The organism is Pseudomonas sp. 3A(2025), from assembly GCF_054589175.1.
The window spans coordinates 1-57,671 of the sequence record NZ_BAAILM010000006.1 but is presented as its reverse complement, the minus strand read 5'-3'; the positions used below and the strand labels follow the sequence as shown (position 1 = coordinate 57,671).

The following is a 57,671-nucleotide window of genomic DNA, read 5'->3' as shown; positions in this document are numbered from 1 at the left end:
CTGACCGCCATTCTGACCACCGTGCTGTGCGTCATTCCCGACCCGCGCGTGCCGACCGGCATCGCCGTGCAGATCGCGCTGTGGCTGTGGTTTACCGTGCTGTTCGCCAACTTTGCCGAGGCGCTGGCCGAAGGCCGTGGCAAGGCCCGCGCCGACAGCCTCAAGGCCGGCAGCGAAGGCCTGAAAGCGCGCCTGCGTGAGGCCGATGGCACGTTTCGCGTGGTCGAGGCCGCAACCTTGCGCAAGGGCGACGTAGTGCGCGTCGAGGCCGGAGAAATGATCCCCGGCGACGGTGAAGTGATTGCCGGCATCGCCGCAGTCAACGAGGCGGCGATTACCGGTGAGTCGGCGCCGGTGATCCGCGAGTCCGGCGGTGATCGTTCGGCGGTCACCGGCAACACGCGGCTGGTGTCCGACTGGCTGCTGGTGCGCATCGGCAGCAACCCCGGCGAGTCGACCCTGGACCGCATGATCGCGCTGGTCGAAGGTGCCAAGCGGCAGAAAACCCCCAACGAGGTGGCGCTGGACATTCTGCTGATCGGCCTGACCCTGATCTTCTTGCTGGTGGTCATCACCTTGCAGCCGTTTGCCCGTTTTGCCGGTGGCAGCCTGCCGCTGGTGTTTCTGGTGGCGCTGCTGGTGACGCTGATTCCGACCACCATCGGCGGGCTGCTGTCGGCCATCGGCATTGCCGGCATGGACCGCCTGGTACGCCTGAATGTGATTGCCCGCTCGGGCCGCGCGGTAGAAGCGGCGGGGGACGTGCATGTGCTGCTGCTCGACAAGACCGGCACCATCACCTTCGGCAACCGCCGCTGCGCCGGCCTTTATGCTGCGCCCGGCATCAGCGCGCAGCAGTTGAGCGAGGGCGCCTTGCTGGCCTCGTTGACCGACGACACCGCCGAAGGCAAGTCGATTGTCGAGTACCTGCGCAACCTGCATCCGTTTCAAGAGCCTGCGTTAAGCGAGGTAACCGGCGTGCCGTTCAGCGCCGAGACGCGCCTGTCGGGTGTCGATTATCAGGGGCGGGTGTACCGCAAGGGCGCGGTGGATTCGTTGCTGGCGTTTATCGGACTGAGCCGCGAATACCTGCCCGCGCCGCTGCAGCGCGAAATCGAACGCATCGCCAAATCCGGCGGCACCCCGCTGCTGGTGTGTGGCGAGGGCCGGCTGCTGGGCGCGATCCAGCTCAAGGACGTGGTCAAGCCCGGCATTCGCGAGCGTTTTGAAGAACTGCGCAAACTGGGCATCCGCACGGTGATGGTCACCGGCGACAACCCGCTGACGGCGGCGGCGATTGCCGCTGAAGCCGGGGTCGACGATGTGCTGGCCGAAGCGACGCCAGAGAAAAAGCTGGAGCGCATCCGCTTCGAGCAAGGCCAGGGCCGCCTGGTCGCGATGTGCGGCGATGGCGCCAACGACGCCCCGGCGCTGGCCCAGGCCGATGTCGGCGTGGCCATGAACGACGGCACCCAGGCCGCCCGCGAAGCGGCCAACATGGTCGACCTGGACAGCGACCCGACCAAGCTGCTGGACGTGGTGCAGGTCGGCAAGGAATTGCTGGTGACCCGCGGCGCGCTGACGACGTTCTCCATCGCTAACGACGTGGCCAAATACTTCGCCGTTTTGCCGGCGCTGTTCGCCTCGATCCACCCGCAACTCGGCGCCTTGAACCTGATGAAACTGGCCAGCCCGCAAAGCGCGATTGTCTCGGCAATCGTGTTCAACGCGCTGATTATCGTCGTGCTGATTCCGCTGGCCCTGCGCGGCGTCAAGGTCCAGGCCGCCAGCGCCGCGCACCTGCTGCGCCGCAATTTGCTGATCTACGGCGTCGGCGGGCTGGTGGTGCCGTTTGTGGGGATCAAGGCGATTGACCTGATTCTGGTTGGCCTGGGCCTGGTGTAAGGCCCGTATAAACGATGTACCCGTATGACCCAGAGGATTGACTGATGTTTTCTACCCTACGTCCGGCCCTGACCCTGCTGACGCTGTTGACCCTGATCACCGGTGTGGCCTATCCGCTGGCGGTCACCGGTGTGGCGCAACTGGCCTTTAACGATCAGGCCAATGGCAGCCTGATCCGTGATGCCGACGGCCAGGTGCGCGGCTCGCAACTGATCGCCCAGCCGTTGAACGGCGAGCAGTGGTTTCAGCCACGTCCTTCGGCGGCGGCCTATGCCACGGTGGCCAGTGGCGCGAGCAACCTGGCGCCCGGCAACCCGGCGCTGGCGCAGCGCGTTGGCGAAGACGCCGCGCGCCTGGCGCAGGCGGGGCAGGGCGATGTGCCGCTGGCGCTGCTGACCACGTCCGGTAGCGGCCTTGACCCGCACTTGCCGCCGCAGGCCGCCGAGTGGCAGGCTGCACGCGTGGCGCTTGCCCGCAAAGTGCCGGTCGAGCAGGTCAGGGTGTTGATTGCCGCGCACACCGAACGCCCGTTGTTCGGGCCGCCGGTGGTCAATGTGCTGGCCTTGAATCGCAGCCTCAACACCCTATAACGCCAAGAGAGCCCCCAACGTGAGTAACCCAGGCCTTGCCGATGCCCTCCTGGCCCAACTGCCCCGCGCAGGCCGGGGCCGCTTGAAAGTCTTTCTCGGCGCCGCCCCCGGTGTCGGCAAGACCTACGCCATGCTGCAAGCCGCGCACAGCCAGTTGCGCCAGGGCGTCAACGTGCTGGCCGGGGTGGTGCAGACCCACGGCCGGGCTGAAACCGAAGCGCTGCTGGCCGGTGTGCCGCAGCTGCCGATGCGCCGCTCGCAATACCGCGACATGACCCTGGAAGAAATGGACCTCGACGGTCTGTTGCAGGCTGCACCGGCGCTGGCGCTGGTCGACGAGCTGGCGCACAGCAACGCCCCCGGCAGCCGTCACGCCAAGCGCTGGCAGGACGTTCAGGAACTGCTGGCGGCCGGCATCGACGTCTACACCACGGTCAACGTCCAGCACCTGGAAAGTCTCAACGACCAGATTCGTGGCATCACCGGCGTGCAGGTGCGTGAAACCCTGCCCGACTGGGTGTTGCAGGAAGCCTTCGAGCTGGTGCTGATCGACCTGCCGCCGCGCGAGCTGCTGGAGCGCCTGCGCGACGGCAAGGTTTATGTGCCGGAGCAGGCGCGCGCGGCCATCGATGCCTTTTTCAGCCAGACCAACCTCAGCGCACTGCGTGAGCTGGCCATGCAGACCGCCGCCGCCCAGGTCGACAACGATCTGGCACAAGGCTACCGGCAACGCGGCCAGACCGCGCCGGCTTTGCGTGGGCGTTTGCTGGTCGGCGTCGACGGCGATGCACAGGCCGAGCAACTGGTGCGCCATGCCAGCCGCGTCGCCCAGCGGCGGCATCTGCCCTGGAGCCTGGTGCACGTCGATGCAGGTTCACCGCTCGACGAGCAGGGTCGCAGTTACCTGCAAAGCGCGCAGCAACTGGCCGAGCGCCTGGGCGGCGAGGTGGTCAGCCTGCGCGCCGGCGAGGTGGCGCGCACCTTGCTGCAACATGCCAAACAACGCCGTGCCAGCGTGGTGATGGTCGGTCAGTCGCGGCAGCGCTGGCGGCGCCGGCTGTTTGGCGCCGGTGTGGCCGGGCGTTTGCTGCGCGAGGCGCACGGGCTGGAAATCAGCGTGCTGGACAACGACACCGTGCCGCAGCCGCCACACCGTACGTTGCGTTATCCGGCAAAACGCTTCGACTATGTGCTGGCGGTGCTGGCCACCGCGATTGCCAGTGGTGTGGCCTGGGGTATTACCGGGCTGCTGGAGCTGCCCAATATCTCGCTGATCTTTCTCATGGCCGTGCTGTTGGTGGCGGTGCGCAGCAGCATGGGCCCGGCGCTGGTGTGTGCGGCGCTGTCGTTCCTGGCCTACGACTTCTTGTTTATCGCGCCCAGTTTCTCGCTGAGCATTCAGCGCGAAGAAGACGTGCTGACCCTGGTGTTCTTCCTGCTGATGGCGGCCCTGACCGGCCAGCTTGCCAGCCGCCAGCGCCGGCAGTTCAACGCCTTGCGCGGCACGCAAGAAGAAACCAGCGCCTTGCTCGACCTGTCGCGCAAGCTGACCGCCGCCACCGACCGGCAAGCGGTACTGCGCGCCGCCGAACAGCATTTGAGCGGCTGGCCCGGCCTGCAGTTGTGCCTGCTGGGCCGTGACGCCGAGGCCGGTTGGGTGGTGGAAACCGGCGGCCCGCTGACCTTCAGCGAAGCCGAACGGGTAGCGGCCGACTGGGCCTGGCAACACGACCAGCCGGCCGGGCATGGCACCGGCACCTTGCCGTCCGGGCGCTGGTGGTGGTGGCCAGTGTCGGCCGAAGACGGGCCGCTGGCCTTGTTGGGCGTGTGCCCGCAAGAGGGTCACGCTTTCAGCGCGCAACAACGGCGCTTGCTCAGCGCCCTGAGCCAGCCGCTGGCCCAGGCGCTGGCCCGCGCGCAACTGGCTCAGGACCTGGAAGCGGCGCGTTTGCAGGGTGAAACCGAGCAACTGCGCAGCGCCTTGCTGGCCTCGGTGTCCCACGATTTGCGCACGCCCCTGACCGCCATGCGCGGCAGTATCGACAGCCTGCTGGCACTCGGCGAGGCCATTCCGTTGGCCGACCGGCATGAACTGCTCGAAGGCACCCGTGACGAAGCTGAACGCCTGGACCGTTATATCCAGAACCTGCTGGACATGACCCGCCTGGGCCATGGCTCGCTGAAACTGGCCCGCGACTGGGTCGCGCCGGCCGATATCGTCGGCAGCGCCCTGAACCGCCTGCGTGCGGTCCTCGCGCCATTGCAGGTGCGCGTGCAAGTGGCTGAGCCGTTGCCGCTGCTGTACGTGCACGCGGCGCTGATCGAGCAGGCGCTGGTAAATGTGCTGGAAAACGCGGCGCGCTTTTCGCCCGCTGGCGGGCTGCTGGAGGTCACTGCCGCTGTGCATGACGGTGATCTGTGCTTTGCCGTCAGCGATCAGGGGCCGGGCATCCCGGAGGCCGAGCGCAGCAAGATTTTCGACATGTTCTACACCGCCGCCCGTGGCGATCGTGGCGGGCAGGGCACAGGGCTGGGGCTAGCGATCTGTCAGGGCATGGTCGGCGCGCATGGCGGGCGCGTCAGCGTGACCGAGGGCCGTGACGCAAAAGGCACCTGCATGACCCTGCACCTGCCGTTGCCAACCCAGCCACCGCTGGAAATCGAATGATGGCTTGTAGGACCGACTTTAGTCGGGAACCGCAGCGACACCGTTCCCGACTAAAGTCGGTCCTACTATGCAAACAAGGCGCAGAACAATCATGAGCCAGACCTCGACCATTCTGGTCATCGACGACGAACCACAGATCCGCAAATTCCTGCGCATCAGCCTCGCGTCGCAAGGCTACAAGGTGCTGGAAGCGGCCGACGGCGCCGAAGGCCTGAACCAGGCGGCGCTGAATCGCCCGGACCTGATCGTGCTCGACCTCGGCCTGCCGGACATGGACGGCCAGCAAGTGCTGCGCGACCTGCGCGAATGGTTGCGCGTGCCGGTGATGGTGCTGTCGGTGCGCGCCAGCGAAGCACAGAAAGTCCAGGCACTGGACGCCGGCGCCAACGACTACGTGACCAAACCGTTCGGCATTCAGGAGTTTCTGGCGCGGGTTCGTGCGCTACTGCGCCAGGCGCCCGAAGGCCAGCAAGCGCAAGCGGCGCTGCAACTAGGCCCGCTGAGCATCGACCTCGCCGCTCGCCGGGTGCAGCTCGACGGCACCGACGTGGCCCTGACCCGCAAGGAATACGCGGTACTGGCGCAACTGGCGAGCTACCCGGGGCGGGTCATCACCCAGCAGCACCTGCTGCGCGAAATATGGGGGCCGACCCATACCCACGACAGCCACTATTTGCGCATCGTTATCGGCCATCTACGGCAGAAACTGGCCGATGACCCGACGGCGCCGAGGTTTATTGTCACCGAGGCGGGGGTCGGGTATCGGTTGGGGGCTTAGGGCAGCCCCCCGATGCACATAGGGTGGATCAATCCAGATCCGCCGCCTCATGCCGTTCCGCAACCCGGCTGTCTTCATCGCCCCAGGTGCGGTTCACCCGCTGGCCGCGCTGAACGGCCGGGCGCTTGGCGATTTCTTGTGCCCAGCGCTGCACGTGGGTGTACTCGTGCACCGAGAGGAATTCGCCCGCCGAGTACAGGTTGCCGAGCACCAGTTGCCCGTACCACGGCCAGACGGCGATATCGGCGATGGTGTAGCTGCCGCCCGCCAGGTAGGTGTTCTGGGCCAGACGCCGGTCGAGCACGTCCAGTTGCCGCTTGGCTTCCATGGCGAAGCGGTTGATCGGGTATTCCATTTTCTCGGGCGCATAGGCATAGAAGTGCCCGAAACCACCGCCCAGATAAGGCGCCGAGCCCATTTGCCAGAACAGCCAGTTCAGGGTTTCGGCGCGGCCGGCCGGGTCTTTGGGGATCAAGTCACCGAACTTTTCAGCCAGGTACAGCAGGATCGAACCGGACTCGAACAGGCGGATCGGCGGTTCGACGCTGCGGTCGAGCAGGGCGGGGATTTTCGAGTTGGGGTTGATCTCGACGAAACCGCTGGAGAACTGTTCACCCTCACCGATGCGGATCAGCCAGGCATCGTATTCGGCGCCCGTGTGCCCCAGCGCCAGCAGCTCTTCGAGCAGGATGGTGACCTTCACACCATTGGGGGTGGCCAGCGAGTGCAATTGCAGCGGGTGTTTGCCGACCGGCAGGGTCTTGTCGTGGGTGGGGCCGGCCACGGGGCGGTTGATGCTGGCGAAGTTGCCGCCGGACGGGGCCTCGTGGGTCCATACCTTGGGCGGAACGTAAGCAGGTTGGGTCATGCCGGAAAATCTCCTGGATTTCGCTGCGCTGATCAAGAAGCACAGCGGGACTGTAATTCAAATGTTCAGGGTCAAAATCAGGCCGTATGTCGGTCTGGACAGTCGCACATCATGGCCTATCAAGACGCTGTGATGCACCTCCTTGTACTCAAAAGAACATGGCCGATTGACATGTATTTTTATCGTGCATAGTCTGTATACAAATTGAATGCATATAAATGCATCTCTGCACCACGACCTCATCTGCCACAACAATAATCAATGATCGGGGAGGGAGCCGCCATGTTCGGGCCGGTGTTGTATCTGATGAACCGTGCACGCTATGTGCAGAAGTTCAGCATCATCTTTGTGGTGTTCATGGTGCCGTTCGCCTGGCTGTCGTTCGAACGGCTCAGTGCCTTGAATGCAGAGCTGGCCAGCACCCGCGCGCAATTGCAGGGCGTTGCGGCGCTTGAGCGGTTCATGCCGGTGTACCGGTTGTCGCTGGAGCTGTCGGGCATCAAGCTCACGGTCAAGGCGGCAAAGAGCCCGGAGCTGACCCAGGCGCTCAGCGACAAACAGCAGGCGCTGGATCAGGCCCGGCAAACACTGAATGCCTGGCTGGAACAGGCGCACCTGCCACAGGTGACCCAAGAGCCTGCGCGCGGTATTGCCCAGGCCGATAAATCGGTCGGCTCGCTGTACAACGAGGTGCTGGCCGAGCAAGAGCATTACCCGGCCGCGATGAAGCGTATCGCCTGGCAAACCTTTCTGAGCCTGGACCGCGAGGCCGGGGTCAACAGCGCCATCGACCGGTTTTTCAGCACTGCCTTGCTGCTGTATCAGGTGATTGGCCAGAGCCGCGCCTATGCCGGGCACATCGCCGCCTATGGCTATCTCGAAACCGTCTCGCGCCCCGGTGTCATGAGCCAGCTGGCCAGCCTCGAGGGGTTTACCCGGCTAACCGATCAGCCACTGATGGTTGAAGCGGCGTCGCGTGCGGCGCAGGTGTACAAGACCGAGACACTGGATAAATACGGGCAGAGCAGTCAGTTCGATGAGGAGTCGACCGGCTTGTGGTTGCAACGCATGCAAGCGTTCGACCCGATGCTACAAACCCTCGACAGCGCCACCGGGCAATTGCTGGCCGGCGTTTCCAGCCGCTTGCACGAGCGCGTGGAACACAATCAGCAGCGTCTGGTGACCTGGCTGGCGGTGCTGTTGTGGGTGGTGGCGGTCATCGTTTATCTGTTTGCCGGGTTTTACCTGTCGGTGCGCGCCAGTATTGGCAGCATCACTGAGGCTACGTGCCGGTTTGCCGAGGGCGACCTTGGCCACCGCATCGGTGCGCAATCGCGTGACGAACTCGGCGGCCTGGCGACGGCGTTCGAGAGCATGCGCGAACGTATTCGTGAGCTGATCGGCGAGGTGGCGCGCTTTTCGGCCGCCACCGAAGGCAAGGCGCTCAATGTCAGCGAAGCGGCCACGCGCTCCCGGCAAGGCGTTGTGCAGCAGTCGGCGGAGCTTGAGCTGATCACCACGTCGATGACCGAACTGGTCGGCAGCGTGCACGAAATCAGCCGCAGTTCGCATCTGACCTCCGATTTTGCCGCGCTGGCCAGCGACAAATGCCGGGATGGCGGCACGCAGATCGACCGCGTGGTGCAGGGCATCGACCTGTTATTCGCCGAGATGCAGCGGTCTATCTCGGCCATTGGCGCGGTGGAGCGTGAAAGCCTGGAGATCACCCGTGCGGTGAGCATGATCCGCAGTGTGTCGGAGCAGACCAACCTGTTGGCACTGAATGCCGCCATTGAGGCAGCGCGTGCTGGGGAGCAGGGCAGGGGCTTTGCGGTGGTGGCCGACGAAGTGCGCAGTCTGGCCACCCATTCCCAAGGCCTGACCGGCGAGATTCACGCGACCATCGAGCGTTTGCGTCAGGAAGTCGATAACGCCGTGCAGCGTATGCAGGCGACGCACACCAGCGCCGGTGAGGTGATGCGTGAAGTGCGCCTGGCCGCTGGCGCTTTCGAGGAAATCACTCGCGGCATGGGCGAAATCGTTCAGCACAATGTGCAGATCGCCACCGCCGCCGAGCAGCAGACCAGCGTGGTCGAAAGTGTCGAGCGCAATACCCGGCAAATTCGCACACTCAGCGCCTCGACGGCCGATTCTGCGGGGCACATGGTCACGGCCAGCAACGAAGTCGCTGAATCCTCGCGCGAGCTGAATCGGCTGGTGGGCGCGTTCAGGATGTAGCCCGCCATCCTCAGCACCTTGGCGGTGCTATACCTTCCCTCGACGCATCATGGCAAAGCCTTCTTGCTGGATGCGTCAGAAGAAATCATAATGAAAATCAATCCCATCCAGGTTGCCGGCTTTTGCAGGTCATTGATTTGTCTTGGCATCGCGGCGTAAGGGTTTCGTTCTATCCGCCAAGAGGTGCTGAAGATGCTGAATCGCGACAAGGGATGGACACGTCTGGCCGCCGCTGCGGTATTGGCAGTGCTGGCGTTGATCGTGACGGTTCCGGCGCAGGCCCAGGAAAAATTCAAGGTGGTCACCACCTTTACCGTGATCGCCGACATGGCGCGCAATGTCGCAGGCGATGCCGCCACGGTGGAGTCGATCACCAAGCCCGGCGCCGAAATCCATAACTATTCCCCCACCCCCGGCGACCTGCGCCGTGCCCAGGGCGCGCAACTGATTTTGTGGAACGGCCTGAATCTGGAGCTGTGGTTCGAGAAGTTCTTCCAGAACCTCAAGAACGTGCCCAGTGTGGTGGTCTCCAACGGCATCGAGCCGATGAGTATCGGCGAGGGGCCTTACACCGGCAAGCCCAACCCGCATGCCTGGATGTCGTCGGCCAATGCGCTGATCTACGTCGATAACATTCGCGATGCGTTCATTCAGTACGACCCGGCCAATAGCGAAACCTACCGCCGCAATGCCGAGGCCTACAAGGCCAGCATCCAGGCCGCGATCACGCCGCTGCGTGCGCAACTGCAACAGATCGCCCCCGACAAGCGCTGGCTGGTCACCAGTGAAGGGGCGTTTTCCTACCTGGCCCGCGACCTTGAGCTTAAAGAGCTGTACCTGTGGCCGATCAACGCCGACCAGCAAGGCACGCCGCAACAGGTGCGCAAAGTGATCGACGCGGTGCGCGAAAACAGGATCGCCACGGTGTTCAGCGAAAGCACGGTGTCGGATAAACCGGCCCGACAGGTTGCTCGCGAGACCGGCGCGCATTACGGTGGTGTTCTCTTCGTCGACTCGCTCAGCGAGCCCGATGGCCCTGTGCCCACCTATATCGACCTGCTGCGTGTCACCACCGAAACCCTGACCAAAGGGTTGCAGGCTGGACAGACTCCATGACGGATTCCACCGCGTTCACCCAGACTCAGAATGGCATCGATGTCACTGATGTCACCGTGACCTACCGCAATGGCCACACCGCCCTGCGCGATGCCAGCTTTCACATTCCGGCCGGCACCATCACCGCACTGGTCGGCGTCAATGGCGCCGGCAAATCCACGCTGTTCAAGGCCTTGATGGGCTTTGTCGGCCTGGCCAAGGGCGATATCCGCGTGCTAGGCATGTCGGTGCGCGAGGTGCTCAAACGCAACCTGGTGGCCTATGTGCCGCAGGCCGAAGAGGTCGACTGGAGCTTTCCGGTGCTGGTCGAAGATGTGGTGATGATGGGCCGTTATGGCCATATGGGCATGTTGCGTATTGCCCGCAAGGACGACCGCACCGCCGTGGCCGCTGCGCTGGCGCGGGTGGGCATGACCGAACTGGCCAGGCGACAGATCGGCGAGTTGTCCGGCGGTCAGAAAAAACGCGTCTTTCTCGCCCGTGCGCTGGCCCAGGATGGCCGGGTGATCCTGCTGGATGAGCCGTTCACCGGTGTCGATGTCAATACCGAAGACCAGATCATTACCTTGCTGCGTGAGCTGCGCGACGAAGGCCGGGTGATGCTGGTGTCGACCCATAACCTGGGCTCGGTGCCGGAATTCTGCGACCGCACCGTGCTGGTGAAAAACACCGTGCTGGCTTACGGGCTGACCGAAGAGGTGTTTACCCAGGGTAATCTGGAGCAGGCCTTCGGCGGCGTCTTGCGGCACTTCATGATCAACCACGCGATTGGCGATGAGAGCCAGCGGGTCGGCATCTTCACCGACGACGAGCGCCCGCTGGTGATCCGCGACGGCATTGCCTCGCGACGTGGCGACGGAGCGTCCCAACCGTGATGGCCGGCCTGCTCGATCCTTTCACTTACGAATACATGCGCAACGCCATGTGGGTTTCGGCCCTGGTCGGCGGCGTGTGTGCCTTTCTGTCGTGCTACCTGATGCTGCGTGGCTGGTCGCTGATCGGCGATGCGCTGTCGCATTCCATCGTGCCCGGTGTGGCCGGTGCCTACATGCTCGGCCTGCCGTTCTCGATCGGGGCGTTTTTCTCCGGCGGGCTGGCGGCGGCGTGCATGCTGTTTCTGAACCAGCGCAGCAAGCTCAAGGAGGATGTGATCATCGGCCTGATTTTCACATCGTTCTTTGGCCTGGGGCTGTTCATGGTCTCGCTGTCGCCGACCTCGGTGAACATTCAGACCATCGTGCAAGGCAACATTCTGGCGATCAGCCCCACCGACACCTTGCAACTGGTGGTCATCGGCGTGGTGTCGCTGCTGATCCTGCTCGCCAAATGGAAGGACTTGATGGTGACTTTCTTCGATGAAAGCCATGCCCGCTCGATTGGCCTGAACCCGACGCTGCTCAAGGGGATTTTCTTCACCTTGCTGTCGGCCTGCACGGTTGCGGCCTTGCAGACCGTGGGCGCCTTTCTGGTGATCTGCATGGTGATTACCCCAGGCGCCACCGCTTACCTGCTGACCGATCGCTTCGAGCGGCTGCTGATCATCGCGGTCAGCATTGGCGCGCTGACCAGCTTCAGCGGCGCCTACCTCAGCTACTTTCTCGACGGCGCCACCGGCGGCATCATCGTCGTGTTGCAAACGCTGATCTTTTTGACCGCCTTCTTTCTGGCGCCCAAGCACGGCATGCTCGCCTCGCGCCGACGCGGCAAGGCCGCTCTGGATGTGACGCCATGAGCCTGTTTGAAACGTTGCTTGGCCCGTTCCAGTTCGACTTCATGGTCAATGCCATGATCGTTGCGGTGCTGGTGTCGTTGCCGATGGCGCTGCTCTCGTGTTTTCTGGTGCTGCGCGGCTGGGCGCTAATGGGCGATGCGGTGTCGCATGCGGTGTTTCCCGGCGTGGTGATTGCCTACATCATCAACATTCCCTACGCCATCGGCGCCTTCGTGGCCGGTATGTGCTGCGCCATTGCCTCGGGCTTTCTCAAGGACAACAGCCGCATCAAGCAGGACACGGTGATGGGCGTGGTCTACTCGGGCATGTTCGGCCTGGGGCTGGTGCTGTACGTGAAGATCGAATCCAGCGTGCACCTCGACCATATTCTGTTCGGCGACATTCTGGGTGTGGGCCTTGAGGACATTCTGGGCTCGGCGGCGATTGCCGCGCTGACCCTGCTGGTCATTGGCATCAAGTGGAAAGACCTGCTGCTGCACGCCTTCGACCCCGCGCACGCCTGGGCGGTCGGGCTGCGGGTCAAGCTGTTGCACTATGGGTTGCTCAGCCTGATTTCGCTGACCATCGTCGGTGCCTTGAAGGCGGCGGGGATCATCCTGGCCATCTCGCTGCTGATTGCCCCCGGCGCCATTGCGCTGCTGTTGACCCGCACCTTCAAGGCTATGTTGCTGATGGCCATGGCAATCAGCGTGGCGGCGGCGTTTCTCGGCGTATACCTGTCATTTTTTATTGATAGTGCGCCGGCGCCGACCATCGTGATGCTCTACACGATCCTGTTTATCGGTGCGTTCATTCGCACCACAGTGCAACAATCGCGCAGTGCCAAAGCGGTTTAGCCGATCAGGGCCACCGCCAGCGGCACCGAGACCAGCGCCATCAGGGTGCTGGCCATCACCGCCATGGCGGCCTTTTCCGGGTGTACACCGAGGTTGTTGGCAATCAGCACGGTGTTGCTGGCCATCGGCGTCGACAGCATCAGCGCCACCACCGCCAGCGTGGTGGCCGGCAGGTCGAGCAGAAAGTAGCAGACCAGACCGCCGAACAGCGGATAGGCCACGTGTTTCCAGCCCAGTGCAAAGGCGATGAACTTCCAGTCGATTTCCAGGCGGCGAAAGCTCGACAGGGTGATGCCGATTGCCATCATCCCCAGCACGCTGTAGGCACCCTTGAAGGTGTCCAGCCCGCTGATCAGGATCGGGCTGATGGTCACGCCAAAAGTCTTGAGGCCCATGGCCGCCACCGCCGCATACAGAATCGGCAGACGCGCGATGCGCAGCAGGCACTCACGCGCGGTCATCACCCCACGGGCGACGATGAAATACCCCACGGTGAACTCGTACAGCGCACAGCCAATGATGATGAAAATACCGATGGCGACCTGCGGCGGGGCAAACAGGGCAAAGATGATCGGCAGGGCGAAATAACCGGTGTTGCCAGTGCCGCCGGCAAAGCCCAGCAGGTTGGCGCGGGCGTCCTTCCAGAATAGCCGGGCACTGAGCAAGGCCAGAACGCCGGCGCTGGAGGCCACCAGATAAGTGACCAGCGAATAGCTCAGGTACGACCAGTCGGCGGGCGACAGGTAAATGGCCTGGAAAATCGCCACCGATGAAATCACATAGATCAGCAGCGTGGCCAGGTCCTGGGCCTTGATCTGCAACACGCGACCCGCCACGTAACCGAGACCGGCAATGCCGATCTGAAACATGACGCGGGTGAGAATCTCGAACTCCATGGGTGTTTCCATTCCTGTTGTCGGGCTAGGCGGCGGACACTGTGCCGCCTCCATCACCGCTTGCGCAACAACAGCACGAAAAACACCCCGCCCAGCGCCGCCGTGGCAATCCCGATCGGCAGGTCTTGTGGCGCAATCAGCGTGCGTGCCGCGACATCGACCCAGACCAGAAACAGCGCACCCAACAGGGCGCTGACCGGAATCAGCCGACGGTGCTCGGCACCCACCAGATAGCGGGCGATGTGCGGCAGCATCAGCCCGACAAAGCCAATCGCCCCGGACAACGACACCAGCACGCCGGTCAGCAGCGAGGTGCAGATAAACACCTGCCAGCGCACCCTACGGGTATCGAAGCCCAGGCTCACGGCGGTCTGTTCGCCACTCATCAAGGCATTCAGCGGGCGGGCGAGGGTGTGCAGGGCAACGCCACCGGCGAGCACGCACACGGCGGGCAGGCCGAGCATGTCCCAGCGCGCCAGGCCCAGGCCGCCGAGCATCCAGAACATCACCGAACCCGCCGCATGCGGGTCGCCGATGTACAGCAGCAGGTTGGCCACGGCCATCAGCACGAACGACACCGCGACGCCGGCCAGCAACAGCCGATCACTTTCCAGCCGACCCTGGCGGCTGGCCAGGCTCAACACCAGCAACATGCTGCCCAACGCGCCGATGAACGCCGCCAATGGCAGGCTCAAGGTACCGGCAAAATGCCCCAGGTACATCACCACCAACACCGCGCCCAAGGCCGCGCCGGAACTGACGCCCAGCAAGTGCGGGTCGGCCAGCGGGTTGCGGGTCACTGCCTGCAAGGCCGTGCCGACCATCGCCAGCCCGGCACCGACCAGCGCCCCGAGCAACACACGCGGGGCACGGATCAGCCAGACGATCTGCTCCTGGCCCTGGCTCCATGAGCCGCTGACGGCAAAGCCCAGTTGCTTGAGGACGATGCCGCCCACGTGTGCCGGTGACAGGCGCGCGGGGCCGAAACCCAGCGCCAGCCCGCACGACAGCACCAGCAACGCCAGCAGCACACCAATCAACAGCCGATAGCGGGTGACACCGATCACCGGCTCGCCTCGGCAAACGCTTGCGGGTGCAGCGCACGGGCGAGGATTTCCAGCGCCTGGGCGTTATGCAACGAAGGCGTGGCCTGGATATAACTCAGCACCGCAAAGCGTTTATTGCGGATGGCCTCGACGCTTTGCAGGGCCGGATGCTGGAGCAGAAAGTCGCGCTTGGCCTGCCACGAGGTCGGGCCGTAGTCGACGATGACGATGACCTGCGGATTGCGCTCGACCACGCTTTCCCAGTTGACCGTGATCCAGCTGCCCGTTACATCGTCCATCACGTTATGCCCGCCAGCCGTATGGATCAGCGCCTGCGGCATACCCAGCCGACCAGAGGTCATCGGCCGGTCTTCGCCACTGTCATAGAGAAATACCCGCGGGCGCACCCGGTCATCGCCCAGTGCCGTCTGCACCTGTTGCACCCGCTGCCGGGTCTGTTCGATCAGCGCCTGAGCGCGGGTTTCGACCGAGAAGATCCGTCCCAGGTTGGCAAGGTCGTTGTACAGGTCGCTGAAGCTGGCTTCACGCCGAGTCATGACGAACGAGCACGACTCGCTCAACTCGTACACCGCAATACCGAAAGGCGCCAGGGTCTGCGGAGTCACCGGGCCACCGACGCGCATGCCATAGTTCCAGCCGGCGAAGTACAAATCGGCGCCGACATCCAGCAGGTTCTCGACCGATGGATGACGCGGCGCAATCTCCGCCAGGCCATCCAGTTTCGCCCGCAACTCGGGCTCGATGGTTTTCCAGCCGCTGATGCCGGTGAAGCCTGCCATGCGCTCACGCAGGCCCAGCGCCAGCAGCATGTCGGTCATGTTCAGGTCGTGGCTGACCACATGGTGCGGTGCCTTGCTGAACGTCACCTCACGCTCGCAACTGCGCACCGTCAGCGGGTAGTCGCTGGCCTGGGCAACACTGCCGCCCGCCAGCATGACGAATAAAGCAAGGGATCGGATCATCGGGTTATCCAGGTAATACGCGGATGAGGGGCCAGCGGATGGGTGTCGACCAGCGCTTCGACGCCGAATACCTCCCGCAACAACGGCGCGGTCAGTACCTCGGTAGGTGTGCCGTTGGCGACCAGTCGGCCGTTTTGCAGCACATACAACCGGTCGCAGAACGCGGCTGCCAGGTTCAGGTCATGAAAGCTGGCCAGCGTCGCCAGCTTGAGGCGCCGCAACAGTTGCAGCAGTTCCAGTTGATAACGCGGGTCGAGGTGGTTGGTCGGCTCGTCGAGAATCAGCAGCTCGGGTTGCTGCACCAGCGCCCTGGCCAGCAACACGCGCTGCTTTTCACCGCCCGACAGGCTGGCGAACAGACGCTCGCCTTGCGCATGCAAACCGGTGCGGTGCAGCGCCTCGCTGACCAGGGTCTGGTCGGCGGCATTTTCACCGTCGAACAGACCTTTATGCGGCGCGCGGCCCAGGTTCACCACATCGAGCACCCGCAGGCCAAAGTCTTGAGGAAACTCTTGTTGCACCACGGCAATGCGTTGGGCGCTCCAGCGCGCTGACTGTTGCCACAGATCCTGGCCATCCAGCCGCACGTGACCGGCACTCGGCTGGCTGAAGCGCCAGGCGCAGTGCAACAGGCTGGTCTTGCCGCTGCCGTTGGGGCCGATCAGGCCGACGAACTCATTGTGGTCGACCCGCAAGTCGATACCCGCCAGCCGAAACTGGCGGGCCGAGCCCCATTCAAGCCCCTCGAGGGTCAGCATCAGAAGGTGTAGTCGGCAGTGACGAACAGCGAGCGCGGCTGGCCCATCAGCCATTGCTGCGCGGTGTTCTGCGCGGCCACGGCATAACGCCGGTCGAACAGGTTATACAGTTGCAGGCCCAGGCTGACATCGGGCAGCACCTGCCAGTCAACGTTGGCATCGACCACCGTATAGCTCGGCACCTGCGCGGTATTGGCGGTGTTGGCATAGCGCGCATCGACATAACGCAGGCCGACACCGGCATCGATTTGCTCGGTAACGGCCTTGTTCAGCCACAGGTTGCCGGTGCGTCGCGGCACATCGCTGGGGCGATTGCCGGCCCGCGAGATCACCTGGCCGTTGACCACTTCATTGAAGTCATCGTATTCGGCACGCACCACCGAGGCGTTGGCGGCGACCTGCCAGCCATGCCCCAGTTGCAGGTCCAGGCTGGCTTCCAGGCCATCGGAAGACTGCTGGCCAATCTGTTGGCTCAGACGGGTGACCGGGTCGAGGGTCAGCACCTTTTTCTTGACGATGTGATAGGCCGCCAGGGTCCACTCGCCACGGCCGTCCCAGAACTGCTGCTTCAAGCCGAACTCGGTCTGTTTGGCTTCGGTCAGGTCCATCTGCTGCTGGGTCGGGTTGAGGGTGATCAGGTTGCTGACCCCGTCTTCGCTGGTCGAATACTGGCCATACAGCGACAGTTGATCGGTGACCGCGAACACCAGGCCGGCGCGCCAGTTGCCGCCGCTCAGGCTGCGGTCGCTGCGGGTGCCGGCGCGTTGGTCACTGCGATCCAGGTGGTTCTGGTCACGGCGAATACCGGTCACCAGCGACCAGCGCTCGGACAGTTGCAGGCGGTTTTCCGCGAACAGGGCAAACGTGCGGGTCTCGGTATTGGCCAGCGGCAGGTACGGCGACTGGCTCTGGAAATACGCCGGCGCCGGTTGCCACGGGTCGACGAAGTCGTCGGCGACATCGGTGTACGGCGAGTTATTGGCGAGTTTGAAACGGATCTTGTTGTACTCGGTGCCGACCACCGTGCGGCTGTCCAAACCAAACAACGCATGCTGGAAGGTAAAGGTCTGGCGGTCGCCGATCTGCTCCTGATCGTGCTTGATCTCGATCGCGTCGCCGCGCAGCAGATGGCTGTTCACAGGGTTCCAGGTATAGGCCTCGGCATTGCGCCAGTGGCGGCGGCTGGTGATCCAGTACAACTGGTTGCTGGCACTGACGGCATCGTTGATCTGCCAGTCGGTATTGAGCCGGGTCCATTCGTCGTTGTAACGCTGCACGGCGTTGCGCACGTTGTAGTTCTCGTCGCGCAGGCTGTCGCGGTAGCGGCTATCGATCAGCGGTGTGCCGAAATACGCCGCCGGCTCGCTGTCGCCGCGCTCATGGGCGAAGGTAAAGCTCAAGGCGTCGCTGGCCTGCCAGCGCAGGGCGGCGCTGATGGCATGGCTGCGTGAATCGCCATGATCGACCCAGCCGTTGCTTTGCTGCTGGTCGAGGGTCAGGCGATAACTCAGGCTGTCACTCAGCGAGCCACCGCTGTCCAGCGCGGTCTGCTGGCGGTCGTACGAGCCGTAGCCGACGCGCAGGCGATTGCGAATCGGGCCTTCGAACGGTTTTTTTGGCACCACATTGATCGTCGCGCCGGTAGCACCTTCGCCGTACAGCACCGAGGCGGGACCATTGAGCACATCGATGTGATCGACCATCCAGGTGTCGACCGGAAAGGTCTGCGTGCCCATCCCGGTGTACAGCCGCGAGCCGTCGAACAAGGTCATCACCGAGGCATGGCCGGTAAAGCCTCGCGCCGACAATGCAGTATTGCCATTGCCGGGTGCGGCAAGGCTGGAGATGCCCGGTGCGCGGCTGACCGCTTCCTGCACGCTCTGGTTAGTGCGCTGTTCGATGGTCTTGCTGTCGATGCGGCTGACGCTGGCCGGGGTCTGCAAGGACGTCAGTGCCAGCCGGGAGCCGGTGGCCTGTGGCGTGTTCAGGGTCGTGGGAGCTTGTTCGGCGACCTCGTTGACGCTGGTGGCCGGCAGGGTCAGGGCCGATTCTGCGCTCAGGGCGGCGGCAGAAAAGCTCAATAGAGGAAACAGGCTCAGGTGCAAAGGGGAGAAACGGGACATGCTATTCCAACTCGATCAGGAAAGAATGAACCCGGAGGGAATAACGCATAGGGAATCGCACGCACAGGCGCACGAATACCGGCCTGCGCCCGCCCACCGCAGGGATTGCCTAACAAGGCTTCAGGCCGGTCTCCGGGCTTGCGAGGATCATGAACCCTTCACCTTCCCATGCCTGAAAGCACAGTGGTGTGTCGAAGGGTTCGCTCGCTTACCGTTGCGGGGGCAGCGCCGGACTAGTCACTGGAGGTGATGCACCGGCTTCCCGTTTCACCTCATGCACGGCGGCATGGGGCACCTGAAACTGGGGCGGCATATGACCACCGATCAGGGGCTGCGTCAATACGTGGTCGGTCTGGTACAAAAACCGATTGCGCGGACTTGCAGGACCGGCCGGGCGGCGACCGTAGGACCGACTTTAGTCGGGAATGGCACAACACCGTGTTGTGCCCTTCGCTGCTAAAGCAGCTCCTACAAGCGTATTATCGCTGCGCCGCTTACATCGATTTGGCCATCACCAGTTGAATCTCGACTCGCCGGTTCAATGCACTGCCCGGATCGATCCCGGGCTTGGGCCGTGAGTCGCCGTAGCCGGCTACCACCACGCGCATGGCCTGTTGTGCATCGAGCGTCTGCACCAGCAGCTTGCGCGCTTCGCGGGCACGAGCCGCCGACAGCGTGTAGTTGTCGTCGTACACCGTGCAAAAGCGCGCAAAGTCGGTCACCGGGCGCGCCACCGGCAGGTTATCGGTATGGCCCTCGACCAGTACCTGCGCTTGCGCCGAGTCATGAATGAATGCGCCGATCCGTACACTCAGTTTGCCCAGCACCGTGCGGGTGGCCGGGGTGATGCAGGCACTGCCACGGGCGAAGGCGTCATCGGGCAAGGTCAGGCGGCGGTTGGCAATATCGATCTCGACCAGTGTGGCTTCGCCAGTGCGCTCAAGATCGGCTTTCATCTCCGTCAGCAAGGCATTCAAGCCTTGGCTGCGCGCAGCTTCAGTGGCCTGTTGCTCGGCTTTGGTGGCAGCTTCACCCACCTTGTTCTGCAACACCGAGACCACCAGCATGAGCATGATCACCGCCATGACCCCGGCCATCAGGTCCGAAATCGACACCCACTCATTGGGTTTGTCTTTCATGCCTGATCACGCAGGTCAAGCGTTTCGACCTGGCCCGCGAGCCCATCCACGGAACCTGCAATCGCATCGGTCGATTCCTGCAACTGTGCCGTCGCTGCGCTCCACCGTTGCACCACCTGCTCGGTGCGTTCATCGAGGTTGGCCAGTGAGCGGTTGCCGTCGCCGGCCAGGGTGCCGAGTGCGGCCAACTGCTTGATCAGAATGCCGTGATGCCCCTGGGCCTGTTGCGCCAGTTGCCGTTCCAGGTTCTGCAGTTCATCCAGCTGCGCGGTGGCACGTTCGGCGCGGTGATCGAGGCTGTCCAGCGACAGATTGCTTTCTTCGGTAAGGGTGGCCAGCGTCGCCAGATGACTGATCAGCAGATCATGTTGTTCCAGCGCCTGCGGGTTCTGTTGCCCGGCCAGCACGGTGAGTTGTTCAAGCTGCTGCGCGCTGGTCTGCGCATGCCGATCGAGGCTGGCCAGGCAATGATTGCCTTCGCCAATCTGATTGCTCAACGCGGTGAACTGCTCGACCAGCACCTCTTGCTGACCTTGCGCCTGTTTGGCCATCTGCACATTCAACAGTTTGAGGCCCTTGAACTCATTGGCCAGCAACTGCGATTGTGCGTTGATGGCCTGCACCATGCGCTCACCGACCTGCTCCAGCGTATTGCGCGTCTGCCGGTCACGGGCGTCGCTGTACTCGCGCAGCACCGTGCGGTTGTGGTCCATGGCCTTCTTCATTTGCCGCACGCACCAGTCGGTACGGCGGCTGTCGGCGGACCAGCGCGACGCTTCCCAGAGCTTGAGCACGATGAAGGCGATGATGCCCCAGGTCGAGGTTTTGAACTTCGAGCCCAGGTCTTTCATCATCCCGGTCAACTGCGACAGCGAATCGCTCATCGCATTGAGCGAGTCGGCGCTGCCTTGCAGTACGCCGGAGGCCTTGTCCAGCGCCATGCCCAGGCCGAGAAAGGTGCCCAGCAGGCCGAAAATCAGCAGCAGCCCCGGCATATTGCCGACGATGCGCTCGGGCAACGAGGCCAGGGCGTGGCTCAGCTCACTGATCGAGCCGTGCTCCAGATCGAGTGCGCTTTTATGGGCACCGCCTTGCCAGTTACGCTCCCAGGTGGAAATACGGCCACACAGTTCGGCGCTGATCAGGGATACCAGCATGCCGCCCACGATCAGGGTGAAAAAGGTCAACTCCAGCGCGCTGTCCGCTGACGGCACCAGAAAGTGAATGAATTCTCCGCTCATGCGGCCACCTTGCTCTGCTCGGGTGTGTGGGTGATACGTCCCATGACCTGCGCTCCTGTGCTGAATGGCAAATAGCCTGCGTGCGGAAGGGGCACGTTGCGCAATTGAAAGGCTAACCAGACAGTATCGGACGCTGAGGCGGGATCTTTAGCGAAAACACCCCGCGTGCGGGGTGTTTTAGGCAGTGGACGGGCGTGTATCGGTACGGCTTAGCCCACCAGTTCGCTGCCCAACTGGTACGCAACCCAGATCGCCAGGCCGGTGGCGAAGGTCAGGGCGATATTTTCGAACCAGTTATTGCGATACTCCTTGCTCAGCAGCGACTTCTGGTTGGACATGATCAGCAAGCCCAGCGAGATGATCGGCAGGCCCACGATGTTCAGTGCATTGACGCCCAGGGTCAGGGTCACGAAGTCCGGCATGCCCGGCAGCGACCAGACAATCGGTGTCACCAGAATGAACAGCATGAACCACTTGTGCATCGGGTCCTTGTGAAACTCCTTGCCATACTTTTCGCGGCGCTCGGGGCGGATATGCTGGAACGCATCGGTGATCAGCATCGGAAAGGCCGTGGTCTTGCCGGCAATACTGGCAAACAGGGTGGCGAACACACCGACGAAGAAGATGTACCAACCGGCCGCACCGAAGAACAGCTCCAGCGCCTGGCCCAGATCGCCCAGGGTACGCACCTGCAAACCGTTTGGACGCAGAATCTCCACGCCGACCACCCAGATCGCCAGGTTGATGACGATACCGACGAATACCGCAAACAGCAGGTCGTTACGCTGCATGCGCTTGTGCTCCGGTCCGGTCCAGCCTTTCTCGCGCATTACATACGGGTGCACGAAATTGGCGATGGACCCGGCCACTGCACCAATCACTGAAACGGCCACCAGCAGCGCACCGTGTACGCCCTGGTCCGGCGGAATGCTGAAGCCGATGGTGCCTTTGACGATGCCGCCCAGATCCGGCCCGGACATGATCGCCAGCGCCATGAAGGCCAGGGTCATGATCGCCAGAAGGACTTTCATCACACCCTCGATCATGCTGTAGATATTGCGCCCCACCAGCAGCCACACGGCAATCACCACCAGCAGCGAGCACAACAGCGGCTGATTGACATGCACCAGCATGGCCAGCGCTTCGCCAGCGCCCTTGATCATGTAGGCGTTGATCAGGTGGCCCATCAGCAAGGCATAACCGAGCATGAACCAGGCAAAGAACGGATGCAGTTGCGCATAGCCCTGCAGGATGGTCATGCCCTGGTTATTGCACAACTGGAAGCGGGCAATGATGTTGACGATCAGGAAACGCAACAGCAGCGAGACCGCCAGTACCCACATCATGGCGTAGCCATAGTTGGCACCCGCCACCGACGAGGTGATCAAGTCGCCGGCACCCAACCATGACAGTACGGCAATGATGCCCGGGCCCAACAGTTTAGTGAGGCGTCTGAAGCGGGGTTGTGCAACGGCAGCGTTTTTATCTGCGACAGATTGGCTATTTTCCATGGCGGAAGTCTCCGTTTGTTTTTGTAATCGGATGCGGGATTAGTCAAGCACAACATAGGATGTCGTACAACATGGCGGGTTCCATGGTGCCAAGACACAAGGCGCGAGTGAGTGGAGGAAGCTGTCTGTATCGGGAATTTTATGAGGCGTGAGAGAAAGGACCGTTTGTCGGTTGTACGATCTGACTGTCTTGGCCAGGCACGGTGAGATGATGACGATTGAGCTTGAACCGATGATGTAAACGCGTTTATTAAAAGTGAAAAGATGTAAGGGTATCTGTGGAGCTATTGATGAATATTCCTACAATCTTTGGAGGTTATGGGGTATTGAGTTTGCGTTGATTATATGTACTTTTTTGCTTTTGTTGTTTTCTGATGGGTAGATGACATGAATTAAATTGTTTTATTTTTTTGCAGTTGAATGATTTCTATGGTTTTTTTGCTTGCGTAACTCTTGGTTACGTATAAGTTGTCTGGAGTTTGGGTGATCGATATATCCTGCGCGGCGTTGGTTATGTCCTACGTTAGTTGCTGCAGGGTTGTGGATGTCTCATCTAATAAAGTTGTCAGATCGTTACCTGGAAGTAGCTCAATGTGCCATCAGTGATAAGCACTTCACGGGTGAGGACGTGCGCTTTTCCAGTGAGTACGAAGCGCTCGAGCAAGAGCTGGTCAAGGGCCATTCCCTGCATGCAAGCAGCCCTGTCGACTGGCTCAAGGTCCTGCACGGCAGCGAAGCACTGCTGCGCAGCCAGTCCAAGGACCTGCGCGTGGCCGGCTGGATGGCCTGGGCGTTGTACCAGCGCGAATCCTTTGCCGGCCTGGTCGCCGGGCTGGGAGCGATCCTGCATTTATGCACCCGTCATTGGGCCGCACTGCATCCGCACAAGGCCCGCACCCGGATAGCGGCCATCGACTGGTTGCTGTCGCGCATGGAGCCGGTGCTCAACGAAAACATCGCTATCAAGGATCAGCTCGCCCTGTTTCGCCGCCTGCTGCAACAGCTTGAAGCACTGGACAAGGTCTTCAGCGAGCATTTGGACGATAACGCCCCCTTGCTGCTGCCGCTGTGCCGACGCCTGGCCAACATGATCCGCCGTGCGCAGGACGACTCGCCGCAACCCGGTGTGGTGGAGGCGGTGGCCAATCAGGTGCGCCAGGTGGCCAGCCAGTTGCTGGCGCCGGTCGCCGTGATCGACAACGACAAGGATGCCCGGAAAGCCCTGCGCCTGTTACAGGACAGTGCCCGGCCATTGTGCGTCTGGTGGCTCAAGCAACAGGCCACCGACCTGCGTGCCCTGTGCCTGAACCGGGCACTGCTGTGGCTGCCGATTGAAGTCTTGCCTGAACGCAATGCCGAGCGCATCACAGCCTTGCGCGGCCTGCCGGCCGACAAACTGAAAAACTATCAAGAGCGCTTTATGGCGGGCCATTACGCCGACCTGCTGGTCGAGCTGGACGCCAGCCTGGCTCGTGCGCCGTTCTGGTTCGACGGCCAGCGCATGGTCTGGGATTGCCTGCAGCAGCTTGGCGCAGAGCAGGCCATGCGCGAGGTCGAGTTTCACTTTGCGCTGTTATTGCAACGCCTGCCGACCCTGATCGAACTGCGCTTTCACGATGGTACACCCTTCGCCGACCCCGCTACCCGAGCCTGGATCACCCGCCATGTATTGACCCATCTGCAAGCACCGGCCAGCGCGCCGGTTGCGGCGACCGGGGCAGTGCCGGTCTGGGAACAGGCTCTGCAAGCGGTCATGCCAATCCTGCTCAAGGACGGGCTGAAGGCTGCGGTGCAGCAGTTCAGGCCGGGTCTGGACAGCGCACAGGGCGGGCGCAACCGGTTTTTCTGGCAGTTAAGCCTGGCCCGACTGTGTTTCGAGGCCAGGCAATACGAACTTGCCCGTATCCAGCTTGAAAGCCTCGATCAGGTGCTTCAGCAAACGGGCCTGCAGGCCTGGGAGCCGGATCTGCTGCTGCAAGTGCTGCGCCTGATGCATGGCTGTTGCGAGTTGCTGCCGCAAAACCACGCGGTGCGTGAACGCAAGGAAGAGATTTATCGCAGGTTGTGCCATCTCGATCTTGAGGTGGTACTCGAATAGGCCCAAGGGCCATCAGTACAGGAAAAAACACCATGGCCAAAGACGGCTCGGTAGCTCCCAAGGAACGCATCAATGTCACTTTCAAGCCCGCCACGGGCGGTGCCCAGGAAGAAGTAGAGTTGCCGCTCAAGCTGCTGGCAATCGGTGATTACACCCGCCGGGCAGACGAGCGAAAGGTCGAAGACCGCAAGCCTATCGGCATCGACAAGAACACCTTCGATGAAGTTCTGGCCAAGCAGGAACTGAGCATGACCCTCAGCGTGCCGAACCGGCTGCAGGACGGCAGCCCGAATGAAGAGCTGGCCATCGCTCTGCGCTTCAACTCAATGAAAGACTTCAACCCGGCCAGCCTGGTCGAGCAGGTGCCCGAGCTCAAGAAGCTTATGGAACTGCGTGACGCGCTGATGGCCCTCAAAGGGCCGCTGGGCAATGCACCGGCCTTTCGCAAGGCCATCGAGGGGGCGCTGGCCGACGACCAGTCCCGTGCCCAGGTCTTGAGTGAGTTGGGCCTGACCGCCGCTGCGTCCACCGACGCCTGAGCCATCTGCAGAGGAAAACCATTCCATGAGCACCCAAGCCGCAAGCCAGAATCGCCCTGATCATAGCCATGGCAGTATTCTGGACAGCATCATTGCCCAGACCCGCCTGAACCCCGAAGACGAAGCCTACGGTATTGCCCGACGTGGCGTGTCGGCGTTCATCGAAGAACTGCTCAAACCGCATAACAGTGCAGAGCCGGTCAAGAAAGCCCTGGTCGATCGCATGATCGCCGAGATCGACGCCAGGCTCAGCCAGCAAATGGACGAGGTCCTGCATCACCCGGACTTCCAGGCCCTGGAGTCGGCATGGCGCGGCCTGAAGCTTTTGGTCGAGCGCACCGATTTTCGCGAAAACATCAAGATCGAGATACTCAACGTTTCGCGCGACGACCTGCTCGACGACTTCGAGGATTCGCCCGAAGTCATGCAGTCGGGCCTCTACAAACATATCTACACCGCTGAATACGGCCAGTTTGGTGGCCAGCCGGTCGGGGCGATCATCGCCAACTACTACCTCTCGCCGAGTGCCCCGGACGTCAAGCTGATGCAGTACGTGGCCAGCGTCTCGTGCATGTCCCACGCGCCGTTTATCGCCGCCGCATCGCCCGGATTCTTTGGCCTTGAAAGCTTCACCGGGCTGCCCGATCTCAAGGACCTGAAGGATCACTTCGATGGCCCGCAATTTGCCAAATGGCAAAGCCTGCGCCAGTCCGAAGATGCCCGTTATCTGGCCCTGACCCTGCCGCGCTTTTTGCTGCGAACCCCATACGACCCCGAAGAAAACCCGGTCAAGTCCTTTGTCTACAAAGAGAACGTCGCCAGCAGCCACGAGCACTACCTGTGGGGTAATACCGCGTATGCCTTCGCCACCCGCCTGACCGAGAGTTTTGCCAGGTTCCGCTGGTGTCCCAACATTATCGGCCCGCAAAGCGGCGGTGCACTCGAAGACCTGCCGTTGCACCATTTCCAGAGCATGGGCGAGATCGAGACCAAGATTCCTACCGAAGTGCTGGTTTCTGACCGGCGTGAATACGAGCTGGCCGAAGAGGGTTTCATTTCCCTGACCATGCGCAAGGGCAGCGACAACGCCGCGTTCTTCTCGGCAAGCTCGGTGCAAAAGCCCAAACTCTTCGGCAACAGCAGCGAGGGCAAGACCGCCGAGCTCAATTACAAGCTCGGCACCCAGTTGCCCTACATGATGATCGTCAACCGCCTGGCGCATTACCTCAAGGTCTTGCAGCGCGAGCAGCTGGGCTCCTGGAAAGAGCGCACTGACCTGGAGCTGGAACTCAACAAGTGGATTCGCCAGTACATCGCCGACCAGGAAAACCCCAGCGCCGAAGTACGGGGCCGCCGTCCGCTGCGCGCCGCGCAGATTCTGGTCAGTGATGTCGAAGGCGAGCCTGGCTGGTATCGGGTAAGCCTCAATGTGCGCCCGCATTTCAAGTACATGGGCGCCGACTTCACCCTGTCGCTGGTTGGCAAGCTGGATAAAGAGTGAGGGCCGCACGCTCATGACCGGGTACGGCAGTCTTTTTGAACGCCTGGCGGGCGAAACCGACCGCCGCGCCGGCCTCAGCCGTGAGGCCGGCGCCCTGCGCTCGGTGACCAGCCATCTGTCACAGATGCTTGGCACCCGTGCCGGCAGCGCGCAGATCCAGGCCGACTATGGATTGCCGGACCTCAATGACCTGCGCATGAGTCTGCACGATGCCTTGAGTCAGGCGCGCGAGGCCATCGAGCGTTTCATCATCGCCTTCGAACCGCGCCTGTCCGGGGTGCGGGTCGTGGCGCTGCCACGCGATCACGATCCGCTGCGACTGGCTTTCAGTATCGAAGGGCTGTTGCAGGTGCCGGGCGTGCGCTGCCAGGTGAGGTTGCGCGCCAGCCTCGATGGCGGTGGCCGGGTACGAATCGAGTCATGAAGCCCTCGCGCTTTCACCCATAGGGAAATGCTGTGTCTTTCAATCATTACTACCAAAGCGAGCTGAGTGCGCTGCGCCAGCTGGGGCAGCGCTTTGCCGAGCGTAATCCGGCCATGGCGCCCTATCTGGGCCAGACAGGCCACGATCCGGATGTCGAGCGCCTGCTTGAAGGCTTCGCCTTTCTGACCGGGCGGTTGCGTCAGAAGCTCGATGACGAGTTGCCCGAGCTGACCCACTCGCTCATGCACTTGCTGTGGCCCAACTACATGCGGCCATTGCCCTCGTTCAGCATCGTGCAGTTCGAGCCGCTGCAACAGGCCGGTCCCGCGCAATGTGTGGCGCGTGACACACCCATGGAAAGCCGTCCGGTGGATGAGGTGCGCTGCCGCTTTCGCACCTGCTACGACACCGATTTGTTGCCGCTTGAACTGCATGCACTGAATTTTTCGGTCAAGGGCGAAGGCGCTTTGCTCAGCCTGCACCTGCAGATGAATTGCACGGGGCACTTCGGCCAATTGAGCCTGCAACGCTTGCGCCTGCATTTGGCCGGCGAGCGCTACATCAGTCAGATGCTGTACCTGAGCCTGTTGCGCCATCTGGTTGATGTCGTCGTGGTGCCGTTGGGTGAAGACGGCACGCCACTGTCCGATGACGCTGGCGAGGCATTGGTGCTCAAGCTGAGCGCGCAGAAAGTACAGCCGGTGGGTTTTGCCGAAGATCAGGCATTGATTCCGTACCCGCTCAACACCTTTCGTGGCTATCGCTTCGTGCAGGAATACTTTGCCTTTCAGGACAAGTTTCTGTTTCTCGACATCGACGGCCTGCAGGTGCTGAACAGCCTGCCGGAGGCGGTGCTGAGCAGCATGCGCGGGGTTGAGTTGCGTTTCGATCTTCGCAGCAAAGAGATCCAGCGCCTGCGCCCGACGCTGGACAACGTCAAACTGTACTGCACGCCCATCGTCAACCTGTTCAGGCAGGACGCGATACCGATCCGGGTCGATGGTCGTCAGGACGAATACCTGCTGCTATCCGGCAACCAAGGCCCTGAAGGCTGCGCGGTGTTTTCGGTAGACGCGGTGAGTGGCTGGAATTCCACAGGCCTTGGCCATCGCAACTATGTGCCGTTCGAGTCCTTCGAGCACGATCCCAGCTTCGATATCGCCGACAGTCAGCCGCATTACAGCCTGCGCCAGCGACCTTCGCTGGTGCATGACGGGCTGGACACCTGGATGAGCTTTGGCGGTGTCGACCACCAGCCTGGCGAAACGGCTGACGACAACGCCAGCGACACCCTGTCGCTGGAACTGACCTGCACCAACCAGAACCTGCCGCGCCGCTTGCAGGTCGGTGAAATCGACCAGTCCTGCGAGGGCACACCGGAGTTCGCCAGGTTTCGCAATATCGTGCCGGCCACTGCCAGCCATGCGCCGCCGCTGAACCGTGGGTTTCTCTGGAAGCTGATCAGCAACATGTCGCTCAACTATTTGTCGCTGGCCAATGTCGAGGCGCTCAAGGTCATTCTGGAAACCTACGACTTGCCGCGCTACCACGACCCGCACGCCGAAAAAGTCAGCAAGCGCCTGCTTGGCGGCTTGCAGTCGGTGCGACATGAGCAGGTCGACCGGCTGCACCGCGGCTTGCCACTGCGCGGTGTGTGCACGGTGCTGGGTATCGACGCGCGCCACTTCAACGGTGACGGCGACCTGTTCCTGTTTGGCTCGGTCCTCAACGAATTCTTCGCACTCTACGCCAGCCTCAATTCCTACCACGAACTGCGGGCCGAAACTACACAGGGAGACGTCTACCGATGGACGCCACGCATGGGCCAGCAACCCCTGCTTTGAGCAGGCTGGCCAGCACCATTCGCGAGCACTCGCTGTTCCAGGCCGTGCGTCTGGTCATCGAGCGGTTGCGCACCCGGCATCCTGAACTGGATGACGAAACACTTTATGAGCTGCTGGAATTTCAGGTCAACCCGAGCCTGGGCTTCCCGGGCAGCGATGTCGACCGGGTGGAGTTTTTCGAAGAGCACGGCCAGTTGCGCGCCCGCTTGCGTCTTAACCTGATCGGTCTGGCGGGTGCCAGCTCGCCGTTGCCGGCATTCTATGCCGAACAGGCACTGGGCGACAGTGAGGAGGGCAACCCGACACGGATCTTTCTCGACCTTTTCCATCATCGTTTGCAACGTCTGCTGCTGCCCATCTGGTCGCGCTATCGCTACCAGGCCAGTTTCAAAAAGGGTGCACTGGACCGCTTTTCCGGGCAGCTGTTTGCCCTGATCGGCCTGGGTGGCGAGACCATCCGCCAGTCGCAGTCACTGAACTGGAAGCGCTTGCTGCCCTATCTGGGCCTGCTCAGCCTGCGTGCCCATTCGGCGGCGCTGATCGAAGCGGTGCTGCGTTACTACTTCAAGCATGCACGGCTGTACATCGAGCAATGCGTTGCTCGGCGCGTGACGATTATCGACGAGCAACGCAACCGTCTGGGGCTGGGCAACAGCCAGTTGGGCGAGGACCTGGTGCTGGGCGCGCGGGTTCACGATTGCAGCGGCAAATTCCGCATTCATGTCTGCCAGCTGGACTGGCAGCGCTTCCACGACTTTTTACCCATCGGCTCGGGTTACCAACCGTTGTGCGCGCTGGTGCGCTTCACCTTGCGCGACCCGCTCGATTACGACCTGCGCCTGGAACTTCGCCATGAAGACATTCGCGACCTGCGCATCGGCGCGGCCAACGAATGTCGTCTGGGCTGGACCACCTGGCTGGGCCGCGAACGGGCCGACGGCCTGGTGACATTGGGCAGCAAGATTCATTAAAGGGTGTACACGCATGATCAATCTGGATTTGCAAAAACTCATTCAGGCGCTGGACGCCGACACCCGCCGCGACCTTGAGTCGTGTGCCGAGCGCTGCGTGATTCGTGGCGCCAGCCAGGTGCTGGTAGAGGATTTACTGCTGTGCCTGCTGGAGCGTCCCGAAGGCTTGCTTGAACGCGGGCTGCGCGACGCCGGGATTGACCCTGGTCAGCTTCGTAACACCCTGCAACCGCTGGGTGGGCAGAGCACTTCACGTAACCCGGTGTTCGCCCAGGAACTGGTGCAATGGCTGCAGGAAGCACTGTTGGCGGCCAACCTCGACCTGGGCCAGGCCTGGGTGGGGGAGGCTGCCTTGCTGCTGGCCTTGCTGCGTAACCCGCTGGGCCATGCCGGCAGCCGCTACCAGCCCTTGCTGGCACAGATGAACATCGAACGCCTCAAGGACTTTGCCCTGTCGCGGCACAGGGACCCCGCAGCGTCACCGCCTGCACGCGGCGATGAGTCGATGTTGCTGCGCTTCACCCACGACCTCACTGAACAGGCCCGCGCAGGCCGCATTGACCCGGTATTGTGCCGCGACAGTGAAATCGGCCAGATGATCGACATCCTTGCCCGGCGCCGCAAGAACAACCCCATCGTGGTCGGCGAGGCCGGGGTCGGCAAGACCGCCTTGGTCGAGGGTCTGGCCCTGCGTATTGCCGCCGGCGAGGTGCCGCCAGTGCTGAAGGATGTGCGCGTGTTGAGCCTGGACCTTGGCCTGTTGCAGGCCGGTGCCAGCGTCAAGGGCGAGTTCGAGCGGCGCCTGACGGGTGTCATCGACGAGGTCAAGGCCGCGCCACAGCCGGTGATTCTGTTTATCGATGAGGCCCACACCTTGATCGGCGCCGGCGGCAATACCGGTGGTTCGGATGCGGCCAACCTGCTCAAGCCGGCGCTGGCCCGTGGTGAACTGCGTACCATCGCGGCGACCACCTGGGCCGAGTACAAGAAATACTTCGAGAAAGACGCGGCCCTGGCACGGCGTTTCCAGCCGGTGCAGGTGCATGAGCCCAGCGTGACACAGGCCGTGACCATTCTGCGTGGCCTGTCGCAGGTCTACGAGCAAAGCCACGGCATTTATGTGCGCGATGATGCCTTGGTGGCGGCCGCTGAACTGTCGGCCCGTTACTTGTCCGGCCGCCAGTTGCCCGACAAGGCCGTCGATGTACTCGACACCGCCTGTGCGCGGGTGCGTATCAGTCTGGCCAGCGCGCCGCAGAGCCTGGAGCGATTGCGTGGCGAACGTGTCGAAGGTCATCGTCAGTTACAGGCCTTGAGTCGTGACGAACAATCGGGCCTGAGCATCGACACCGGCGTCATGGCGGCGTTGCAGGCGCGTCTGATCGATGTCGAACGCGAGCTCGACACCCTGGAGACCGAATGGCACATCCAGCGTGCTCTGGCCGAGCGCCTGCTTGAACTGCGCACTCAACTGGCGCAGTTGCGCCCCTCGCAGATGCTTGAGCCAGAGACTGTGCCAGTACTGGATGTGGTCAGTCTTGAGGCCGAGTCAAGCGAAACCCGGCGTGCCCTGGAGCAAGCCCAGGCGGTGCAGCGGCTGGTCAGTTTTGAAGTTTGCCCACGGCTGGTGGCCGAAGTGGTTGCGGCGTGGACCGGTGTGCCGGTGGCGCAACTGGCCCGCGAGCACAGCAGCCGGATAATCAGCTTCGCCACTGACCTGCAAGCGCGTATTCGAGGTCAACAGCAGGCGGTGCAGGCCCTGGATCGGGCAGTACGCGCGGCGGCGGCCGGGCTCAATCGCGCCGATGCCCCGGTCGGGGTGTTTCTGCTGGTCGGACCCAGCGGGGTAGGCAAGACCGAAACCGCACGGGTACTGGCCGACCTGTTGTATGGCGGCGAGCGCTTTCTGACCACCATCAACATGTCCGAGTTTCAGGAAAAGCACAGCCTGTCGAGGTTGATCGGTTCGCCGCCGGGTTATGTAGGTTATGGCGAAGGCGGCATGCTGACCGAGGCCGTCAGGCAGAAGCCTTATTCGGTGGTGCTGCTCGATGAGGTCGAAAAAGCCGACCCGGATGTGCTGAACCTGTTCTATCAGGTCTTCGACAAGGGCATCGCCAATGATGGCGAAGGGCGCGAAATCGACTTTCGTAACACCTTGATCGTGCTGACATCCAACCTGGCCAGCGAGCAGATCGAGACCCTGTGCGCCCAGGGGGCACGACCCGAACCGCAGGAGCTCGAAGCGTACATACGACCCTTGTTGAGCCGGCATTTTCGTCCGGCACTGCTGGCGCGCATGCAGGTGGTGCCGTACTACCCGGTCAGCGGGCCGGTATTGGCAGAGCTGGTGACCCTCAAGCTAGAACGCCTGCGCGAGCGGCTGCGTCTGCGCCAATTGACGCTCAGCTATGCACCGCCACTGGTCGAACACCTGGCCGACAGTTGCCAGCAGAGCCCGGGTGGCGCGCGCTTTATCGACCATCTCCTGGACAACCAATTGATGCCGCAACTGGTCGACCGCTTGCTCGATGCCATGGCCACGGGTGAGTCGTTCGACACGGTTCACGTTAGTCTTGACGATCAGGCCCGTGTCGTCTGCGGGTTTGCTTGATATGCACACTTTTGCCGAGCAAGCCGATGCATTACTGGCCCATTGCGTGCTACTGGCGCGTGGCAGCAGCAAAAAGACCCTGTGTGACGACTTGCTGCGTGCAGCGGTGGCCGTCAGTGGCTGTGACCTGGCGCAAGTGTATTTGCTCGACGTGCCCGGTTGCGGCCTTTACATGGCGGCCCAAATGCTGACTGGCGGCTATACCCTTCTTGAAAAACCGGGACACTCGCTGAACGATCATGAGCGCCCGTTGCTGCAGTTTGTGCTGCAGCAAAACCGTCCTTTGAGCCTGACAGACCTGGATTCTGCGCTGCACGACACAGGCTTTTTGCCCGACGCGGCGCAGCCCTGGCAATCGCTGCTGTGCGTGCCGCTGCACAACAGCGGTTTGCGCGTAACGGGTTTGCTGCTGTGTGCCACCCACCAGCGCCGCGAACTTCAGGCGCTGGCCGGGCCGCTGGAGCAATTGGGCGCCTTGATGCTGGCACGCCTGGACCTGCTGCAACACGGGCGGGCACCGAGTGAGACGCTGGCGGCTGGCGGTGCATTGCCAGCAGTTCAAGGCTATGGACTGATCGGTTGCAGCCCGGCCATCGAGCAAACCCGCCAGTTGATCGGCAAGGTGCGCAACAGTGCTTGCACGGTGCTGCTCGAAGGTGAAACCGGTACTGGCAAAGAAGTCGTGGCGCGGGCCATCCATGATCATGGGCCACGGCAGGGTCGGCCATTTGTGGTGCAAAACTGCGCCGCCTTCCCGGAAACCCTGCTGGAGAGCGAGCTGTTCGGTTACCGTAAAGGTGCTTTTACCGGTGCGGTCAGAGACCGTGCCGGGCTGTTCGATACCGCCAACGGCGGCACCCTGTTGCTCGACGAAATCGGTGACATGCCGATGGTGTTGCAGGCCAAGCTGCTGCGGGTGTTGCAGGAAGGTGAAATTCGTCCGCTGGGCGCTAACACCGCGCACCGTATCGATGTGCGAATCATCGCCGCGACCCACCGTGACCTGCGCAAGCGGGTCAGCACCGGGCGTTTTCGTGAAGACCTGTATTACCGGCTGGCGCAGTTTCCCATGCACTTGCCGGCTTTGCGTCACCGCGAAGGCGACATCGCGCACCTGGCCCGGCACTTTGCCGCCCAGGCCAGTGCCGGCCTGCAGCGCCCGCCCGCACAGTGGTCGGCCGGCGCGCTCTCCTACCTGAGTGGCTTGGGACTGCCTGGCAATGTCCGCGAACTCAAGGCGCTGGTCGAGCGTGCCGTGCTGCTGTGCGAAGGCCTGCAATTGCGGGTCGAGCATTTTACCCGTCACCCCGGCGCACTACCGGCGCCAGGTTCGACCGTCCTGCGCGAACGCATGGAGCAGGTCGAGCGTGCCTTGCTGATAGAAAGCCTCAACAACAACGGCGGTAACCGCACCCTGACAGCCCGCGAACTAGGGGTGGCCCGGCGCACGCTGCTGTATCGCTTGCAACGCCTGAACATTCAGGCAGGCCAAGGCTGCGGCTAGCGGTGCTGCCCCTCATTTTTCTTTAAAAGGAATCCCCCCCGATGTCTGTACGCCATTGGCACGCGGCACTGTTGCTCCTGGCCGTTTTTGCAGGCCTGGCCGGCTGTAGCGGCAATTACACCTTCGACGACAACGAGTATCGCCCTCTGGGTGATGCCCAGGCACTCAAACGCGGCCTGTAAGCCCAAGGAGCAGCATGCAACTGATTCTGGAAATTCGTGACCCCAGGCAGCGCGAGTGGGTAAAAACCCCCGGCAAGCGCTTCGTCGAGCACGGCGGAGTGATTGGTCGTCATCAGGCGTGCGACTGGGTACTGGCCGATCCGCAATGTCATGTGTCGAAGCACCATGCGCTGATCAGTTACGAGGACGGCAGGTTTTTGCTGACCGATACCAGCCGTAACGGGACGCACGATGGCCTGACTGGCGAGCGCTTGCCCAAGGGCGTGGCGCAACCGATCGAGCACGGCAGTTGCTGGCTGTTCGGTCACCTGCGTGTTCATGCCAGGCTGGAGCGCGCACTGCAGCGCTTCGACGTACCGCTGGGCGAGCCAGCGGCGGCCGGTAGCGTGATTCCCGACAACGCCTTTCTTGAACTCGGCCCGCTCGAAGCATTACTGGAAGGCGAACCCGACTTGCTGAGCAGCCTGCTGGCGACCAATACGGCGCGCCTGCCAGCGCCGCCTTCGGCCCTTGACGGTGCCGGTATCGACACGGAAAACCTGACCGTACCGCGGCTGATCGCTGAAGCGCCCGCCGTGGCCGAGTTGCCGACAACGGCGCAAATCGGCACGCCCGACGAAGCGTTCTGGCAGGGCTTTGCCGCCGCCCTGGGTGTGCCATTCGAGGATCTGGCACCGGCTGAGCGCGAGCCACTGGCTCTCAGTGCAGCGGCGCTGTTACGCCAGAGCCTGGAAGGCTTGCAGCACAGTTTGCGCATTCGCAGCGAGCTGAAAAACGAGCTGCGTCTGGGCATGAGCGACGCCTTTACAGGAGGCCAAAACCCTCTCAAGCACGATCTGGACGGTGCCGGCTTGCTGGCATTGCTGCGCCGCCAGGGCTCGGCCGGGCAACCTGATGCTGCGCAAGCGGCGGTCAGCCAGGCCATACACACCCTGCAAGCGCATCAGGTGGCGTTGCTCAACGCCAGCCGCACGGTCTTGCGCAGTGCTCTGGAGCAGGTCGCGCCGCAACGCATGATCGAGCGGATGGAGCGTGATAACCCCTCGTGGCTGACCACCGATGGCCGCCGCTGGCGCGCTTATGTGCGTCATCACCAGAGACTGTGCCGCGACGATGACTGGACCGAACGGCTGTTGGCACGCGATTTCGCCCGAGCCTACGCCGAACAGGTTCGCCTGATCAGCCCTCTTCAAACCCCACTTCAGGGATGACCCGCATGCCCCGTTTCATAAACCTGCGGTCGCCGCTGATAGTCGTCTGCGCCGCGTTGCTGATGCTGGTCGGCTGCTCCGCGCTGTCGCCGTATTCCAGCCTGACCAAGCTGGACCTGACTCTGACCGCCAGCGACCGGCTCAACCCGGACCTGCACGGCCGTCCTTCGCCGATCGTAGTGCGCCTGTTCGAGCTGCGCCACCCGGTGGCGTTCGAGACCGCCGATTTCTTCAGCCTTTACGAGCGTGCCCGCGACACCCTGACCCCGGACCTGATTGTCAGCGAAGAACTGGAACTGCGCCCCGGTGAAAGCCGAACGCTCAAGCTCAGTGTCGGGCAGGGCCGCTATGTCGGTGTACTGGCGGCCTATCGCGACCTCAACGAGACGCGCTGGCGGCATGTGCTGAGCGTCGACAGCGGTGAGCGCACGCACCTCGACCTGACCCTGGACCAGGACGGTATTCGCCCAAGCCGCACGTCGCTGGCCGGTGAGGAGGGCACGCGATGAACGCGCACAAGGTTATATGGCAAGAAGGCATGTTGCTGCGCCCTCAACATTTGCAGCATAACGACCGCTACTACGACCACCAGCTCAAGACCCGAACCCTGATGCTCGGGGGGCATCAGTGGGGCTTTGTCAGCCTGGAAATCGACGAGCAGTTTCTTAACATGGGCAAGCTGGTGATCAGCCTGGCGCGTGGCGTGTTGCCCGACGGCAGTCTGTTCGATCTGGCGGGCAGAGCAGAGCCCTTGAGCCTGGATGTGCCGCCCAACACCACCAACACCGCGGTGTACCTGGCCTTGCCGCTGGTGACCGGCAACCATATCGAGGCCCGGCGCCCTGATCAGGCCGAGGTGCTGGCGCGCTACACGGTGTACCAGACCGAGGTGGCCGACTCCAATGCCGGTGAAGACGCCAGCAGCCAGGTCAATTGCGCCCGGCCCGACCTGCGCCTGATGTTGGGTGAACAATCGGGGGATCAGGCCTGGGTCAGGCTCAAATTGTGCCAGGTGCAGGAAACCAGTGCCGGCGGGGCCATTACCCTGGCAGCGGAGTTCGTGCCGAGCTTTGTGCACGTCAAATCCTGTGTCTGGATGCTCTCGTGCCTCAAGGAGGTCATCAGCCTGCTGGCGCATCGCGGCGACACCATTGCCGGTCGGATTCGCTCCAGCGGTACGGTGGGCAGCGCGCAGATCGGTGATTTCATGATGTTGCAACTGATCAATCGCAACGAGTTGCTGTTGCGCCACTGCCTGGGCCAGGAGCAGGTCCACCCCGAGGCGTTGTATCGTCTGTTGCTGGGCCTGCTGGGTGAACTGGCAACCTTCGCCAGTGACAGCAAACGTCCCGGTTTGACCTGTGTTTACCAGCACAACGACCAGGGTGCGAGCTTGCGGCCGTTGATGGATGCGATCCGCCAGGTGCTGTCGATGGTGCTTGAGCAGCATGCCATCGAGTTGCCGCTGGAACTGCGTCAGTACGGCGTGCGGGTGGCGACGCTGCATGACCACACGCTGCTGGCGTCCTGCAGTTTCGTGCTGGCGGTCAGTGCCCACTGCGATGCCGAAGAGCTGCGCCAGCGTTTGCCGGCCCACCTGAAGGCGGGCGCCGTGGAACACATTCGCGATCTGGTCAACCTGCACCTGCCGGGTATCCGCCTCAAACCCTTGCCCGTGGCGCCCCGGCAGATCCCGTTCCACGCCAACAAAACCTATTTCATTCTGGAACCTGCGGCCGACGATTTGGCGGTGCTTGAGCGTTCTGGCGGTTTTGCTTTCCACCTGGCCGGCGATTTCGCAGGGCTGGAACTGACCTTCTGGGCGATCAGGAACTGAACGACATGAGCAAACAAGATCTTCAACCCCAGGACGACCTGACCGTCCTGCTCGACCATGCAGGTGCGGGCCCGGCCCAGGCGCCGCTGACCGATGCCAGTGATTCACCGCGTTTTGGCCTGATCGAAGAGCGCATGGTGTATGCCGCCCGGGTGCCGCGCACGCAACACTTCAGCCTGAGCCTGAATGTGCTGGTAGCTGCCGCATCACCGTTGTTGTCGAGCCTTCGGCAGATCAAATACCAGTCAGACGGGCAGACCATCGACACGCTCAACAGACAGTTGTGCGAGCAGGTTCGCCAATTCGAGCACCAGGCCCTGCGCGGCGGTATCGACAGCGATCAGGTCGGTATCGCGCGTTATGTGCTGTGCACCGTGCTCGATGAAACGGTGGTGACCACCTCTTGGGGGGAGCAGAGCAACTGGGCGAAAAACAGTTTGCTGAGTCACTTTCACAACGAAACCTTTGGTGGCGAGAAGGTCTTCAGCCTGCTTGAGCAACTGTCGAAAAATCCGGTGCGGCATTTATCGCTTCTGGAGCTGATCTACCTGTGCCTGGCACTGGGTTTCGAAGGCAAGCATCGGCGCGGCAAGCACGGTTCTGCGGAGCTTGAAGCGATTCGCGATGCGCTGTACCGACAAATTCGTCAGTTGCGCGGCGACCCCAGCAGTGAGTTGTCGCCGCGCTGGCAAGGCCTGGACGACCCGCGTCGTGCAGCGCCAAACATAGTGCCTTGGTGGCTGGTGCTGCTGTTTACCCTGGTCGGCCTGACGATGATGTATTCGGGCTTTGCCTGGGTGCTCGGCGAACAGCGCCAGGCCGTTCTGCAACCCTGGCAGCAGCTCGAAACGAGCCTGATCCCGACCCGCTCGTGAGACACCTTCGATGAAAGCATTTTTGACAAAAACCTTATCGCTATTGGGCCAGACCTGGGCCTGGAGCCTGGCACTGGTGCTGGGCGTTGCGGCACTGGTGTGGTGGATCGGGCCGATGCTGGCCATCAACGACCTGCGCCCCTGGGCCGAGGTGGCGGCGCGGCTGACCACCCTCAGCGTGCTGTTTTTGCTATGGGGACTGAGCATGGTCTTTACCGGCTGGCGTGCAAACCGCCAGCAGCAGGACCGCGACAAAAATCCGGATAACCACGCTCAGGCGGAGCATGATCAGCGTCTGGACGCTGAATCCAAAAGCCTGCACACCCGTTTCAATGAAGCGCTGCGCACGCTTGCCACCTCTGGGCTGTATCGCGATCAGCCCCAACGGGTGCGTGAAGAACTGCCTTGGTATTTGCTGATCGGCCCGCCGGGCAGTGGCAAGACCAGCCTGCTGGAGTGCTCGGGCGTGGAGTTTCCGCTCAACCGACCTGACCGGGTATCCCCTGGCACGCACCGGCCCACCGAGCTGTGTGACTGGTATTTTGCCGAGCAAGGGGTCTTGCTCGACACCGCCGGCCGCTATCTGAACCCGCCCGATGCAGCCCCCGACGGGCATGCCTGGACAACTCTGTTAGGCTTGTTGCGCAAACGTCGCCGGACGTTGCCGCTCAACGGTGTGCTGGTCAGCATTCCTGTGCCGTTGCTGCTTGAAGGCAAAGACGTGGAGCGCCTGGCACTGGCCGAGCACCTGCGTAGTCGCCTGCAAGAGCTGAATCGAGTGCTGCATGTTCAGGTGCCGGTGTACCTGATCCTCAGCCAGGCCGACCACCTGCCGGGGTTCGACGCGTTCTTCGATGCCCTGAGCCTTGAGCAGAATCGCCAGGTGCTCGGTGCCAGCTTCAGTCGGGAAAAACCGGCCAGCGAACCCGGTGTCGTTCGTCAGGAGTTCGACGCGCTGCTGCGCCACCTCGACAGCCAGCTCATCGGTCGCCTGCACCAGGAGCGCGACACCGCCAGGCGCAGCCTGATTCTCGATTTTCCGCATCAGTTGGGTATGTCGGGCGAACGTTTATGCCAGATGATCGACACCGTGTTCGATCAGCATCTTTACCAGCGTAGCCCCCTGTTACGCGGCTTTTACCTGACCTCGGTGCCGCATCCCGAGCACCCGCGGGTCAATGCTCAGGCGCAGAGTCCAGAGCAGGCCCGCACGACCCCAGATTTCAATGCGCGTACGCGTTTTATCCACGACCTGTTCAGCAAAGTGATTTTTCCGGAAGCGGGTCTGGTGGACCTGGACCCTCGCGAGCGGCGGCGCATTCACTGGGGCCAGCGCACGCTGTTGGTCGGCGGGCTGGCCACTCTGGTACTGGGTGGTGTGCTGTGGACCAGCGGTTTTTCCGCCAACCATGAGCGCCTGGAAACGCTGCGGACACTGGCCGGCAACTGGCAGCAGCAACACAAGACCCTCCATCCCGGCGATGACGCCATGACCTTGCTCAAGGTGCTGGAGATCAGCGCGCAGGCCAGTCAGGTATTCCCGGCTGCAGGCAAAGTCGCCTGGCACGAGCGCAGCGGGTTGTATCAGGGCACGCTCAGCCAGCCGGTGCTGCGCGAGGTTTATGAGCGTGAACTGCTCACCCACCTGCTGCCCGATGTCGCGCAGTTGCTCGAAGCCCGAATCGCCGCCAGCCTGCATGACCGCCAGGCCTTGCTGGGCAACCTGCGCGCTTACCTGATGCTCAACCTGCAAGCGCGCCGCGATTCGGTGTGGCTTGAAAACTGGCTGGGCGCTGAGTGGTCGCGGTTGTATCCGGGGCATGATCAGGTGCAGAACGACCTGAATCGGCACTTCGAGCAACTGCTGAGCCTGTCGTTCAGCCAGCCGCTCAACGACACGCTGGTGACCCGGGCGCGCCAGACGCTGCGCAGTGAATCGTTGGCAAGCGTGGTCTATCGCACCCTGCGCGAAGAGGCTCGAAGCCTGCCGGATTATCGCCTCAGTCAGCATCTGGGGCCGCAGCGCGAATTATTTGTCGGTGCCGATCAGGCGATTCCGGGGCTATATACCCGCCAGGGTTACCGTCAGTTTTTCTCGGTACAGGGCACGGCCAGGGTCAACGAACTGTTGCGCGACAACTGGGTATTGGGCGAGGGCAGTGAAATCAGCGGTCGCGATCTGCGCCAGTTGCTGGTCGAGCTGGAGCAACTGTACTTTCGTGACTACGCCACTCACTGGAGCGAAGCGGTCGGTCGCCTTGGGCTGATGCCGTTCAGTGATGCCGGCGAAGGCGCCGACCTTGCCGCAGGATTGCTGTCATCCAGCTCGCCGGTGGTGCAGTTGCTGCTGCAGATTCGCGAAAACACCCGTTTTCCGTTACCGCTGGACGCGGTCGAAACAGCCCTTGAGCCCACGGCCGACAAGGCCGCTGTGCCGGGCAAGGCAGCGACCGCGCTGGCCAGTAAAGCCAGCACGGCCATTGCCTTGCCAGACAACGCACGCCGGGCCATGCAACTGCGTTTTGAGCCGCTGCACCGCTTGCTCGATGAAAAAGACATGCCGAGTGCCGACCTGGCTGTGGCCTTGCAAGGCCTGGAGGACGTGCAACAGCAGTTGGCAAGTCTGGCGCGGGCCAGCCAGCCCGAGCAGTTCGCTTTTGACATGGCCAAAGCGCGCATGAGTGGCCAGCGCGATGCCTTGAGCCAGTTACGCAATAGCGCTGCACGCCTGCCACGTCCAGTCAGTGGCTGGTTCAATGTGATGGCCGAAGATGCCTGGCGGCTGGTGCTTGGCAATGCCTATCAGCACCTCAATCAACGCTACCAGAGCGAGTTGCATGGCTTCTATGCCAAGGCTATCGCGCAGCGCTATCCGTTCAACGCACACAGCACCAGCGATGTGGCACTCAACGATTTTCGTGAGTTCTTCAAAAGCCAGGGTGTACTCGAAAGCTTTTTCGAACAACACCTGAAAGCCTTTGTCAGCGGTCATCCGGGCAGCTACCGGCTGCGCAGCATCGATGGTCACAGCCTGCCGATGTCCCGCGTACTGCTTGACCAGATGAGCGCCGCGCAGGTGATACGGCAGGGCTTTTTTGCCGAAGACCCGAGCCAGCCACAGGTGCGCTTCAAGCTCGAACCCTACAGCCTGGACAGCGCTGTCAACCGCGCCGAGTTTCGTCTGGGCGAACGTTTGCTGGAGTATCGCCACGGCCCTATCGTGCCAATGACGTTCACCTGGCCTGATGAAACCGGGCAGGGCGGTGCCAGTCTGGTGGCCGAGCGGCTGGTCGGACGACCGGTCGGCATCGAGAAAAATCTCGGCCCCTGGTCGTTGTTTCGACTGCTGGACCTGATGCAGATCGAACCCCTGAGCGGACGTGATGTGCTGCTGCTCAAAGCTGACCTGGGCGGCCTGCGCGCCAATTACCTGTTGACCAGCCAGCGCATGCCCAACCCGTTCGACGTCAGTGCATTACGCAGCTTTCGCCTGCCGGCGCAGCTATGATGCCGCTTGCCAAGGGGGTGAGCAGCGCTGCGCGCAGCGAGTGTGGCAAGGTGCGTGCGCGCAACGAAGATGCCTTTCTCGACGCCCCGCAGCACGGACTATGGGCGGTGGCCGATGGTATGGGCGGTCATCACGGTGGGCATATCGCCAGCCGCTTGATCGTCGACACGCTGGCCGGGCTGTCGGCCCAACCCTGTCTGGACATGCAACTGGCGCAACTGCGCCAGCATATTCGGGCGCTGAATCGCCGGTTGTGCCTGGAGCTGACCCAAAGCCATGGGCAGCCGCAGCGCATTATCGGCAGCACGCTGGTGGCGCTATTGCTGCAAGGCGAACAAGGCGCCTGTTGCTGGGCAGGCGATAGCCGTTGCTATTTGTGGCGTCGGCAGCGCCTGTATCAATTGACCCGCGACCACTCGCACGCCCATGCGCTGACCCGCGCGGTGGGTGCCCGGCACCTATTGCAACTGGAGCTGCTGCAATGGCGAGTGCAGCCGGGCGACACGTACCTGTTGTGCAGTGACGGTTTGTACCAGGCACTGGACAGTGAGACGCTGGGCCAGGGTTTGAGCCAGCCGACAGTGGCTGCCGCCGTGGCGTTTTTATTCACGCGCGCCTTGCAGGGGCCGGCAGCAGACAACGTCACCGGCGTGGTGGTGCGCTCATGATCCATCTATCCGATAAGCCTCAGGTACTGTGCGGCCGCTATCGGCTGGAGCGGTTGCTCGGGGTGGGCGGCATGGGCCTGGTATGGCGTGCCCGCGATCTGCTGCATGAGCAATATGGCGACCCGGCACCGGATATCGCGATCAAGCTGCTCGGTGAGGACTTCGATCACGTGCCGGATGCGGCCGCTTTGCTGTACGGCGAATTTGCCCTGACTCGTCACCTGCACCATCCCGGTGTGGTGCGCTGCTACAGCTTTGAAGTGGACACCCGGCGTCCATGTGCCTTCATCACCATGGAGCTGATGCATGGTCTCACGCTGGACCATTGGCTCTGCGATTGTCCCACCGGTCTGCCGCTACGGGAGTTGTTCGAGGTGGTGTTGCCCTTGCTGGAAGCCCTGGCCCATAGCCATGCCCGTGGCGTGCTGCACGGCGACCTGAAACCCAGCAACGTCATGCTCAGCGAGACGGGGGTACGCTTGTTCGACTTTGGTCTGGGACACGCGCAACCTGGCGTTCTGCCCGGCCTGCCGCAACTGCGGCGCGACACGTTCAAGGCCTGGACACCGGCCTATGCCGCGCCGGAACTGCATGATGGTGCGCCGCTATCCGAGGCATCGGACCTGTATGCGGCGGCATGCCTGATCTATGAGCTGGCCAGCGGCAAGCACCCGTACGACCGCCTGCCCGGCGATCAGGCCCGGGCAGCGGGGCTTGCGCATTCACTCTGTATTCCCGGCCTGCTGCCACGGCGCTGCTGGCAGGTCTTGCGCCAAGCCTTGTCGTTCGACCCGGCCCTGCGCCCCAGCGCGGTGCAATTACACCGTGCCCTGCAAACCCGGCCCGGCTGGCGTGCTCGTATCAGCTTTTGACTCATCGTATCGATGGGGTCCGGCGCTGTCTTCGCCATAGTGCCGGCCCCAGCAACGCGGCTCGTGCTGAAACGGCAACAGACCCTACCGCCCAACCTCGAAGATCACCCCTTCAAGCCCCAGAATCTCGCCGCTGCTGGAATACAAGCCCACCCCGGTTTCGCACACTTCCTTGATCTGCCCGTCGGCGCAGCAGATGCGGTAGCGCAGCTGAAACGGCTCGTGCTTGAGCAGTGCGCATTGCACGCAGTACCAGACGTAGTCGCTGTACTCCTCAAGAATCAGGGCGCCGTAGCTCTGTTCGCGGGTCAGTTGTTCGGCCGAATAGCCGGTCAGGTGCAGGCAGCCTTCGCTCACGTACTGCATGTGCCAGGTGCGTACGTTGTCGCCCTTGTAGATCAACGCCGGCAGATCGTTCACCAGCCCGCTGACACTGATGGTTGGCTGTTCAGTGAGCACTATCGGTTCATCTGCGTGCGGCGGCGCCTCATGACGATGCATCCACGACGCCAGCTCCAGGCGTGAGTGCAGGTGAAACTTGCGCAGCAGGTTGCGCACATAAATCTTCACCGTGCCGTCGCTGATGCCCAGTTCCCGGGCGATCTGCTTGTTGTTACGCCCGTCGGTAATCAGGCTCAGGGTCTGTTTTTCGCGCTCGGTCAACGACTGCGTCGTCGACAGCGGCAAGGGGGCGGGGCTGGTCGTGTGCACGTGTGTCCTCCCGTCTTATGTCTTTTGAATACCTTGCGGCAGCAAATTTCATGCCCCGATCCGTCAACTACCCCTTTGGGAGTAGCTCCTCAGGAGGATTGAGCAGAAGTGCGGCATAGGAAAATATCTTGCTCATGGAGAAACGACAGACTGCTGCACGAGGATCATCATGAACGACATCGTTGCGCCGCTCCCCACCAGCTTGCCGCGGTATACCGGTCAGGCACCCGAGCATCGGCCCCGGCACTGGCTGCGTATCACCCAGGGTCAAGGTCTTGAGCCACACCGGGTCAACGGTCAGGCCTACAACGACCTGTCGGCACTGCTGCCAGCGCTGGCCGGGCAGTTGCAAAACAGCCATGTCGGTGTGCAATTGCAGGTGCAGGGCGACGAATCGTTTATCTGGGCGGTGCGCGCCGTGGCCATCGAGGCCGGGCTGCTGGCCGACGAGATCACCCAGACGCTTGGTCAGGCCGGCACGCGTTCGGTGTTCTGCGTGCACTGCGCCCAGGTTCAGGATGCCAGCGACGCCGGGCAGCACACCTGCTGCCAGTGCGGCGTGGTGCTTGAAGTGCGCCGGCACTTTTCCGAGCGGCTGGGCGCCTACATTGGCGTTTGCGCCGATGCCGACCGGCCTTACGGGGAGGCCTGCGCATGAGCCGCACGATTGCCGTTCGGGTTGCCGAAACCCATTTGCTGACGCCTGTAGTACGCGAGCTGTTGCTGGAGCCACTGAGCGGTTCGTTGCCGGTGTTTTCGGCCGGCAGCCATGTGCAGGTGCACCTGCCCAATGGCCGGCGCAATGCCTATTCGCTGCTCGGCGACCCGGCCCAGACGCGCCATTACCGCATTGCGGTGCGCCGCCAGCCGCAGTCGCGCGGTGGCTCGCATTATATTCATGACCAGTTGCAGGTCGGCGACCGGCTGACGATCTCGGCCCCCGCCAACCTGTTTCCCTTGCACAGCAAGGCACGCCTGCACGTACTGATTGCCGCCGGTATCGGCATCACACCGTTCATGGCCTATTGCACCGAGCTTGAGCGCCAGGGCCAGGCCTTCGAGCTGCACTATGCCTGCCGGCCGGGCATCAGCGATGCCTACCTGGACACCCTGCGCGATCAACTGGGCGACCGCCTGCATGTGTATGCCAGCCCCACGCGGCGCCTGGACCTGGCCGCACTGCTGAGCCAGCGTCCGCTGGGCACCCATGTTTATGCCTGCGGTCCGCAAGCGCTGCTCGATGCCCTGCGCGAGCAAAGCCAGGCGCTGGGCTGGCCGGCCGGGCGCGTGCACTGGGAGGCGTTCGCCGCCCCGGAACCCGGTGTGCCGTTTGCCGTGCAACTGGCGCGCAGCGGCCGGCAGTTGCAGGTCAGGTCCGAAGACAGCCTGCTCGAAGCACTGGAAGCGGCGGGCATCGAGGTGCCCAACCTGTGCCGTGGCGGGGTCTGCGGGCAATGCCAGACGCCTTATGTCGATGGCGCGGTCGAGCACCGCGACCTGTTTCTGAGCGACAGCGAACGCAGCACCCACTTGATGCCCTGTGTGTCGCGCAGTTGCGGCGGCGCGCTGGTTCTCGATATCTGATGGCGGAGATGTGCCATGACCCTTGCCTTTAAAGCGCCACAAACCTACTGCGACGATTTCACCTTTCGCAACAGCCCGCAGGCCATCGCGCGCTTTCCGTTTCCGTTCCCGCAGGACGACTACATGTACTCGGTGAACATCGAGCCTGCGGTGTCGCGCGATCCGGGTTCGATCTATGAGCACAGCTTCGACATCGACGAGCATTACCTGTCCGAGACCGCCGAGCGCGCCCGGGTACTGGAACGCGACCCGGAGCGTTGCCTGGTCATGCCGCACATGACCCTGGCCGCCTGGGACATGGTGCAGGTGTTGATGGAGCACCTGGCCGAAGACTATCCGCAGCACTTTCGCCTGCACCGCGACGGCGACGCCTGGCACTGGCAGAACCTGGCCATGGGCATCGACCAGCACTTTACCTTTGGGGATCCGCAGAGCCTGCCGTGCGAGCCGCTGGAATACATCACCCGCCAGTTGCAGGGCGACTTTGCCGTGCTCGACCAGCGCGATGGTGACCTGTTCATGGACGCCGGCATGGTCACCTGTCCGGCCGACTGGTCACTGCGTTTCGACGCCGGCATGAGCTTCAAGCAATGGCATGCGCCGGTGCCGATGGCGCACCAGATGGGTGTTTTCGACCGGGCGCTGAAGTACCTGCTGAACGTACAGGTCGGCCAGCCGGTGCGCCGCCTGAACTGGACGCTGACGATCAATCCGCGACTGGATTCGTCGCCCGAAACCTTTCATGAATGGGGCAGCGACCGCGGCAAGGTCACGGCCGACAATGTCGGGCGGCTGGTGCACTTGCGTGTCGAACTGCAACTGATGATGCGCCTGCCGCGCTCCAACGCGCTGCTGTTCGGCATCCGCACCTACCTGATCAGCATGGATGAACTGGTCACCAACCCCGCCTGGGCGCAGCGCCTGCACCGGGTGATCCGCGATTTGCCCGACGCCATCGCCGACTACAAGGGCATGACCCGCTATCGACAAACCCTGATCGACTGGCTAAGCCGTTTCGATTTGTAGTAACGACCGGGCGGCGATCCGTCGGGCGGCGATCCGTCGGAAACCGCAGCGCCACCGTTCGCGGCTAAAGCCGCTCCTACAGGACTGCGTTGGCCTGCACACCATTATTTACCCAAGAGGAATTTTCCATGACTCATTCATGGCGCACGCCTGCGCTTCGCGAACGGCATCTGGCTCTGGGCTCGAACCTGGAAGACTGGAACGGCATGCCCACGGCCTGGACCTATGACACCGATCTGGCCGACCATCACGAAGCCATTCGCACCCGTGCAGGCTTGATGGACGTCTCGGGCCTGAAGAAGGTCCACTACGTCGGCCCGCACGCCGAAAGCCTGTTGCAGCAGGCCACCACCCGCGACATCGCCAAGCTGTATCCGGGTAAATCGGTGTACGCCTGCATGCTCGACGAAGACGGCAATTTCGCCGACGACTGCATCGTCTATCGCACCGGCCCCAATGCCTTCATGGTGGTGCACGGCGCCGGCAGCGGCCATGAGTTGCTGGTGCGTTCGGCGCAGGGCCGCCAGGTCGCGGTGTTGTTCGATGACGATTTGCACGACCTGTCGTTGCAAGGCCCGAAAGCGGTGGATTTTCTCGCTGAACACGTGCCGGGCATTCGGGACCTGCCGTATTTCCACCACCTGCAAACCCGCCTGTTCGACCGCCCGGTGATGATCTCGCGCACCGGCTACACCGGCGAGCGCGGCTACGAGATCTTCTGCAAGGCCAGCGATGCTGCGTTGATCTGGGACGGCATTCTGGACAAGGGCCGCGACCTGGGAATCATCCCCTGTGCATTTACCGCGCTGGACTGGCTGCGGGTCGAGAGCTCGCTGCTGTTTTTCCCCTACGACAACTCGCAGATGTACCCCTTCGCCGACCAGAAAGCCGGCGACAGCCTGTGGGAGCTGGGCCTGGATTTCACCGTGTCGCCCGGCAAGCAGGCGTTTCGGGGGGCCGAGGAGCATTACCGCCGCCAGGGCCAGGAGCGCTTCAAGATCTTTGGCGTGCTTCTCGACGGCGAGAACGCGGCGCAGGCCGGTGACACGTTGTGGTTCGAAGGCCGCCAGGTCGGCTTGATCACTTGCGGCATGTACTCGCGGCTGACCGGTAAATCCATGGCCATCGCCCGGGTCGAGCCGTCGATTGCCGAGCAAGGCGTGGCGCTTGAAGTGCGCGGCAGCCTGAAGGTGGCTGCAATCAGCCACAGCCTGCCGTTCGATGACCCGGAAAAGAAAAAGCGCACGGCCAAGGGCTGATTGCGCGCCTTTCACGACAAGAGAAAAAGCCATGACCACCCCGCATTACATTCTCAACGTCAGTTGCCCGGCGACCTCGGGCATTGTCAGCGCCGTGACCACCTACCTGGCCGAGCGCGACTGTTACCTGAGCGAGCTTGCGCAGTTCGACGATGAACACACCGGGCGCTTTTTCATGCGCGCGGTGTTCCGCTTCAATGCCGGCGCCGTTGCCGATATTCAGGCTTTACGCCAGGGCTTCGACGATGTCGCGGTGCCCTTTGACATGCAGTGGGCGCTGCATGCCGGCGATCAGCCGTTGAAGGTGCTGTTGATGGTCAGCAAATTCGACCATTGCCTGACCGACCTGCTGTATCGCCATCACAAGGGCGAGCTGAGCATGCAGATTACCGCCATCGTCTCCAACCACCTCGACCTGCGGCCAATGGCCGAGCGCGAGGGCATCCGCTTTGTCTATCTACCGGTCACGCCCGAGACCAAGGCCGCGCAGGAAGCCGAACTGATGAGCATCGTCGAGCAGACCGGCACCGACCTGGTGGTGTTGGCGCGCTACATGCAAATTCTGTCCGATGACCTGTGCCACAAGCTTGCCGGGCGGGCGATCAATATCCATCACTCGTTCCTGCCCGGTTTCAAGGGCGCAAGACCCTATCACCAGGCCTATGCGCGCGGCGTCAAGCTGATCGGCGCCACCGCGCATTACGTCACCGGCGACCTCGACGAAGGGCCGATCATCGAGCAGCAAGTGCAGCGGGTCGAGCATGACCACAGCCCAGACGACCTGGTCGCCATCGGCCGCGACACCGAAACCGTCGCGCTGTCGCGGGCGCTCAAGTACCACCTGGAACACCGGGTGTTCATCAACCACGACAAGACGGTGATCTTCCGATGAGTGCCCGGATGATCGATGGCAAGGCGGCCTCGCTGCGGCTGCTGGCCGAGGTGAGCCTCGATGCCGCGCAACTCAAAGCGCAAGGCATCACGCCGGCGCTGGCGGTGGTGTTGGTCGGCGCCGACCCGGCCAGCCAGGTCTATGTGCGCAACAAGACCCTACGCGCCGGTGAGTGCGGCATTCGCTCGCTTGAGCATCGCTTGCCGGCCCAGACCACCGAGGCGGACTTGCTGGCGCTGATCGCCCAGTTGAATGCCGACCCGGCGGTGCACGGCATTCTGGTGCAACTGCCATTGCCGGCGCAGATCGACGAGCAGCGGGTGATCCAGGCCATTGCGCCGCACAAGGACGTCGATGGTTTTCATGCTGAAAACGTCGGCGGCCTGAGCCAGGGCCGGCGGGTGCTCACACCGTGTACGCCGGCCGGGGTCATGCGCCTGTTGCAGGACACCTGTGGCGATTTGCGCGGCAAGCACGCGGTGGTCATCGGCCGCTCCAATATCGTCGGTAAACCCATGGCCGCCTTGCTACTGCAAGCCGACTGCTCGGTGACCGTGGTGCATTCGCGAAGCGCCAACGCTGCGCAACTGTGCCAACAGGCCGACATCGTCGTCGCGGCGGTGGGCCGGCCGTTGCTGATCGACGCGCAGTGGCTCAAGCCGGGTGCTGTGGTCATTGATGTCGGCATCAACCGCATCGAACAGCAGGGCCAGTCACGGCTGGTCGGCGATGTCGACTTTGCCGCGGCACTGCCCATCGCTTCGGCGATTACCCCGGTGCCCGGTGGTGTCGGCCCGATGACCATTGCCTGCCTGATGCACAACACCCTTGTCGCCACCCGTTTGCAATGCCTGTGAGGCATCGAGCAATCGTCATTGCGGAGAATCGAAGATGAAAAAGCGAGTCGCCATTATCGGTGCCGGCCCTTGCGGCCTGGCGCAACTGCGGGCCTTTCAGTCGGCCGGCGAAGCGGGTGCAGACATCCCCGAACTGGTCTGTTTCGAGAAACAGGCCGACTGGGGCGGCATGTGGAACTACACCTGGCGTACCGGCCTCGATGAGCATGGCGAACCGGTGCACGGCAGCATGTACCGCTACCTGTGGTCGAACGGCCCGAAAGAGTGCCTGGAGTTTGCCGACTACAGTTTCGACGAACATTTTGGCCGCCCGATCGGCTCTTACCCGCCGCGCGAAGTGCTGTGGGATTACATCAAGGGCCGGGTCGAAAAAGCCGGGGTACGCGATTACATTCGCTTCAACACCGTGGTGCGCAGCGTGACCTTCGACGAGGCGCAATCGCAGTTCACTGTCACCGTTCACGACCACAACGACGACCTGACCAGCAGTGAAGTGTTCGATTATGTGGTGGTCGCCAGCGGGCATTTCTCGACGCCCAATGTGCCGCATTTTCCGGGTTTCGAGACCTTCGCCGGGCGTGTGCTGCATGCCCACGATTTTCGCGATGCGCTGGAATTCAAGGACAAGGACGTGTTGATCGTCGGTGGCAGTTACTCGGCCGAAGACATCGGCTCGCAGTGCTACAAGTACGGCGCACGGACCGTCACCAGCAGCTACCGCAGCGCGCCGATGGGCTACAAGTGGCCGGCCAACTGGGAAGAAAAACCGCTGCTGACCCACGTGCAGGGCAACCGCGCATTCTTTATCGATGGCACCAGCAAGGCGGTCGACGCGGTGATTCTGTGCACCGGCTACAAGCATCACTTTGCCTTTTTGCCGGAAGAACTGCGGCTCAAGACCGGCAACCGCTTGTGGCCGCTGAACCTGTACAAGGGCGTGTTCTGGGAAGACAACCCACGGCTGATTTATCTGGGGATGCAGGACCAGTGGTACAGCTTCAACATGTTCGACGCCCAGGCCTGGTACGCCCGCGACGTGATGCTGGGGCGCATCGATTTACCGGACAAGGCGCACATGCGTGCTGAAAACCTGGCCTGGCGCCAGGAAGAAGAAACCCTCGAAACCGCGCAGCAGATGTTCGAATTCCAGGGTGAATACATCCGCCAGTTGATCGAAGCGACCGACTACCCAAGCTTTGACATCTCGCAGGTGAACCAGACCTTCCTGCAATGGAAGAAGGACAAATACGAAGACATCATGGGCTACCGCAACAACTGCTACCGCTCACTGATCACCGGCACCCTGGCCACCGTGCACCACACCCCATGGCTGGATGCACTGGACGATTCGCTCAAGGCCTATCTGGGCAACGACGGTTTTGATCGCCTGAAATCTACAGGCTGACCCCTGTCTGGCACCGACGTAGGAGCGGCTTTAGCCGCGATCGAGTGCGAAGCGCTCGCAAACATCTACGAAGCGCTGACATTTTACGACTGCTAGCGCAGCCGATCGCGGATAAATCCGCTCCTACGGGATCTGTGTCAGTCGCATAAAAGCGGTGTGCCTGTCATTTGTTTCATATGAGGTTGCTCATGAATCTTCCTGTCACCAGCCGGCCTCTGGAGCCGGCGTTGTTTGCCCGCACGCCCGGCTACGAACGGCACCGGGTTGCGCCGGGCGGGCTGACGGTGGTCGCCTTGCAGGCGGGCGACCGCTTGCAGGTCATCGACCTGGAAGGCGACCAGCCTGCCGAGTTGCTGGCCTTTCTGGGCGACGGCCGTGAGGCGTTGTCGGCCTTGGGATTACAGCGCACAACCGGCGCAGGTTTTATTGGCCAGCAGCTAAGCCTGACCACCCGCGAAGCACAACACGCCGTCGCCGGCCTGACCCGGCGCGGTGTCGATTGCCGGCATCTGCCTGAGGCTTGTCAGCTCTGGCCGGCCGCAACGCCGGCAGGTTTCAGCCGTGGCATGACCGCCAGCAGCGAAGTGCTGGTGGTGGTCGCCGCACCGGGCGGGCGCACGGCGGTGGACGGCCAGGGCAGGGCCAGCGAGTTGCGCCTGATCATCGAACGCGCCAACCCGACGGCGCTCTGGGTGCCACCGCTGCCGGCGCCATTGGGCGAGGTCATCGACGAATTCACCATCACACCCGGCAGCGCCCGCGATTACCCCGTGGCGGCCGGCCAGTTCATTCAGGTGCTTGATGTCGCCGGGCGCCAGTGCTCGGACTTTGTCGCCTTTGACCGGCGCGGGCTAGATACCGGGCGCGAAATCGACCTCGACCCTACCGTCACCCGCACCCTCAACGGCAGCGCCTATCCGGGGCCGGGCCTGTTCAGCCGCTTCTATGACCGCAACCTGCAACCGATGCTCGAAGTGGTGCGCGATACGGTCGGCCGCCACGACACCTTCGCCCTGGCTTGTACCGCGCGCTATTACGAGTCGCAAGGCTATTTCGGCCACGACAATTGCAGCGACAACATCAGCCGCGTGCTGGCCGCCCATGGCGTGCAGGGCCGTGCGGGATGGCCGGCGATCAATTTCTTTTTCAACACCGGCATCGATGCCCACCAGCACCTGACCCTCGACGAGCCGTGGTCGCGCCCCGGCGATTACGTGTTGCTCAAGGCGATGACCGACCTGGTGTGCGCCAGCAGCAGTTGCCCGGACGATATCGATCCTGCCAACGGCTGGCAGCCCACCGACATTCACATTCGCGTGTATTCCGAGAAGGAGCGTTTCAGTATCGCCATGAGCACACGACAGACCGCTGACGCCGACCCGGTACTGACCCGCGAAAGCGGCTTTCATCCGGGTACTTCAAGCCTGACCCGGCAGTTCACCGACTACCGCGGTTTCTGGACTCCGACCCGCTTCGATGGCTACGGCGCCCTTGAGGAGTACCACGGCTGCCGCGAGCGGGTGGCTGTGATGGACCTCTCGGCATTGCGCAAATTCGAGGTGCTCGGCCCCGACGCCGAAGCGTTGCTCGACTACTGCCTGACCCGCGATGTGCGCAAGCTCGCCATCGGCCAGGTGGTCTATTCGGCAATGTGTTACGAGCACGGCGGCATGCTCGACGACGGCACCTTGCTGCGCCTGGGCCAGGATGCGTTTCGCTGGATTGGCGGCGAAGACCACGCCGGCGTGTGGCTGCGCGAGCAGGCCGAAAAACTCGGTATGAAGGTGTGGATCAAGAGCGCCTCGGAACAGATCAGCAACATCGCCGTGCAAGGTCCATTAAGCCGTGAACTGCTCCAGCAGATGATCTGGACCCCAGGCACCCAGCCGGCGCTGGCAGAACTTGGCTGGTTCCGCTTTCTGACCGGGCGTCTGGATGACCATAACGGCCCGGCGCTGATGGTCTCGCGCACCGGCTACACCGGCGAACTGGGTTTTGAAGTCTGGTGCCACCCAGATGATGCGATGCAGGTCTGGGAGCGGCTCTGGGCGCTCGGCAAGCCTTTGGGCCTGGTGCCGCTGGGCCTCGAAGCGCTGGACATGCTGCGCATCGAAGCCGGGCTGGTGTTTGCAGGTTACGAGTTCGACGACCAGACCGACCCGTTCGAAGCCGGCATCGGCTTTTGCGTGCCACTGAAGAGCAAGACCGCCGACTTTATCGGCCGCGAGGCGCTGCTGCGGCGCACCGCCCAGCCCCGGCACAAACTGGTCGGGCTTCAGCTTGCGGGCAACGAGGTCGCGGCGCACGGCGATTGCGTGCGCGTCGGCCGAGCTCAGGTCGGGGTCATCACCAGCGCCACGCGCTCGGCGGTGCTGGGGCGCAATATCGCCCTGTGCCGTCTGGACGTCGCCTATTGCGAGCCGGGCACGCTGCTTGAAATCGGCAAGCTCGATGGCCAGCAAAAGCGCATTCGTGCGCAAGTGGCGGCCAACACCGTGGCCTATGACCCGGACAAAAGCCGGGTTCGCAGCTGATCCATTGGCTTCACCCACAGGCGCCCTGTACGACGGCATACGTCTTGCACGGCGCCTTTTGTCATTTCGATTGCCCGAAGGGAGATTGGCCGATGTGGTTTAAAAACGCTTCTCGTAACCTGGCCAATGACCTTGGCCTGTGGCTGGACCGTCTGCTGGACGAGCAAGGCAGCCCTGTTCCTGCGTCTGCGCCACTGCGTGATCATCCGCGCCTGCAAGGCAACCTGCAGCGTCTGCAACAGCGCTGGGGCGAGCTGCAAAACATTCGCCAGGAAGCACAAACGCGCCCGGCGCCGCCGTGCACCGAACAGCAGTACGCCGAATTGCAACAGCGTGTAGCGCAAGGCCTGGCGCAGATTGCCGAGCTACAGGCCCGGCAGCACAGCGATGAGGCGCAACTGGCGCACATGCACGCAGAACAAGCGGGCTGGGAGCAAGAGCGGCAGGTCTGGGAAGTGACCCGCAGCAGCCTGACCGAGGGCTGCTGGTCGATGAACGTGGTGGACGGCAACCCCGATCACCCACACAACGTGATTCGCTGGTCCGAGCAGTTTCGTCAGTTGATCGGCCACGACGCCAAGTCGTTTCCCGATGGTTGGGACAGTTACTTTGCGGTGGTCAACAGCGATGACCTCAAACAGGTCATGCAGGCGTTCGACAGCTCGATGAAAGAGCCAGGTGGCGATGGTGGTTATGTCGTGGAGTACCGCATGCGCCACAAGACCCGTGGCGAGTTGTGGTTTCGCGAGCGCGGCCGCAGCCTGCGCGACAACAACGGCCGGTTGCTGCACGTGGCCGGTGCGGTGCGCGAGATCAGCGATGAAAAGACGGCTGCCAACCTGCATGAGCGCGAGCAGGCCAGCATCCAGGCCACCTACGAAAACATCGCACGCATTGCGGCGGTGATTCGCGGTATCGCCGAACAGACCAACCTGCTGGCGCTCAACGCGGCCATCGAAGCGGCGCGTGCCGGCGAACAGGGCAGGGGCTTTGCCGTGGTCGCCGACGAAGTGCGCAATCTGGCGCAACGTACCCAGGAGTCGGTGCAGCAGATTCAGGCCATGTTGCAGCAGCGCTGAATCAGGCAGTGGTCGGGCTGAACAGTTTCAGCCCGACGATGCCGCCGACAATCATCAGCAGGCACACCCCGCGCAGCACATTCAGCGGCTCACCCAGCACCAGGGTGGCGTAGATCACCGTGCCGATCACGCCGATCCCGACCCACACTGCATACGCCAGACCCAGCGGCAACTCACGCACTGCAAGGCTCAGCAGGTAAATGCTCAACGCCAGAAACACCGCGCAGTACAGGCTCGGCCATAACCGGGTAAAGCCCTGTGTGCGCGGAATCACCGACGCATAAAACACTTCGCACAACCCCGCGAGCACCAGCCACCACCAACCGTTTAATCCCGCCATTGTTACCCGTCCTTGAAACCGAACGGCCCCAGGCGTGTTGCACACCCGGGGCCGTCACCTCAATTGGAATACTTGTAGCCAACCTCGCCATGCGCGGCCAGGTCCAGGCCGTCCACTTCAGCTTCTTCATCGACACGCAAGCCGCCGCACAGCATGGACGCCAGCTTGAACGCCACCAGGCTGCTCAGCGCCGAGAACACAATGCTGAACAACAACGCGCCGCCATTGACCATCAACTGGCTGACCAGATCGCGGCCTTCGGCAAAGCCCTGGCCACCCAGCGCCGTCATGGCAAACACCGGCGTCAGCAGCCCGCCGAGAATACCGGCCACGCCGTGCACGCCAAACACATCGAAGGCGTCGTCCAGGCCCAGCATCGGCTTGAGTTTTTCCACCGACCAGACGCACAGAGGACCGGCGATAAAACCCAGCACGATGGCGCCCATCGGCCCGACAAAGCCGCATGCCGGAGTGATCGCTACCAGGCCTGCGATAGAACCCGACACCGCACCGAACAGGCTTGGCCGGCCACGGTGTTTCCACTCCACCAGCATCCAGCCCAAGGCGCCTGCGCAACTGGCGAGCATGGTGTTGACCATCACCAGCATGGCAAAACCGTTGACCGCCAGCACACAGCCACCGCAGAAGCCCAGCCAGCCGACCCACAGCAGCGAGCCACCGGTCATGGTCATGGTCATGTTGTGCGGCGCCAGTTGCGAGGTACCGAAACCGCGCCGGCGGCCGATCAGCCAGGCACCGACCAAGGATGCAATGCCGACGTTGAGGTGCACCACGTTGCCGCCGGCAAAGTCCTGCACGCCCAGATTGAACACCCAGCCGCCGCCCCAGGCCATGTGCGCCATGGGGATATAGTTGAGGGTGATCCACAGCGCCATGAACACCATGACCGCCGAAAACTTCATGCGCTCGGCAAACGCGCCGACAATGATTGCCGGCGTAATCGCCGCAAACAGCAACATGAACAGGAAATACAAATACTCGGGGATGGTGCCCACCACGGTGGTAATGGTCACGCCCTGCAAAAACAACTTGTCGAGGTTGCCGATGACCGCATTCATCGTACCGCCGTCGCCAAATACCAGGCTGTAGCCGTACACGGCAAAAATGATCGACATCAAGGCTGCCGTGCAGAACACCTGCATCATCACCGAGAGCACATTCTTGGTTCTGGCCATGCCGCCATAGAACAGCGCAAGGCCGGGTAATGTCATCAACAACACAATCAGCGAGCACAACGCCACAAAGGCGGTGTCGCCACTGTTGATCACCGGAGCAGCTTCATCGGCATACCCTGAAGAGCAAGCCATAACAAGAGAGAGGCCGCAGATGGCGCGGCCTGAGCGAGCAAGGCGGATCATGGCTGAGTATCTCCAACGGTCAGAAAATGTGTTGGCGTTTCGAAGCAGGGCAACGTCGCGCCAGCGCTGAGGTCTACGCCGCAGGGGGGATGAATTGCTCATTCCCTTTGGGTAATTTATTTTCCTGTTGGGAATAGCAATTAGCTTGCCATTATCGCAGAGGTGAAAGGATCGGGATCGTTGCAATCCCGGCTGACCCAGTATCGACCATGGTTTTTAATTCGAGGCGTACATTGACTATTAGCATCTGCAACTTTCAGGCGTAACAAAGATGCACTGTAAATGCGCACTTTCTTGAGATGAGCGCCGTTATGGTTATATGCACAAAGGGGTATTGCTCAAGTGCTGATTAATTGTTTTTTTGTCAGGCGAGAAAGAGGGCCGTTGAATAATCAGCGTGTTGCACAGGGTAGAAACTGGCCGACCTCCGCGCTGAGAACCAGAGCAGTGGTCTCATCCTGCACGCTGTCTCTTGAGGGGGTATCGTGCAAGTTCGCCAGTTGCTCACAGGTGTAGCGACGGGTAATCCATTGAACCAGCCAGGCCTCGACTCGTTGATGACTCAGGGCAAGACGCTGTGTTTCGCCTTGGGCACCTTCATAGGTGGTCAGCCACTGCGGATTATTTCGCGAGTTGCGCGAAATAATGAGCTTGCCCGGTTTGAGCATCACCGACATGAACAGCGTCCCGCCATCGCTGAGAGCGCCCACGTCGGTGATCTCGAATTGCCCCTGAGCGTTATCCAGCCATGACAGTTGGTTATCCGGTTCAGTGCTGCTAGCCAGGCAATGCAGCGGGAGTAACAGTGTAAACAGGCAGAGCAGTGGTCTATGCACGGGATGGCTCTGTAAAAGGTTGTAATCGGAACGGTACACTAGTGGCCACGCGTTTCTATCCCTCGACCTGAGATTTTCATGGCTAACCAAGACATCACCTTCATTCCCGACCCGGACGCAGACTCCATTTCCTCCGACGTCGCAGGCTTCGGCGGTCTGCTGGTCTCGACCCAGATCCCGACCCGTGCCGACGGCAGCCTGGAGCTGGGCGGCATTATCGAACAAAGCGAATGCACCTTGCAGGCGCTCAAGGTTGCACTGGAAAAGGCCGGCAGCTCACTGGACCGGGTCCTGCACCTGACCATCTACCTCACCGACATGGCTGATCGCGCGGCATTCAATGACGTGTACCGGCGCTTTTTCAAACAGCCCTGGCCGGTACGTGCTGCCGTGGGCGTGGCATCGCTGGCGGTCGAAGGCATGCGCGTGGAAGTGACGGCGATGGCCGCCAAGGCTTGGCTGCCTGATTAATCGCATTCCTAGAAGATCACCCGCCGCCACGACGCCACGCTGTCGCGCAGCAAACATGGGATCGTAGGAGGGGCCGGTCGGCATTCCGGCAGAGCCCCCTCTCATCAAACATAAAATAAGTTATTGATTTTATTGAGTTTAAAATTCATCACTACTGCCTCACTGCAATATCAATTCAAGCCACCAATACAACCTCTATCCCCAGCTTGCGCGCCGTGCTTA

Annotated in this window: 47 protein-coding genes, 2 pseudogenes and 1 riboswitch (1 of these 50 running past the window's edge); of the genes and pseudogenes, 36 read left to right on the top strand and 13 right to left on the bottom strand. The window is 62.3% G+C overall.

The window, feature by feature from the left end; genetic code table 11:
• The 4 genes from kdpB to ACYP2A_RS02020 form a co-directional block, all read left to right on the top strand.
• Positions 1 to 1,905, top strand: the 3' portion of a protein-coding gene (kdpB, locus tag ACYP2A_RS02035) for a potassium-transporting ATPase subunit KdpB (RefSeq protein ID WP_459742290.1). 165 nt of this gene lie to the left of the window's left edge; only the last 1,905 of its 2,070 coding nucleotides appear in the window; the start codon falls outside the window, past its left edge; its stop codon occupies positions 1,903 to 1,905.
• A gap of 44 nt (positions 1,906 to 1,949) precedes the next feature.
• Positions 1,950 to 2,495, top strand: a complete 546-nt coding sequence (kdpC, locus tag ACYP2A_RS02030; RefSeq protein WP_459742289.1) for a potassium-transporting ATPase subunit KdpC — start codon at positions 1,950 to 1,952, stop codon at positions 2,493 to 2,495.
• Between the two features lie 19 nt (positions 2,496 to 2,514).
• On the top strand, positions 2,515 to 5,163 hold the full coding sequence (locus ACYP2A_RS02025; protein WP_459742288.1) for a DUF4118 domain-containing protein: 2,649 nt from the start codon (positions 2,515 to 2,517) through the stop codon (positions 5,161 to 5,163).
• A 91-nt stretch (positions 5,164 to 5,254) separates the two neighbouring features.
• Entirely contained in the window at positions 5,255 to 5,941 is a 687-nt protein-coding gene (locus ACYP2A_RS02020; protein WP_459742286.1) for a response regulator, read from the top strand.
• A gap of 28 nt (positions 5,942 to 5,969) precedes the next feature.
• Here ACYP2A_RS02020 and yghU read toward each other — a convergent pair whose 3' ends face one another.
• Positions 5,970 to 6,809, bottom strand: coding sequence for a glutathione-dependent disulfide-bond oxidoreductase (gene yghU / locus ACYP2A_RS02015; RefSeq protein WP_459742284.1), 840 nt, complete (start codon positions 6,807 to 6,809; stop codon positions 5,970 to 5,972).
• Between the two features lie 261 nt (positions 6,810 to 7,070).
• On the opposite strand from yghU, the pseudogene ACYP2A_RS02010 reads away from it, so the two are divergent.
• The 6 genes and pseudogenes from ACYP2A_RS02010 to ACYP2A_RS01985 form a co-directional block, all read left to right on the top strand.
• A pseudogene (locus tag ACYP2A_RS02010) lies at positions 7,071 to 8,192 on the top strand (HAMP domain-containing protein); the annotation flags it as partial.
• A complete protein-coding gene (locus ACYP2A_RS02005; protein ID WP_459742299.1) occupies positions 8,184 to 9,047 on the top strand; it encodes a methyl-accepting chemotaxis protein in 864 nt (287 codons plus the stop codon). The pseudogene ACYP2A_RS02010 and the gene ACYP2A_RS02005, both read left to right, overlap by 9 nt.
• Positions 9,048 to 9,239: 192 nt before the next feature.
• Entirely contained in the window at positions 9,240 to 10,163 is a 924-nt protein-coding gene (locus ACYP2A_RS02000) for a metal ABC transporter substrate-binding protein (protein WP_459742282.1), read from the top strand.
• Positions 10,160 to 11,038, top strand: coding sequence for a manganese/iron ABC transporter ATP-binding protein (locus tag ACYP2A_RS01995; protein ID WP_459742280.1), 879 nt, complete (start codon positions 10,160 to 10,162; stop codon positions 11,036 to 11,038). The genes ACYP2A_RS02000 and ACYP2A_RS01995 overlap by 4 nt, the downstream gene beginning before the upstream one ends.
• On the top strand, positions 11,038 to 11,895 hold the full coding sequence (locus ACYP2A_RS01990) for a metal ABC transporter permease (protein ID WP_459742297.1): 858 nt from the start codon (positions 11,038 to 11,040) through the stop codon (positions 11,893 to 11,895). Before ACYP2A_RS01995 ends, ACYP2A_RS01990 begins: the two co-directional genes overlap by 1 nt.
• The gene (locus ACYP2A_RS01985; protein WP_459742279.1) at positions 11,892 to 12,731 is read left to right on the top strand and encodes a metal ABC transporter permease; all 840 of its coding nucleotides are present in this window, start codon (positions 11,892 to 11,894) and stop codon (positions 12,729 to 12,731) included. Before ACYP2A_RS01990 ends, ACYP2A_RS01985 begins: the two co-directional genes overlap by 4 nt.
• Here ACYP2A_RS01985 and ACYP2A_RS01980 read toward each other — a convergent pair.
• From ACYP2A_RS01980 to ACYP2A_RS01945, 8 genes are all read right to left on the bottom strand, one after another.
• Entirely contained in the window at positions 12,728 to 13,627 is a 900-nt protein-coding gene (locus ACYP2A_RS01980; protein ID WP_459742277.1) for an AEC family transporter, read from the bottom strand. The two genes, ACYP2A_RS01985 and ACYP2A_RS01980, sit on opposite strands and share 4 nt — an antisense overlap.
• A gap of 53 nt (positions 13,628 to 13,680) precedes the next feature.
• Entirely contained in the window at positions 13,681 to 14,691 is a 1,011-nt protein-coding gene (locus ACYP2A_RS01975; RefSeq protein ID WP_459742296.1) for a FecCD family ABC transporter permease, read from the bottom strand.
• Positions 14,691 to 15,656, bottom strand: a complete 966-nt coding sequence (locus tag ACYP2A_RS01970; protein WP_459742276.1) for an ABC transporter substrate-binding protein — start codon at positions 15,654 to 15,656, stop codon at positions 14,691 to 14,693. The genes ACYP2A_RS01975 and ACYP2A_RS01970 overlap by 1 nt, the downstream gene beginning before the upstream one ends.
• Entirely contained in the window at positions 15,653 to 16,414 is a 762-nt protein-coding gene (locus ACYP2A_RS01965; RefSeq protein WP_459742274.1) for an ABC transporter ATP-binding protein, read from the bottom strand. Before ACYP2A_RS01965 ends, ACYP2A_RS01970 begins: the two co-directional genes overlap by 4 nt.
• Positions 16,414 to 18,537 (bottom strand): TonB-dependent receptor, encoded by a 2,124-nt coding sequence (locus ACYP2A_RS01960; RefSeq protein ID WP_459742272.1) that lies wholly within the window; start codon positions 18,535 to 18,537, stop codon positions 16,414 to 16,416. Before ACYP2A_RS01960 ends, ACYP2A_RS01965 begins: the two co-directional genes overlap by 1 nt.
• Positions 18,538 to 18,643: 106 nt before the next feature.
• A riboswitch (cobalamin riboswitch) is annotated at positions 18,644 to 18,851 on the bottom strand.
• Between the two features lie 180 nt (positions 18,852 to 19,031).
• Positions 19,032 to 19,676: an OmpA/MotB family protein gene (locus ACYP2A_RS01955; RefSeq protein WP_459742270.1), complete on the bottom strand. Its 645-nt coding sequence runs from the start codon at positions 19,674 to 19,676 to the stop codon at positions 19,032 to 19,034.
• The gene (locus tag ACYP2A_RS01950) at positions 19,673 to 20,917 is read right to left on the bottom strand and encodes a hypothetical protein (protein ID WP_459742269.1); all 1,245 of its coding nucleotides are present in this window, start codon (positions 20,915 to 20,917) and stop codon (positions 19,673 to 19,675) included. The genes ACYP2A_RS01955 and ACYP2A_RS01950 overlap by 4 nt, the downstream gene beginning before the upstream one ends.
• A gap of 209 nt (positions 20,918 to 21,126) precedes the next feature.
• The gene (locus tag ACYP2A_RS01945) at positions 21,127 to 22,428 is read right to left on the bottom strand and encodes an Nramp family divalent metal transporter (RefSeq protein ID WP_459742266.1); all 1,302 of its coding nucleotides are present in this window, start codon (positions 22,426 to 22,428) and stop codon (positions 21,127 to 21,129) included.
• Between the two features lie 544 nt (positions 22,429 to 22,972).
• Here ACYP2A_RS01945 and tssA point away from each other — a divergent pair.
• Genes tssA through ACYP2A_RS01865 form a run of 16 tightly spaced genes read left to right on the top strand, consistent with a single transcriptional unit; the run spans position 22,973 to position 43,076 of the window.
• The gene (gene tssA, locus ACYP2A_RS01940) at positions 22,973 to 24,526 is read left to right on the top strand and encodes a type VI secretion system protein TssA (protein ID WP_459742265.1); all 1,554 of its coding nucleotides are present in this window, start codon (positions 22,973 to 22,975) and stop codon (positions 24,524 to 24,526) included.
• A gap of 32 nt (positions 24,527 to 24,558) precedes the next feature.
• Positions 24,559 to 25,065, top strand: coding sequence for a type VI secretion system contractile sheath small subunit (tssB, locus tag ACYP2A_RS01935; protein WP_459742263.1), 507 nt, complete (start codon positions 24,559 to 24,561; stop codon positions 25,063 to 25,065).
• Positions 25,066 to 25,090: 25 nt separating this feature from the next.
• Complete coding sequence (tssC, locus tag ACYP2A_RS01930) at positions 25,091 to 26,566, top strand: type VI secretion system contractile sheath large subunit (RefSeq protein ID WP_459742261.1); 1,476 nt, start codon at positions 25,091 to 25,093, stop codon at positions 26,564 to 26,566.
• Positions 26,567 to 26,579: 13 nt separating this feature from the next.
• Positions 26,580 to 26,990 carry a type VI secretion system baseplate subunit TssE gene (gene tssE, locus ACYP2A_RS01925; RefSeq protein WP_459742259.1) on the top strand — a complete coding sequence of 137 codons (411 nt, stop codon included), beginning with the start codon at positions 26,580 to 26,582 and terminating at the stop codon, positions 26,988 to 26,990.
• Between the two features lie 32 nt (positions 26,991 to 27,022).
• A complete protein-coding gene (tssF, locus tag ACYP2A_RS01920; protein ID WP_459742257.1) occupies positions 27,023 to 28,834 on the top strand; it encodes a type VI secretion system baseplate subunit TssF in 1,812 nt (603 codons plus the stop codon).
• Positions 28,798 to 29,805 (top strand): type VI secretion system baseplate subunit TssG, encoded by a 1,008-nt coding sequence (gene tssG, locus ACYP2A_RS01915; protein ID WP_459742255.1) that lies wholly within the window; start codon positions 28,798 to 28,800, stop codon positions 29,803 to 29,805. Before tssF ends, tssG begins: the two co-directional genes overlap by 37 nt.
• A gap of 13 nt (positions 29,806 to 29,818) precedes the next feature.
• Positions 29,819 to 32,419 carry a type VI secretion system ATPase TssH gene (gene tssH, locus ACYP2A_RS01910; protein ID WP_459742253.1) on the top strand — a complete coding sequence of 867 codons (2,601 nt, stop codon included), beginning with the start codon at positions 29,819 to 29,821 and terminating at the stop codon, positions 32,417 to 32,419.
• Between the two features lies 1 nt (position 32,420).
• On the top strand, positions 32,421 to 33,923 hold the full coding sequence (locus tag ACYP2A_RS01905; RefSeq protein WP_459742251.1) for a sigma 54-interacting transcriptional regulator: 1,503 nt from the start codon (positions 32,421 to 32,423) through the stop codon (positions 33,921 to 33,923).
• A gap of 41 nt (positions 33,924 to 33,964) precedes the next feature.
• Entirely contained in the window at positions 33,965 to 34,105 is a 141-nt protein-coding gene (locus ACYP2A_RS01900; protein ID WP_459742250.1) for a type VI secretion protein, read from the top strand.
• Between the two features lie 14 nt (positions 34,106 to 34,119).
• Entirely contained in the window at positions 34,120 to 35,316 is a 1,197-nt protein-coding gene (gene tagH / locus ACYP2A_RS01895) for a type VI secretion system-associated FHA domain protein TagH (protein ID WP_459742248.1), read from the top strand.
• Between the two features lie 5 nt (positions 35,317 to 35,321).
• Positions 35,322 to 35,825 carry a type VI secretion system lipoprotein TssJ gene (tssJ, locus tag ACYP2A_RS01890; RefSeq protein ID WP_459742246.1) on the top strand — a complete coding sequence of 168 codons (504 nt, stop codon included), beginning with the start codon at positions 35,322 to 35,324 and terminating at the stop codon, positions 35,823 to 35,825.
• Positions 35,822 to 37,153 carry a type VI secretion system baseplate subunit TssK gene (tssK, locus tag ACYP2A_RS01885; RefSeq protein ID WP_459742244.1) on the top strand — a complete coding sequence of 444 codons (1,332 nt, stop codon included), beginning with the start codon at positions 35,822 to 35,824 and terminating at the stop codon, positions 37,151 to 37,153. Before tssJ ends, tssK begins: the two co-directional genes overlap by 4 nt.
• A 5-nt stretch (positions 37,154 to 37,158) precedes the next feature.
• A complete protein-coding gene (gene icmH / locus ACYP2A_RS01880) occupies positions 37,159 to 38,028 on the top strand; it encodes a type IVB secretion system protein IcmH/DotU (RefSeq protein WP_459742242.1) in 870 nt (289 codons plus the stop codon).
• Positions 38,029 to 38,038: 10 nt separating this feature from the next.
• Positions 38,039 to 41,536, top strand: a complete 3,498-nt coding sequence (gene tssM / locus ACYP2A_RS01875; RefSeq protein ID WP_459742240.1) for a type VI secretion system membrane subunit TssM — start codon at positions 38,039 to 38,041, stop codon at positions 41,534 to 41,536.
• Positions 41,536 to 42,204, top strand: a complete 669-nt coding sequence (locus ACYP2A_RS01870; RefSeq protein WP_459742238.1) for a PP2C family protein-serine/threonine phosphatase — start codon at positions 41,536 to 41,538, stop codon at positions 42,202 to 42,204. Before tssM ends, ACYP2A_RS01870 begins: the two co-directional genes overlap by 1 nt.
• Positions 42,141 to 43,076, top strand: a complete 936-nt coding sequence (locus ACYP2A_RS01865; protein WP_459742294.1) for a serine/threonine-protein kinase — start codon at positions 42,141 to 42,143, stop codon at positions 43,074 to 43,076. The genes ACYP2A_RS01870 and ACYP2A_RS01865 overlap by 64 nt, the downstream gene beginning before the upstream one ends.
• A gap of 84 nt (positions 43,077 to 43,160) precedes the next feature.
• Here the strand turns inward: ACYP2A_RS01865 and ACYP2A_RS01860 are convergent, their stop codons facing one another.
• Positions 43,161 to 43,787 (bottom strand): PAS domain-containing protein, encoded by a 627-nt coding sequence (locus ACYP2A_RS01860; protein WP_459742236.1) that lies wholly within the window; start codon positions 43,785 to 43,787, stop codon positions 43,161 to 43,163.
• 169 nt (positions 43,788 to 43,956) lie between these two features.
• Between ACYP2A_RS01860 and ACYP2A_RS01855 the strand changes: the two genes are divergently transcribed.
• The 9 genes and pseudogenes from ACYP2A_RS01855 to ACYP2A_RS01815 form a co-directional block, all read left to right on the top strand.
• A complete protein-coding gene (locus ACYP2A_RS01855; RefSeq protein WP_459742234.1) occupies positions 43,957 to 44,445 on the top strand; it encodes a dimethylamine monooxygenase subunit DmmA family protein in 489 nt (162 codons plus the stop codon).
• Positions 44,442 to 45,371, top strand: coding sequence for a PDR/VanB family oxidoreductase (locus ACYP2A_RS01850; protein WP_459742231.1), 930 nt, complete (start codon positions 44,442 to 44,444; stop codon positions 45,369 to 45,371). The genes ACYP2A_RS01855 and ACYP2A_RS01850 overlap by 4 nt, the downstream gene beginning before the upstream one ends.
• Before the next feature lie 15 nt (positions 45,372 to 45,386).
• The gene (locus ACYP2A_RS01845) at positions 45,387 to 46,397 is read left to right on the top strand and encodes a heme-dependent oxidative N-demethylase family protein (RefSeq protein ID WP_459742230.1); all 1,011 of its coding nucleotides are present in this window, start codon (positions 45,387 to 45,389) and stop codon (positions 46,395 to 46,397) included.
• A gap of 128 nt (positions 46,398 to 46,525) precedes the next feature.
• The gene (locus ACYP2A_RS01840) at positions 46,526 to 47,656 is read left to right on the top strand and encodes an aminomethyltransferase family protein (RefSeq protein ID WP_459742228.1); all 1,131 of its coding nucleotides are present in this window, start codon (positions 46,526 to 46,528) and stop codon (positions 47,654 to 47,656) included.
• Positions 47,657 to 47,687: 31 nt separating this feature from the next.
• The gene (gene purU, locus ACYP2A_RS01835) at positions 47,688 to 48,548 is read left to right on the top strand and encodes a formyltetrahydrofolate deformylase (RefSeq protein WP_459742226.1); all 861 of its coding nucleotides are present in this window, start codon (positions 47,688 to 47,690) and stop codon (positions 48,546 to 48,548) included.
• Positions 48,545 to 49,405 carry a bifunctional methylenetetrahydrofolate dehydrogenase/methenyltetrahydrofolate cyclohydrolase FolD gene (gene folD / locus ACYP2A_RS01830; RefSeq protein WP_459742224.1) on the top strand — a complete coding sequence of 287 codons (861 nt, stop codon included), beginning with the start codon at positions 48,545 to 48,547 and terminating at the stop codon, positions 49,403 to 49,405. The genes purU and folD overlap by 4 nt, the downstream gene beginning before the upstream one ends.
• Before the next feature lie 34 nt (positions 49,406 to 49,439).
• A complete protein-coding gene (locus tag ACYP2A_RS01825) occupies positions 49,440 to 50,810 on the top strand; it encodes a flavin-containing monooxygenase (protein ID WP_459742222.1) in 1,371 nt (456 codons plus the stop codon).
• Between the two features lie 188 nt (positions 50,811 to 50,998).
• On the top strand, positions 50,999 to 53,344 hold the full coding sequence (locus ACYP2A_RS01820) for a DUF1989 domain-containing protein (RefSeq protein ID WP_459742220.1): 2,346 nt from the start codon (positions 50,999 to 51,001) through the stop codon (positions 53,342 to 53,344).
• A gap of 92 nt (positions 53,345 to 53,436) precedes the next feature.
• Positions 53,437 to 54,411, top strand: a pseudogene (locus ACYP2A_RS01815) (methyl-accepting chemotaxis protein); the annotation flags it as partial.
• Positions 54,412 to 54,424: 13 nt separating this feature from the next.
• Here ACYP2A_RS01815 and ACYP2A_RS01810 read toward each other — a convergent pair.
• The 3 genes from ACYP2A_RS01810 to ACYP2A_RS01800 all read right to left on the bottom strand — a co-directional run bounded on the left by ACYP2A_RS01810 (position 54,425) and on the right by ACYP2A_RS01800 (position 56,978).
• On the bottom strand, positions 54,425 to 54,763 hold the full coding sequence (locus tag ACYP2A_RS01810; RefSeq protein WP_459742218.1) for a DMT family transporter: 339 nt from the start codon (positions 54,761 to 54,763) through the stop codon (positions 54,425 to 54,427).
• A gap of 59 nt (positions 54,764 to 54,822) precedes the next feature.
• Entirely contained in the window at positions 54,823 to 56,091 is a 1,269-nt protein-coding gene (locus ACYP2A_RS01805) for an ammonium transporter (RefSeq protein WP_459742216.1), read from the bottom strand.
• 443 nt (positions 56,092 to 56,534) lie between these two features.
• Complete coding sequence (locus ACYP2A_RS01800; RefSeq protein WP_459742215.1) at positions 56,535 to 56,978, bottom strand: hypothetical protein; 444 nt, start codon at positions 56,976 to 56,978, stop codon at positions 56,535 to 56,537.
• A gap of 78 nt (positions 56,979 to 57,056) precedes the next feature.
• On the opposite strand from ACYP2A_RS01800, the gene ACYP2A_RS01795 reads away from it, so the two are divergent.
• Positions 57,057 to 57,449: a RidA family protein gene (locus ACYP2A_RS01795; protein WP_459742213.1), complete on the top strand. Its 393-nt coding sequence runs from the start codon at positions 57,057 to 57,059 to the stop codon at positions 57,447 to 57,449.
• The last annotated feature ends 222 nt before the right edge of the window (positions 57,450 to 57,671 follow it).

Coding starts and splice junctions, on each gene's coding strand:
- tagH (WP_459742248.1), top strand. CDS start 34,120: ATGCAACTGATTCTGGAAATTCGTGACCCCAGGCAGCGCGAGTGGGTA.
- tssC (WP_459742261.1), top strand. CDS start 25,091: ATGAGCACCCAAGCCGCAAGCCAGAATCGCCCTGATCATAGCCATGGC.
- ACYP2A_RS02020 (WP_459742286.1), top strand. CDS start 5,255: ATGAGCCAGACCTCGACCATTCTGGTCATCGACGACGAACCACAGATC.
- folD (WP_459742224.1), top strand. CDS start 48,545: ATGAGTGCCCGGATGATCGATGGCAAGGCGGCCTCGCTGCGGCTGCTG.
- tssA (WP_459742265.1), top strand. CDS start 22,973: ATGTCTCATCTAATAAAGTTGTCAGATCGTTACCTGGAAGTAGCTCAA.
- ACYP2A_RS02000 (WP_459742282.1), top strand. CDS start 9,240: ATGCTGAATCGCGACAAGGGATGGACACGTCTGGCCGCCGCTGCGGTA.
- tssM (WP_459742240.1), top strand. CDS start 38,039: ATGAAAGCATTTTTGACAAAAACCTTATCGCTATTGGGCCAGACCTGG.
- ACYP2A_RS01840 (WP_459742228.1), top strand. CDS start 46,526: ATGACTCATTCATGGCGCACGCCTGCGCTTCGCGAACGGCATCTGGCT.
- ACYP2A_RS01965 (WP_459742274.1), bottom strand. CDS start 16,414: ATGCTGACCCTCGAGGGGCTTGAATGGGGCTCGGCCCGCCAGTTTCGG.
- ACYP2A_RS01980 (WP_459742277.1), bottom strand. CDS start 13,627: ATGGAGTTCGAGATTCTCACCCGCGTCATGTTTCAGATCGGCATTGCC.
- icmH (WP_459742242.1), top strand. CDS start 37,159: ATGAGCAAACAAGATCTTCAACCCCAGGACGACCTGACCGTCCTGCTC.
- kdpC (WP_459742289.1), top strand. CDS start 1,950: ATGTTTTCTACCCTACGTCCGGCCCTGACCCTGCTGACGCTGTTGACC.
- ACYP2A_RS01820 (WP_459742220.1), top strand. CDS start 50,999: ATGAATCTTCCTGTCACCAGCCGGCCTCTGGAGCCGGCGTTGTTTGCC.
- ACYP2A_RS01845 (WP_459742230.1), top strand. CDS start 45,387: ATGACCCTTGCCTTTAAAGCGCCACAAACCTACTGCGACGATTTCACC.
- ACYP2A_RS01990 (WP_459742297.1), top strand. CDS start 11,038: ATGGCCGGCCTGCTCGATCCTTTCACTTACGAATACATGCGCAACGCC.
- ACYP2A_RS01900 (WP_459742250.1), top strand. CDS start 33,965: ATGTCTGTACGCCATTGGCACGCGGCACTGTTGCTCCTGGCCGTTTTT.
- tssJ (WP_459742246.1), top strand. CDS start 35,322: ATGCCCCGTTTCATAAACCTGCGGTCGCCGCTGATAGTCGTCTGCGCC.
- tssE (WP_459742259.1), top strand. CDS start 26,580: ATGACCGGGTACGGCAGTCTTTTTGAACGCCTGGCGGGCGAAACCGAC.
- ACYP2A_RS01945 (WP_459742266.1), bottom strand. CDS start 22,428: ATGGAAAATAGCCAATCTGTCGCAGATAAAAACGCTGCCGTTGCACAA.
- ACYP2A_RS01950 (WP_459742269.1), bottom strand. CDS start 20,917: ATGAGCGGAGAATTCATTCACTTTCTGGTGCCGTCAGCGGACAGCGCG.
- ACYP2A_RS01825 (WP_459742222.1), top strand. CDS start 49,440: ATGAAAAAGCGAGTCGCCATTATCGGTGCCGGCCCTTGCGGCCTGGCG.
- ACYP2A_RS01850 (WP_459742231.1), top strand. CDS start 44,442: ATGAGCCGCACGATTGCCGTTCGGGTTGCCGAAACCCATTTGCTGACG.
- ACYP2A_RS02005 (WP_459742299.1), top strand. CDS start 8,184: ATGCGCGAACGTATTCGTGAGCTGATCGGCGAGGTGGCGCGCTTTTCG.
- ACYP2A_RS01795 (WP_459742213.1), top strand. CDS start 57,057: ATGGCTAACCAAGACATCACCTTCATTCCCGACCCGGACGCAGACTCC.
- tssG (WP_459742255.1), top strand. CDS start 28,798: ATGGACGCCACGCATGGGCCAGCAACCCCTGCTTTGAGCAGGCTGGCC.
- tssK (WP_459742244.1), top strand. CDS start 35,822: ATGAACGCGCACAAGGTTATATGGCAAGAAGGCATGTTGCTGCGCCCT.
- ACYP2A_RS01960 (WP_459742272.1), bottom strand. CDS start 18,537: ATGTCCCGTTTCTCCCCTTTGCACCTGAGCCTGTTTCCTCTATTGAGC.
- ACYP2A_RS01955 (WP_459742270.1), bottom strand. CDS start 19,676: ATGAAAGACAAACCCAATGAGTGGGTGTCGATTTCGGACCTGATGGCC.
- ACYP2A_RS01985 (WP_459742279.1), top strand. CDS start 11,892: ATGAGCCTGTTTGAAACGTTGCTTGGCCCGTTCCAGTTCGACTTCATG.
- ACYP2A_RS01970 (WP_459742276.1), bottom strand. CDS start 15,656: ATGATCCGATCCCTTGCTTTATTCGTCATGCTGGCGGGCGGCAGTGTT.
- yghU (WP_459742284.1), bottom strand. CDS start 6,809: ATGACCCAACCTGCTTACGTTCCGCCCAAGGTATGGACCCACGAGGCC.
- ACYP2A_RS01870 (WP_459742238.1), top strand. CDS start 41,536: ATGCCGCTTGCCAAGGGGGTGAGCAGCGCTGCGCGCAGCGAGTGTGGC.
- tssB (WP_459742263.1), top strand. CDS start 24,559: ATGGCCAAAGACGGCTCGGTAGCTCCCAAGGAACGCATCAATGTCACT.
- ACYP2A_RS01805 (WP_459742216.1), bottom strand. CDS start 56,091: ATGGCTTGCTCTTCAGGGTATGCCGATGAAGCTGCTCCGGTGATCAAC.
- ACYP2A_RS01810 (WP_459742218.1), bottom strand. CDS start 54,763: ATGGCGGGATTAAACGGTTGGTGGTGGCTGGTGCTCGCGGGGTTGTGC.
- tssH (WP_459742253.1), top strand. CDS start 29,819: ATGATCAATCTGGATTTGCAAAAACTCATTCAGGCGCTGGACGCCGAC.
- ACYP2A_RS01905 (WP_459742251.1), top strand. CDS start 32,421: ATGCACACTTTTGCCGAGCAAGCCGATGCATTACTGGCCCATTGCGTG.
- purU (WP_459742226.1), top strand. CDS start 47,688: ATGACCACCCCGCATTACATTCTCAACGTCAGTTGCCCGGCGACCTCG.
- ACYP2A_RS01855 (WP_459742234.1), top strand. CDS start 43,957: ATGAACGACATCGTTGCGCCGCTCCCCACCAGCTTGCCGCGGTATACC.
- ACYP2A_RS01995 (WP_459742280.1), top strand. CDS start 10,160: ATGACGGATTCCACCGCGTTCACCCAGACTCAGAATGGCATCGATGTC.